General features: G+C 71.3%; 37 protein-coding genes, 1 other RNA gene and 3 pseudogenes (2 of these 41 only partly in view). 31 read left to right on the forward strand and 10 right to left on the reverse strand.

Annotated features, from left to right (window positions below; genetic code table 11):
* The 4 genes and pseudogenes from OG900_26420 to OG900_26435 form a co-directional block, all read left to right on the forward strand.
* On the forward strand, positions 1–34 hold the final stretch of the coding sequence (locus tag OG900_26420; protein WUH93300.1) for a serine/threonine protein kinase. The gene continues 1841 nt to the left of window position 1, outside the view; the window shows 34 of its 1875 coding nt (coding positions 1842–1875); its start codon lies beyond the left edge, outside the window; the stop codon is at positions 32–34.
* 255 nt (positions 35–289) lie between these two features.
* A pseudogene (locus tag OG900_26425) lies at positions 290–1558 on the forward strand (serine/threonine protein kinase).
* Between the two features lie 1043 nt (positions 1559–2601).
* Positions 2602–3720 carry a peptide chain release factor 2 gene (gene prfB / locus OG900_26430; protein ID WUH93301.1) on the forward strand — a complete coding sequence of 373 codons (1119 nt, stop codon included), beginning with the start codon at positions 2602–2604 and terminating at the stop codon, positions 3718–3720.
* Positions 3721–4162: 442 nt separating this feature from the next.
* Positions 4163–4681, forward strand: a complete 519-nt coding sequence (locus OG900_26435; protein ID WUH93302.1) for a hypothetical protein — start codon at positions 4163–4165, stop codon at positions 4679–4681.
* A 281-nt stretch (positions 4682–4962) separates the two neighbouring features.
* Here OG900_26435 and OG900_26440 read toward each other — a convergent pair whose 3' ends face one another.
* Complete coding sequence (locus OG900_26440) at positions 4963–9138, reverse strand: hypothetical protein (GenBank protein WUH93303.1); 4176 nt, start codon at positions 9136–9138, stop codon at positions 4963–4965.
* A gap of 509 nt (positions 9139–9647) precedes the next feature.
* Here OG900_26440 and OG900_26445 point away from each other — a divergent pair.
* From OG900_26445 to OG900_26455, 3 genes are all read left to right on the forward strand, one after another.
* The gene (locus OG900_26445) at positions 9648–16628 is read left to right on the forward strand and encodes a polymorphic toxin-type HINT domain-containing protein (protein ID WUH93304.1); all 6981 of its coding nucleotides are present in this window, start codon (positions 9648–9650) and stop codon (positions 16626–16628) included.
* Positions 16629–16690: 62 nt separating this feature from the next.
* Positions 16691–17446 (forward strand): hypothetical protein, encoded by a 756-nt coding sequence (locus tag OG900_26450; protein WUH93305.1) that lies wholly within the window; start codon positions 16691–16693, stop codon positions 17444–17446.
* Between the two features lie 224 nt (positions 17447–17670).
* Positions 17671–18060 (forward strand): VOC family protein, encoded by a 390-nt coding sequence (locus tag OG900_26455; GenBank protein WUH93306.1) that lies wholly within the window; start codon positions 17671–17673, stop codon positions 18058–18060.
* A 9-nt stretch (positions 18061–18069) separates the two neighbouring features.
* Here the strand turns inward: OG900_26455 and OG900_26460 are convergent, their stop codons facing one another.
* Positions 18070–18261 (reverse strand): hypothetical protein, encoded by a 192-nt coding sequence (locus tag OG900_26460; protein ID WUH93307.1) that lies wholly within the window; start codon positions 18259–18261, stop codon positions 18070–18072.
* A gap of 283 nt (positions 18262–18544) precedes the next feature.
* On the opposite strand from OG900_26460, the gene ftsE reads away from it, so the two are divergent.
* The 8 genes and pseudogenes from ftsE to OG900_26500 all read left to right on the forward strand — a co-directional run bounded on the left by ftsE (position 18545) and on the right by OG900_26500 (position 24869).
* Positions 18545–19234 carry a cell division ATP-binding protein FtsE gene (gene ftsE, locus OG900_26465; protein WUH93308.1) on the forward strand — a complete coding sequence of 230 codons (690 nt, stop codon included), beginning with the start codon at positions 18545–18547 and terminating at the stop codon, positions 19232–19234.
* Between the two features lie 78 nt (positions 19235–19312).
* Entirely contained in the window at positions 19313–20230 is a 918-nt protein-coding gene (ftsX, locus tag OG900_26470) for a permease-like cell division protein FtsX (protein ID WUH93309.1), read from the forward strand.
* Between the two features lie 88 nt (positions 20231–20318).
* Positions 20319–21575, forward strand: a complete 1257-nt coding sequence (locus OG900_26475) for a S41 family peptidase (protein WUH93310.1) — start codon at positions 20319–20321, stop codon at positions 21573–21575.
* Between the two features lie 18 nt (positions 21576–21593).
* The gene (gene smpB, locus OG900_26480; GenBank protein WUH93311.1) at positions 21594–22076 is read left to right on the forward strand and encodes an SsrA-binding protein SmpB; all 483 of its coding nucleotides are present in this window, start codon (positions 21594–21596) and stop codon (positions 22074–22076) included.
* Positions 22077–22194: 118 nt separating this feature from the next.
* Positions 22195–22585, forward strand: a transfer-messenger RNA (tmRNA) gene (ssrA, locus tag OG900_26485).
* 233 nt (positions 22586–22818) lie between these two features.
* Positions 22819–23304, forward strand: a complete 486-nt coding sequence (locus OG900_26490; protein ID WUH93312.1) for an NUDIX domain-containing protein — start codon at positions 22819–22821, stop codon at positions 23302–23304.
* 281 nt (positions 23305–23585) lie between these two features.
* On the forward strand, positions 23586–23720 hold the full coding sequence (locus tag OG900_26495) for a hypothetical protein (GenBank protein ID WUH93313.1): 135 nt from the start codon (positions 23586–23588) through the stop codon (positions 23718–23720).
* A 569-nt stretch (positions 23721–24289) separates the two neighbouring features.
* Positions 24290–24869 (forward strand): annotated as a pseudogene (locus OG900_26500) (RtcB family protein).
* Positions 24870–24897: 28 nt separating this feature from the next.
* Here the strand turns inward: OG900_26500 and OG900_26505 are convergent.
* The 7 genes from OG900_26505 to OG900_26535 form a co-directional block, all read right to left on the reverse strand.
* A complete protein-coding gene (locus OG900_26505) occupies positions 24898–26493 on the reverse strand; it encodes a DUF4407 domain-containing protein (protein WUH93314.1) in 1596 nt (531 codons plus the stop codon).
* Positions 26494–26497: 4 nt separating this feature from the next.
* Positions 26498–31042, reverse strand: coding sequence for an FtsK/SpoIIIE domain-containing protein (locus OG900_26510; protein ID WUH93315.1), 4545 nt, complete (start codon positions 31040–31042; stop codon positions 26498–26500).
* A gap of 18 nt (positions 31043–31060) precedes the next feature.
* Positions 31061–31396 (reverse strand): hypothetical protein, encoded by a 336-nt coding sequence (locus tag OG900_26515; protein WUH93316.1) that lies wholly within the window; start codon positions 31394–31396, stop codon positions 31061–31063.
* A 43-nt stretch (positions 31397–31439) separates the two neighbouring features.
* Positions 31440–32624, reverse strand: coding sequence for an EndoU domain-containing protein (locus OG900_26520; GenBank protein ID WUH93317.1), 1185 nt, complete (start codon positions 32622–32624; stop codon positions 31440–31442).
* Between the two features lie 114 nt (positions 32625–32738).
* Positions 32739–33044: a hypothetical protein gene (locus tag OG900_26525; GenBank protein WUH93318.1), complete on the reverse strand. Its 306-nt coding sequence runs from the start codon at positions 33042–33044 to the stop codon at positions 32739–32741.
* Positions 33045–33049: 5 nt separating this feature from the next.
* Entirely contained in the window at positions 33050–33337 is a 288-nt protein-coding gene (locus OG900_26530) for a WXG100 family type VII secretion target (protein ID WUH93319.1), read from the reverse strand.
* A 157-nt stretch (positions 33338–33494) separates the two neighbouring features.
* Positions 33495–34412 carry a hypothetical protein gene (locus OG900_26535; GenBank protein WUH93320.1) on the reverse strand — a complete coding sequence of 306 codons (918 nt, stop codon included), beginning with the start codon at positions 34410–34412 and terminating at the stop codon, positions 33495–33497.
* A gap of 632 nt (positions 34413–35044) precedes the next feature.
* On the opposite strand from OG900_26535, the gene OG900_26540 reads away from it, so the two are divergent.
* The 6 genes from OG900_26540 (at position 35045) to OG900_26565 (ending at position 43780) form a co-directional block, all read left to right on the forward strand.
* Positions 35045–36406: a NarK/NasA family nitrate transporter gene (locus OG900_26540; protein WUH93321.1), complete on the forward strand. Its 1362-nt coding sequence runs from the start codon at positions 35045–35047 to the stop codon at positions 36404–36406.
* A 123-nt stretch (positions 36407–36529) separates the two neighbouring features.
* Positions 36530–37699 carry a uroporphyrinogen-III synthase gene (locus tag OG900_26545; GenBank protein ID WUH93322.1) on the forward strand — a complete coding sequence of 390 codons (1170 nt, stop codon included), beginning with the start codon at positions 36530–36532 and terminating at the stop codon, positions 37697–37699.
* 469 nt (positions 37700–38168) lie between these two features.
* Positions 38169–38750, forward strand: a complete 582-nt coding sequence (locus OG900_26550) for a CGNR zinc finger domain-containing protein (protein ID WUH93323.1) — start codon at positions 38169–38171, stop codon at positions 38748–38750.
* A 122-nt stretch (positions 38751–38872) separates the two neighbouring features.
* Positions 38873–41185, forward strand: a complete 2313-nt coding sequence (locus tag OG900_26555) for a UvrD-helicase domain-containing protein (protein WUH93324.1) — start codon at positions 38873–38875, stop codon at positions 41183–41185.
* Positions 41186–41831: 646 nt separating this feature from the next.
* A complete protein-coding gene (locus OG900_26560) occupies positions 41832–43283 on the forward strand; it encodes an NAD-dependent malic enzyme (GenBank protein ID WUH93325.1) in 1452 nt (483 codons plus the stop codon).
* 215 nt (positions 43284–43498) lie between these two features.
* Entirely contained in the window at positions 43499–43780 is a 282-nt protein-coding gene (locus OG900_26565; GenBank protein WUH93326.1) for an HU family DNA-binding protein, read from the forward strand.
* 78 nt (positions 43781–43858) lie between these two features.
* On the opposite strand, the gene murA is transcribed toward OG900_26565, so the two are convergent.
* On the reverse strand, positions 43859–45229 hold the full coding sequence (gene murA, locus OG900_26570) for a UDP-N-acetylglucosamine 1-carboxyvinyltransferase (GenBank protein ID WUH93327.1): 1371 nt from the start codon (positions 45227–45229) through the stop codon (positions 43859–43861).
* Positions 45230–45462: 233 nt separating this feature from the next.
* On the opposite strand from murA, the gene OG900_26575 reads away from it, so the two are divergent.
* The 10 genes and pseudogenes from OG900_26575 to OG900_26620 form a co-directional block, all read left to right on the forward strand.
* Positions 45463–46041 (forward strand): YqgE/AlgH family protein, encoded by a 579-nt coding sequence (locus OG900_26575; protein WUH93328.1) that lies wholly within the window; start codon positions 45463–45465, stop codon positions 46039–46041.
* A gap of 11 nt (positions 46042–46052) precedes the next feature.
* Positions 46053–46358 (forward strand): DUF3039 domain-containing protein, encoded by a 306-nt coding sequence (locus tag OG900_26580; GenBank protein ID WUH93329.1) that lies wholly within the window; start codon positions 46053–46055, stop codon positions 46356–46358.
* 27 nt (positions 46359–46385) lie between these two features.
* A complete protein-coding gene (locus OG900_26585) occupies positions 46386–47651 on the forward strand; it encodes a hypothetical protein (protein WUH93330.1) in 1266 nt (421 codons plus the stop codon).
* A gap of 427 nt (positions 47652–48078) precedes the next feature.
* Complete coding sequence (locus OG900_26590) at positions 48079–49695, forward strand: beta-N-acetylhexosaminidase (protein ID WUH93331.1); 1617 nt, start codon at positions 48079–48081, stop codon at positions 49693–49695.
* 264 nt (positions 49696–49959) lie between these two features.
* Complete coding sequence (locus OG900_26595) at positions 49960–50832, forward strand: FAD binding domain-containing protein (GenBank protein WUH93332.1); 873 nt, start codon at positions 49960–49962, stop codon at positions 50830–50832.
* Between the two features lie 569 nt (positions 50833–51401).
* Positions 51402–52079 (forward strand): annotated as a pseudogene (locus OG900_26600) ((2Fe-2S)-binding protein).
* A gap of 109 nt (positions 52080–52188) precedes the next feature.
* Positions 52189–54492: a xanthine dehydrogenase family protein molybdopterin-binding subunit gene (locus OG900_26605; protein ID WUH93333.1), complete on the forward strand. Its 2304-nt coding sequence runs from the start codon at positions 52189–52191 to the stop codon at positions 54490–54492.
* A gap of 124 nt (positions 54493–54616) precedes the next feature.
* Positions 54617–56248: a hypothetical protein gene (locus OG900_26610; protein WUH93334.1), complete on the forward strand. Its 1632-nt coding sequence runs from the start codon at positions 54617–54619 to the stop codon at positions 56246–56248.
* Complete coding sequence (locus OG900_26615) at positions 56248–56811, forward strand: hypothetical protein (protein ID WUH93335.1); 564 nt, start codon at positions 56248–56250, stop codon at positions 56809–56811. The genes OG900_26610 and OG900_26615 overlap by 1 nt, the downstream gene beginning before the upstream one ends.
* 16 nt (positions 56812–56827) lie before the next feature.
* On the forward strand, positions 56828–57671 hold the 5' portion of the coding sequence (locus OG900_26620; GenBank protein ID WUH93336.1) for a hypothetical protein. The gene runs 17 nt beyond the window's last position; 844 of the gene's 861 nt are visible here — the first part of the coding sequence; the start codon lies at positions 56828–56830; its stop codon lies beyond the right edge, outside the window.

A 57671-nucleotide genomic window follows, 5' to 3' on the forward strand; every position in this document is an offset into this window, starting at 1 on the left:
CCTCAACGGCCTGCCCGGACAGAACGGCAACTGACCCCGTTTCGTCGCCCCGCCCGACACTCCGCCCGTACGCAGCCGGTCCGCGTACGGGCGGAGCGCCGTCGTACGCCCCTTCCGACGCGTGTTCCGACGCCCACCTTGGGGATTTGTCGACTTCCGAAGGGTGATTTCTCGTGCGGAACGCCCACTCACCGCCCTCGCGTACCCCGAACGGCCGCTGTTCCGCGTAGCTTTGTCGGCAACGCTTGGTCGCCCACGCGACGGACCGCCGGAGGAGTCGGAGCAAGTCTTGGCCAGGAAGATCGGCAGCCGCTACACCGCCCACCAGGTGCTCGGGCGGGGATCCGCGGGCACGGTGTGGCTCGGTGACGGCCCCGAGGGACCGGTCGCCATCAAGTTGCTGCGCGAGGACCTGGCCTCCGACCAGGACCTGGTCGGCCGGTTCGTGCAGGAGCGCACCGCGCTGCTCTCGCTCGACGACCCGCACATCGTCGGCATCCGCGACCTGGTGGTCGACGGCAGCGACCTCGCCCTGGTGATGGACCTGGTCCGCGGCACCGACCTGCGCTCCCGGCTGGAGCGCGAGCGACGGCTCGCCCCCGAGGCCGCCGTCGCCATCGCCGCCGACGTCGCCGACGGCCTCGCCGCGGCCCATGCCGCGGGCGTGGTCCACCGCGACGTCAAGCCGGAGAACGTCCTGCTCGACTCCGCCGCCCCCGCAGGCCCCGGCGGCGCACCGCCCGCGCTGCTCACCGACTTCGGCATCGCCCGCCTGGTCGACTCCCCGCGCCGCACCCGCGCCACCCGCATCATCGGCACCCCCGACTACCTGGCCCCGGAGATCATCGAGGGCCTGCCGCCGCGCGCCTCCGTCGACATCTACGCGCTGGCCACCGTCCTCTACGAGCTGCTCGGCGGCTTCACCCCCTTCGGCGGCGGCCACCCCGGCGCCGTCCTGCGCCGGCACGTGACCGAGGCCGTACAGCCGCTGCCCGGGTTGCCCGCCGACCTCGAACGCATCCTCACCGCCTGCCTCGCCAAGGCCCCCGCCTCCCGGCTCACCGCCGGCGAGCTGGCCGCCCGGCTGCGCGACCTGCTGCCGCGGCTCGCCGGCCTGCCCCCGCTGGACGTGACCGCGCCCGGCGACACCGGCGAGGAGGGCGGCTACGGCGACGCCGTGCCCGAGCCGCCCGCGCCCGCCGCCGCACCGGCCGCCCCCGCCGCGCCGCCCGGCGGCGACCGCAGGCGCGGGGCCGTGCCGCTGGTCAGGGGCGCCGCCCCCGACTCCTCCCGGGACACCCACACCAGCATCAAGCTGCCCACCGCCGAGGAGCTCGCCGGTTTCGGCGCCTCCTCCCGGGGCGCGGGCAAGGGCCGCGCCTCCGCGCCAGGCCGGCCCGCGAGCCCCCGGCACCGGGCGGTCTCCGACGCCATGCGGCAGCGGCGTATCCGCTTCGCGGCGGCCGCCGCGGCGGCGCTCGCGGTGGCCGGCATCGGCGGCTGGGGCATCGCCTCGGCCGGCTCCTCGGGCTCCCCGGGCCCGGGTAATTCCCGCGACGACACCCCGCCGACGACGGACCCCGCGACCGACCACAAGACCGACTCGGCCGCCACCGCGCCCAAGGCCATCACCCCCGCCGCCCCGACCGCGGGCGCCGACGCCCCGCAGGGACGTACCGGCCAGTCCGTCGCGCTGCCGCGCTGGTCCGCCTTCCAGGGCGTGCCCGCCGCCGGCGTCCCGCTGGTCGGCGGCCCGCGCGCGCTCGTCGTGAACGGCGCCACCTACGTCTTCGCCCGCGGCCAGGACAAGAACATCTGGTACGTCGTCCGCGACGGCTCCGACTACGGCCCGTGGCACAAGCTCAGCGGGATAAGCGTCGCCGACGACCCGGCCGCCGTCTCCGCCAAGGCCGGCCGCGTCGACCTGTTCGCGCTCGGCACCGACGGCCTGCTCTACCGCAGGACCATGACCGGCACCCACTGGAATTCCTGGTCCCAGGTCGACGAGCGCACCCACTTCGCCGCCGCCCCCGCCGCCGCCTCCTCCGAGCCCGGCAGGATCGACCTGGTCGGCCGGGTCGGCGGCGACCTCGTCACGGCCTCCCTGGTGGGCAGCCGCTGGAACGCCTGGGCCGTCGTCCCCACCGCGGGCCGTATCACCGCCGCCCCCGCCCTGGTCTCCCGGGCCCGCGGCACCCTCGACGCCTTCGTCGTCCGCAAGGCAGACGGCGCCGTCCTCCAGCTGCCCTACGCCGGCGGCGCCTGGCGCCCCTGCGCCGTCGTCCAGGGACTCGACGCCACCGCCCGCCCCGACGCCGTCGCCGCCGGCGACCGGCTCTACGCCTTCGCACCCGGCGGCCAGGCCGCGGTCGCCCCCGACGCCGACTGGTCGACCGCCCCGCTGCCCGGCACACCCACCGCCCTGGGCGCGGCAGCCGCGTCACCGCACACGCTGGAGATATTCACCAGGACCTCCTCCGGCACCCTGAGCAGGGCGACCGCGTCGGTGTGACGGCCCCGCCATGCCGCGAGGGTCTCGATGAGGGCACTCTCGCGGCACGACAGGGGCGGTAGGTTTCGGCCAGCCGGTAGGCTGGACCCGTGGCAATCGTCGATGTATCCGAAGAACTGAAATCCCTGTCCTCGACCATGGGGTCGATCGAGGCCGTCCTCGACCTCGACCGGATGCGGACCGACATCGCCGCGCTTGAGGAGCAGGCCGCCGTGCCGTCCCTGTGGGACGACCCGGAGAGCGCGCAGAAGATCACCAGCCGGCTCTCCCACCTCCAGGCCGAGCTGCGCAAGGTCGAGACGCTGCGCGGCCGTATCGACGACCTCGCCGTCCTCTTCGAGCTGGCCGAGGCCGAGGACGACGCCGACACCCGCACCGAGGCCGAGAGCGAGCTGGAAGAGGTCCGCAAGTCGCTGGACGAGATGGAGGTCAGGACCCTGCTGTCGGGCGAGTACGACGCCCGCGAGGCCCTGGTCAACATCCGCGCCGAGGCCGGCGGCGTCGACGCGGCGGACTTCGCCGAGCAGCTCCAGCGGATGTACATGCGCTGGGCCGAGCGCCACGGCTATGCCACCGAGGTCTACGAGACCTCCTACGCGGAGGAGGCCGGCATCAAGTCGACCACCTTCGTGGTCAAGGCCCCCTACGCCTACGGCACCCTCTCCGTCGAGCAGGGCACCCACCGCCTGGTGCGGATCTCCCCCTTCGACAACCAGGGCCGCCGCCAGACCTCCTTCGCCGGTGTCGAGGTCCTCCCGGTCGTGGAGCAGAGCGACCACGTCGAGATCGACGAGTCCGAACTGCGCGTCGACGTCTACCGCGCCTCGGGCCCCGGCGGCCAGGGCGTCAACACCACCGACTCCGCCGTCCGTATCACCCACATCCCCACCGGCATCGTCGTCTCCTGCCAGAACGAGCGCTCCCAGATCCAGAACAAGGCCAGCGCCATGAACGTCCTCCAGGCCAAGCTGCTCGAACGCCGCCGCCAGGAGGAGCAGGCCCTGATGGACTCCCTCGGCAAGAGCGACGGCGGCAACTCCTGGGGCAACCAGATGCGTTCGTACGTCCTGCACCCTTACCAGATGGTCAAGGACCTGCGCACCGACCACGAGGTCGGCAACCCCCAGGGCGTCCTCGACGGCGACATCGACGGCTTCATCGAGGCGGGCATCCGCTGGCGCAAGTCCCGTGAGAAGGCCGCGGCTTGAGCCGTCCGTGACGTTGGACATGTCACAGCCTTGTGCAGAAGTGCCGGGCACACAGGGGTAATTGACGCATTGTGTGCTTAATGGCCTTGACGCTCCGGAAGAAAGCCGCGAGGGTGATGCGCGGCATGCGCATGTCTGAGGCGTCAGCGCACGGGGGCGAGCGTTGAAGATTCCCTCCAGTGACAACCCTCACGTTGCCTGCGCAGCCCGAAGCAGACATCTACTGGGGGTAATCGACTCATGAGCAAGCGCAACACGCGGCTGCGTGTCGCCCGCATAGCCGCGGCGGCCGTCATAGCCGGCGGCGCCTCCCTGACGGCCGTGGGCGCGGCCCAGGCAGTGACGAACGACAGCACGACGTCGCAGTCGAAGCCGGGCATCCACACCCTGGACGACCCGACCGACCCGCTGAGCGGCGCGATCGGCAACGGTGGTGCCTCCGGTGACGCTGCTGCTGGTGGCGGGGATGCCGCTGCTGGCGGTGGAGATGCTGCCGCGGGTGGCGGGGATGCCGCTGCGGGCGGTGGTGACGCTGCTGCTGGTGGCGGGGATGCTGCCGCGGGTGGCGGGGATGCTGCTGCTGGCGGTGGAGATGCTGCCGCGGGCGGTGGTGACGCTGCTGCTGGTGGCGGGGATGCCGCTGCTGGCGGTGGAGATGCTGCCGCGGGTGGCGGGGATGCTGCTGCTGGTGGCGGGGATGCTGCCGCGGGCGGTGGTGACGCTGCCGCGGGTGGCGGGGATGCCGCTGCGGGCGGTGGTGACGCTGCTGCTGGCGGTGGTGACGCCGCTGCGGGTGGTGGCAACGCTGCGGGTGGTGGCAACGCTGCGGGTGGTGGCAACGCTGCCGGCGGTGGGAACGCTGCCGGCGGTGGCGGCAATGCCGCGGGTGGCGCGTCGACTGGTACGTCGTCGACCGGCGGCGGCACGCAGCCCAACGGCAACAACAACACCTGCACCCTGACCGGTGAGAGCGTCGACTGCGGTAACAACAACACCGGCACCGACAACACCCAGTCGGTCCCGCAGGGCGACACCACGAGCCAGCTCGCCGAGACCGGCTCCAGTGGCACGACCTTCCTGCTGCTCGGTGCCGCGACCCTGATCGCGGGCGGCATCGGCTTCCGCCTGACCCCGCGCCTGGCGGCCGGCCGCCGCGACGCGGCCTGACGGCAGCACGCATACGCACAAGGGTGGGGCCGGAACGCGGAAGCGTTCCGGCCCCACCCTTGTGCCTTGCGCCCGCTAAGGCGCGGAGGGCCGCGGGGGCACGAGCACCGTCAGATCGTCGGTGATCGTCCTCGCGACCGCTCCGTATCCGTCGACCGACAGGTTGACGTGGTCGCCCGAGTCGAAGTCGAGCGGCGCGGCCTGGCTGCTGAGCTGCTGCTCCGGGGGCGTGGCGGTGCTGGCGGGGTCGTCCACGGCGACAGCCGCGTCGGCGTCGACGTAGGTCTGCCCCGGCGGGTTGCCTGCCGAGACCCCGCTGATCCAGTCGTTCACCGTCTGCCGGTAGGCGTCGGCGGTGTCGGTGCAGGTCGTGTATCCCTCGCAGGGTGTCAGCGTCATGATGACGGTCCTGATCCCCCACGCCTGCAACTGGTCGAGCAGGGTCTGATAGGCGGTGGTCAGGTAGACGTCGTCGCTGCCCGAGACGATGTCCTGCAGGCCCTGGGCGATCACCACGGTGTTCACCTGGGGCTCGGCGAGGATGTCCCTGTCCACCCGGGACAGCAGGGAGAAGGTTCCCACGTAGCTGCCGACCACATCCGTCGCCAGGCGGTTCCGCCGGATGTCCGCCGCGACGACGCCGTACTGCGGGACGTCCTGGGTGTTCGTCCGGAGCGCGTGGGACAGGGCGCCGCCCAGCCGCCAGTTCGTCGGCTGGGCGCCGCTGCCGCCGATCGCCGTCGTCGCACCTGCCGACGCGTCGACCAGACCGTCCCCGACAGTGACAACCGTGGGACTGCCGTCCGTCGTCACGAGGTCCAGGCCGGTGACGATGTCGCTGAAGTAGCCGTGCGGCAGGTCCGTACCGGTGAACACGGAACTCGCCGTGTCGGCCGTATGGTCACCGCTGCCGACAGGGCTGATGTAGGTCAGGACACCCGAAGCCCAGGAGTGCTCGGGGATGTGGGCCACCGAGTTGGCCAAGTGAAAGCTCAGCAGTACGTTCTGGCCCGCGGTCACCGACACGGGCAACGGGTCGCTGAACACCTCGCCTCCCACCGGTATCTCCGTGCCCGCGGAGCCGCCGAACGCCATGTCGGTCGGGGTGCCGGCCGCCGCCAGCCCACTGCCCTGGAGCGCGAAGGTCACGTGGTCGATGTCGAGCGGCGTCGTCGCGTTGGTGTTCGAGAGCTTGATGCGCGCCCGGTTTCCGCCGACGCTCGGTGTGACGACGGATCGGAACGTCTGATCCCCGTAGGACTTGCCGCCGATGAAGTTGTAGGTGCCCTCGTTCGGCGAACTCCAGGCCCCCGTCCACGACGCCCCGCCCGGGGCGGTCGTCGTGTCGCGTACCGCCATCGCCAGGATGTGCAGGCCGGGCACGAAGGCCTGGGCCTTGCTGCTCAGGTCGGGGAGGGTCACCGAGGAGACGTGGGCGCCCGGGGCCAGCGGGACGGCGAAGGCGTAGACCTTGCGGTTGCCCGTGATCTGGCCGGTGGGCGTGTTGATCTGGGTGAAGGCGCTCACCGCCAGCGAGGCCGGGCCGACGCTCCAGTCCGGCACCGCCAGGTAGTACGACTGCGGTGCGGTGCCGTCCGCGTAGGTGACCGTGCCGGAGGCCTCGCCGCAGTCGCTGTACCGCTCGTTGTCGTAGCCGTATGTGCAGTCGGTCGCGCTGATGCTGGTGCCGTCCGGCACGTATGGGCTGCTGTGGTCGGCGGGCACGTGGTCCGCGGCGCTGCCGCCGTACGTGGACATGGCCAGGAAGACCAGGGCGTTGCCCTGCTCGCCGTTCATGGTGATGGTCTGGTTCGCCGCCAGGACGTTGTCGGCGGCCCCGGCGCCGAAGTTCGGGAGGGTGAAGGTGGCGCCGTCGGCGGTGAGCCTGCCGCCGGGCTGCCAGCCCTTGGACTGCATCTCCTGGAGGGAGAAGGAGCCGCCCACGCCGTCGGCGTTCGCCACCGCCGGCGTCGCGTTGTCGGACACCGCCGTGTTGTTGAACGCGGCGGCCAGGCTCGGGTAGGTCTTCCCGGCGTGGCCCACGGACGTGAAGTGGTATTCGTGCATGGGCGATTCGTTGCCGGCCGAGTCGAGCGCGTAGGCGAACAGCGTGTGCGTGCCCGGCGCCACCGGCGTCGCCGTGTACTGCGCGGTGTTGTTCGAGGCGGTCTTGGTCTGGCTCGCGGGGGCGCCCGTGGTCGGGGGCGCGACGTCGAGGCCGAAGACGAACTTCGCCGCGTTGTTCTGGGTGGTGCCCGGGTCGACCTTCGCGGTGAAGGTGCCCGGGGTGCCGGCCGTGGCGCCGGGGCCGCCGCCCTTGTCGATGTCGGGGTAGACGTCGGCGAGGACGTCCGGCTCCACAGGGGCGCGCTGGTCGACGGTGAAGTGGCAGGTCGAGGTGCCGGCCTTGGAATCCTCGCCGTCGCTCACGGAGACCTGCCAGTTGACGACGCTGCCGTCGGCGAGGTTCTTGATGTAGGTGAGCGGGAAGGAGGCGGGGGCCTGCTGGCCGCTGGAGACGTCCTTGCTCTTCAGCGTGGACTTGGCGCCCGACCCGACCCAGTAGGTGTAGGTCGCCTGGAGCGCGTCCTTGTCGGTGTCGGAGACCAGCGACGACAAGGTGGGCGGTGTGGTGGCGACCGTCTTGCCGAGGATCGGGTAGGGCGTCGCGGTGGCGCAGCCGTACGTCGAGGAGTTGAGCTTGACGGTCGGCGTCGCCGGCGGGTTGGGCGCGTGGTTGTAGGTGATGCTCACCGTGGGGTTCGCGGCGAACCGCTTGAAGTGGTAGCCGTTGGACTCGTTGGCGTTGGCCAGCACGTAGGTCAGCGACGACCAGTGCCCGGCCGCCGCGCTCGCGACGGTCGAGGTCGCCGTGAAGCCGCCGGGGACGTAACTCGTGCAGGCGGGCGCGAAGGAGTGGCTGTCGATCCTCGTGCCGGCGGCCGGCTTGTTGCTCCAGGTTGTCTTGGAGCTGATCGCCGAGGTCAGGTACATGTTGACGGTGCTGGTGGTGTCGCACTGCGCCGCGTACGTCTCGGTGGTGTTGATGACCGCGCTGACGATGTGCGCGCCCCAGATCCCGGAGGGTATGCCGAGCTGGAAGTACGACCGCTCGACGCCGACGCACCCTGAGTAGGTGTTGTCGCCCACGCCGGGGTCGCCGTATTTGGTCGAGTCGTAGTTGGAGGTCGTGGAGCAGCCGGACTGCACCTCGGCCCAGTGCTGGCGTGACCCGGACGTCGGGTGCGGATTCCAGCTCGGGTCGATGTAGACCGGGTAGACGGTGTCCTCGCCGGTGAGCAGCTTCCGGTCCGGGGTCAGGGTGAGGGCGCCGGCGGCGACCCGTACGCCCAGAGCGGCGGTGTGCGCGCCCGGTTGCGGGCTCGCGGCGGCGGGCAGCGCGGCCGACCTGGCCCGGGTGGCGGGGGCGACGGTACGTGCCGGGGCCGCGCCCGCGGCGCGCGCCGAGTCCCACATGAGCGGCGCGGGGGCGCTGAAGGCGACCTCGCCCTTCGCCGTGACGGCGGCGAGCCCGTCGGGTCCCGCGTCCTTGACGGTGACGCCGGTGGCGCGGGTGCTCAGCGCGAGGGTGCCGAGCCGCGGATCGGCCGCGGCCGCGGGCGTCTTGACGACCAGCACTTCGGAGAAGCCGCCGAGCGTGGTCGCGGTGACCTTCAGGTCGACGTCCGGCAGCACGTCGGGGTAGGTGAGGGCGTCGGCGGCGGCGGTCGGCGCGGGCAGCGCGGTGGGCCAGCCGAAGGCCAGCTGCTCGCCGCCGGAGCCCATGACCGCGAGCGGCGCGGCCGTCCCGCCGCCGGAGAGGCGGAGGCTTCCCGTCGCCGCGGCCGGGCTGTAGGTGCCGTCGGCATTGCGCACCAGCGTCGCGTCGACGGGTGTCCAGGCGCCGTTCTTGCGGACGCGGGTCGGCAGCAGGGTGGAGTCGTAGGTGGTGGTGCCCGAGGGGTTCGCCGTCGTGGTGGACGTCTCGGTGGTCAGCGCGTCGACGGTGACGGGCCTGCCCTGGGCGGTGGCCTGATCCTGCGCGGCCTGGAGGGCCCGGCGCTGCGCGGGCGTCAGGCCGTCGGCGTCGTCCCTGGGCGCCAGCGGTACGCCGGGCGGCGCCGCCGGTTCGTCGGGCCGCGGCGCGGCGGTGCCCTGCCCTCCCGATACGGGAGCGGTGCCGCCGGTGCTTCCGGTGTCGGCGCCCGCGGGTCCGGCGCCGGCGAGCGCGAGCCCCGGCGTAATTCCCACAACAAGCACACCAGCAATGAAAGCGGACCTCCATCGTCCGCGTTTCCCTGGTTTATTGCAGCACAAACTCACTCGCTGACGCATTTCCCCCACCCCTGAGTCGAGTCGAATCGAGAGACACAACCCGGAGCAAGCTAGCGGCTGCGTGTTCGAATCCACAAGTAGTCGCCGACGTATGACGCACAGTCAAGTCATCCGCACGGCCTGCTGGCTTGTGGGCTCAATGTGGTCCACGATGCCCCCGTGAATCGGATATGTCGCTCCTGTGCGTAAAGGGCCGCATCACATGATTTACGAGGCATAGTCCTGTGTGTTTGACCTCCTCATGGTTTTCGTAAGGTGAAAACTTTACTGTCTGTTCTCTTCTGGAGATCCCGTGCCGGGGTGCTGGTTGCTAGCTTCTGCCTTCTGCTGTTCCACGCCTTGGGGGGTTTGCGGTGCGCAGTCTTATCGGCATGCCATTGCGTCGTCGTTCGGCGAGAGGCGCGCGGAAAACGTGGGCCTGGGGCATGTGGGCCGCCCTGCTCGCCCTCGTCGTGCCCTTCGTGGCGGGCGGACCGGCAGCGGTCGCCGATGCGCCGCACTACGACGTCAAGCCGGGCAAGGAACGCGTCGTCCCCGTCAAACCGGTCGCGCACCACGGCGTCAAGGTCCCCTCGATGCCGGCGTGGGACCCGGAGGCGGCGCACCGCAGCTGGCCCGCCGCGGGCAGCGCCGACGTGGCCGTGGCCGCCACCGCCGCGCGGGCCGCCGCGCTCCCGGTCCGTATCGCCCAGGCGGCCGTGCCGCACGCGGGGCGGACCGCGGCCGCCGCGGCCAAGGCCTCCGCCGCCCAGGCCCCCGTCACCCGCGCCCGGGTCACCGTCGCCGACCAGCGCGCGGCCCAGCGCCTCCACCTGGGCGGCCTGATCCTCCAGGTCGCGCGGACCGACGGCGGCACGGGCACCGGCGACGTCCAGGTCAGCCTGGACTACAGCGCCTTCAAGGACGCCTACGGCGCCGACTGGGGCTCACGGCTGCGGCTGGTGTCGCTGCCCGCGTGCGCGCTGACCACACCCGACCTGCCCGCCTGCCAGACCGAGGCGCCGCTCGCCTCCACCAACGACAGCGGCACTCACGTGGTCTCCGCCGTGGTGCCGCTGTCCACCACCGCGGTGCTGGCCGCCGACGCGGGCACCGCGGGCGGCGGCGGCAGCTTCGCCGCCACCTCGCTGTCGCCCTCGGGCCAGTGGTCCGGCGGCGGCGCGACCGGTGACTTCTCCTGGTCCTACCCGATCGGCACCCCCGACGTCCCCGGCGGCCTGCAGCCGTCCGTGGCGCTCGGCTACAGCGCGCAGAGCATCGACGGCCGCACCTCGACCACCTCACCGCAGGCGTCCTGGATCGGCGACGGCTGGGAGTATTCGCCGGGCTTCGTCGAGGAGTCCTACGCGGGCTGCGCCGACGACACCGCCGGCGGCAGCCCCAAGACCGGTGACCAGTGCTGGTCGGACGCCACCGATCAGATCACCCTGTCCCTCAACGGCGCCTCCAACACCCTGGTCCACGACGACGCCACCGACACCTGGCACCCGCAGGGCGACTCCGGCGAGATCGTCAAGATCGGCACCGACGCCGCCAACCCGGACAAGGAACACCGCTCCTTCAGCGTCACCACCACCGACGGCACCACGTACTACTTCGGCCTCAACCAGCTGCCCGGCTGGTCCGACCACGGCACCGCCGCCGACGACCCGGTGACCAACTCGGTGTGGACCGCCCGCGTCTACGGCAACGACACCGGCGAGCCCTGCCACGCCTCGACCTTCGCCGCCTCCGCCTGCAACCAGGCCTACCGGTGGAATCTCGACTACGCGGTCGACGACCACGGCAACGCCATCAGCTACTGGTACACCCCGGAGACCGGCTACTACGGCGCGGCCAACACCACCACCCCGGCGGCGTACACCCGCGGCGGCTACCTGACGAAGATCCAGTACGGCCAGCGGGCGGGCAAGGTCTACGACACCGCGGGCACCCCCGCCGCCGCCCAGGTCTTCTTCGACACCGCGGAACGCTGCCTGCCCACCGACACCTTCGACTGCGCACCTGCCAAGCTCACCGCCGCGAACGCCGCCCACTGGCCCGACGTGCCGGCCGACCAGATATGCGCGTCCACCGGCACCTGCAACAACCACGGCCCCGCCTACTTCACCACCAGGTGGCTCACCGCGATACGCACCCAGGTGCTGGTCGGCACCGGCTACCAGAACGTCGACTCCTGGGCGCTGGCCCACGGCTTCCCGCCGCCGGCCGACGCCAAGGACACCACCACGCCGACCGCCTGGCTGAACGGCATCACCCGCACCGGCCTCGACGGCGGCACCCTGGCCACCGGGCCCGTCACCTTCGCCGGCCAGGCGATGGTCAACCGGGTCGACGGCCTCGACGGCTACCAGCCGCTGGCCCGCTACCGGCTGACCGACATCACCACCGAGACCGGCGAGGTCATCAAGGTCCAGTACACGACCCCGCAGTGCCACCGGCTCGGCACCACCGTGCTGCCCAGCGCCCCGGACAGCAACCACCTGCTGTGCTACCCCGTCTACTGGACGCCGCCCGGCAAGGTCGACCCGGAGCTCGACTGGTTCAACAAATACCTGGTCCACGCCGTCACCGAGCAGGACCCCACCGGCGGCGGCCAGCCCATGGAGACGGTCTACTCCTACGTCGGCGACCCCGCCTGGCACTTCGCCGACGACCCCGGGACCCTGGCCAAGTACCGCACCTGGAACCAGTGGCGCGGCTACGGCCAGGTCGAGACCCGCACCGGCTCCGACACCACCGGCGTCACCCTGACCCGGCTGAACTACTTCCGCGGCATGGACGGCGACAAGACGTCCGGCGGCACCCGCAGCGTGTCCCTCACCTCGGCGGGCGGCGACGTCACCGCCACCGACAAGGACTGGTACGCCGGGCAGGTCTTCGAGGCCCGCAACTACAACGGCGACGGCGGCGCCCTGCTCTCCGACGCGGTGACCGTCCCCTGGGAGAGCGCGGCGACCGCGACGCAGGCCCGCACCTGGGCCGGCCTCGGGCCGCTCACCGCGCACATCCTGGGCCTGGCCCGTGAGCGCGCCACCACGACCAAGGCCGACGGCACCGCGATCACCGACGAGACCGACTACACCCACGACGCCGCCACCGGCCTCGTGCTCGCCGTCGACGACAAGGGCGACCTGTCCACCACCGCCGACGACCGCTGCGAGAAGACGGACTACGCCACCGGCGCCGGCGGCAAGCCGCTGCCCGCTCCGCGCCGCATCACCTCGCTCGGCGTCGGGTGCGCCGCCACCCCGACCTACCCCGCCGACCTGCTCAGCGACGACCTGATCTTCTACGACGGCTCCACCGACAGCACCGCCCCGGTCACCGGAGCCGCCGACGTCACGATGGTGAAGAAGGCCGACTCGGCCACTTCCGCCGGCACACCGCACTACGTCACCGCCAGCACCAACGTGCTGCCCGGCACCACCACGGCCGACTACGACATCTACGGCCGGCAGCTGAGCCAGACCGACGCGCTCGGCCACCGCACCATCACCGCATACACCCCGGCGACCGGCGCCGCGCCCACCAAGATCAAGACCACCGAGCCGCAGGTGACCGGCCAGCTCCAGGCCTTCAACTCCACCACCACCTACGACCCGGCCCGCGGCCTGCCGCTCGCCACCACCGACGTGTCCGGCTACACCACCAGCAGCACCTACGACCCGCTGGGCCGGATCACCGCCGGCTGGAAGGCCGGCTTCTCGCAGTCCCTCAATGCGCAGCCCAACGTCACCTACAGCTATGCCCTGTCCAGCGAGGTGCCCTCCACGGTCACCACGAAGACGCTGGTCGACAACGGCAGCGCGACCACGTACCAGACCTCCGTCGGCATCTACGACGCCCTGCTGCGGCCGCGCGAGACGCAGACCGCCACCGTCGACGGCGGCCGGGTCATCACCGACGTCGCCTACGACGACCACGGCTGGACGGTCAAGGCCAACGGCCCCTATTACACCAAGGGTTCACCGGACGGGACGCTCGTCTACGCCCCCGACGACCAGGTCGCCGCCGAGACCGCCACCTTCTACGACGGCGCCGGCCGCGTCACCGCCTCCGCCGCCTACACCCTCGGCTCCGAGACCTGGCGCACCACCACGGCCTACCCCGGCTCCGACCGCACCGACATCACCCCGCCGGACGGCGCCTCGCCCACCTCGACCTTCACCGACGGCCGCGGCCGCACCGTCAAGCTGCTCACCTACCACGGCACGACGCCGAGCGGCCCGGCCGACACCATCACGTACACCTACGACAAGTCCGGCCACCAGACCGGCCTCAAGGACGGCGACGGCAACACCTGGTCGTCCGCCTACGACATGCTCGGCCGGAAGACCTCCCAGACCGACCCGGACACCGGCACCACCAGCAGCACCTACGACCTGACAGGCCAGCAGCTCACCGCCACCGACGCGCGCGGCAAGACGGTCACCACCGCGTACGACGAGCTCGGCCGCCCGACCGCCACCTACGACACCACCGGCGGCGCCACTCCCGGCACCGCGAACAGGCTGGCGTCCTGGACCTACGACACCCTCAAGAAGGGCCTGCCCACCTCGTCCACCAGCTACGACGACGGGCTCGCCTACACCGGCAAGGTCCTCGGCTACGACAGCCACGGCTGGACCCAGTCGACCGAGACGATCATCCCGGCCGGCGACGGCAACCCCGCGGGCACGTACATCACCGACCGCACCTACACCCCGACCGGCAACCTGCACTCCTACACCGACGGCGCCGCGGGCGCCCTCCCGCAGGAGACCGTCAGCTACGGCTACGACACCTTCGGGCGGCCCACCTCCGCCGGCGGCGACGTCGGCAGCTGGGACTACGTCGACAAGCTGGCCTGGACCGAATACAACGAGCCCGCGCAGTTCACCTTCGGCCCGTCGGGGAACTTCGCGCAGACCACGTATTCCTACGACGAGCAGACCCGGCGGCTGAAGGGCCAGCTGACGGTCACCCAGTCCGGGCGGGTACGCGCGGACTCCACCTCGTACGCCTACAAGGCCTCCGGCCAGGTCACCCGGATCAGCGACCAGCTCGACACCGGCCAGACCGACACGCAGTGCTTCGGCTACGACGGCGCGCAGCGGCTCGCCGCCGCCTGGACCGCCACCGACGCCTGCGCCGCCACCCCGGCCGCGGGATCCGCCGCCACCGTGGGCGGCCCGGCCCCCTACTGGCAGTCCTGGACCTACGACGCCACCGGCGACCGCGCCACCCAGACCGACCACGACCTGGCGGGCGACGCCGCCAAGGACGCCGTCGCCACCTCGACCGACGCCAAGGCCACCGGCGGCCCCGCCCACGCCCTGGCCCAGGTCGCCACCCACACCCCGGGCGCCCCCGTGCCCGACGCGGTCACCTCCTACACCTACGACCAGGCCGGCAACGTCGCCACCCGCACCACCCAGGCCGGCACCGACACCTTCACCTTCGACACCGCCGGCAGGCTCGCCAAGCTCCAGCAGACCGGGACCGCCGGCGACACGACCTACGTCTACGGCGCCGACGGCAACCTGCTCGTGCGGCGGGACGCCACCGGCAGCACCGCCTTCCTCGGCGACGAGGAGGTCACCCTCAAGACCGGCGCCACCGGCCGCACCGGCGTCCGCTACATCTCCATCGCCGGACTCACCGTCGCCGTCCACTCCTCCGAGGGCGCCTTCGCCTACCTGGCGTCCGACCGCCAGGGCACCGGCCAGATCCAGATCGACGCGGTCAGCCAGGCCCTCACCCGCCGCCAGTACCTGCCCTTCGGCCGGACCCGCACCGCCACCAGCGGCTGGCTCGGCAGCCGCGGCTACGTCGGCGGCCAGCAGGACGACACCACCGGCCTGACCAACCTCGGGGCCCGCGAATACGACGCCACCACCGGCCGCTTCCTGACCCCCGACCCGCTGCTCGCGCCAGGCGACCCCCAGTCCCTGAACGCCTACGCCTATTCCGACAACAGCCCCGTCACGCTGTCCGACCCGAGCGGCAACCAGCCGGAAGACTGCCTCTACTACGAGTGCCAGATGTACAACGGGCACTTCATCTACGGCAACAAGCGCTCGCACCAGCCGGGCAGCGGCACCGACAGCGGGGGTGGCGGCGGAGGTTCGGGCAAGCCCTCCACGTCCGACACCACCAAGAAGGCGCAGGACGACGCGGCGGCCGCGCAGCGCGCCGCGGACACCGCCAACCAGGTCGCGGCGGCCGCGAGGGCCCACAAGGAGGGCCTGCTCAGCAAGATCGTCCACCTGGTCGGCGACCTCATCGGCGTCAACGACGCGATCAGCTGCTTCACCGAGGGCAACGTGATGGGCTGCATCAACACGGCCCTCGGCAGCGTCCCGTGGACGAAGGTCTTCAAGGCCTTCAAGGTCGGCGTCAAGGCGTTCAAAATCTGGCGCGAGGTGGAGAAGGCAGAAGGCCTCATCAAGGACACCCAGGAGGCCGTGAACGTCGCCGAGGACGTCCTGGCCGCCAAACGGGAGGCCTCCTCGGCGTCGGCGATGAGCGACGCGAAGGCGGCGGCCGACGAGGCCGCCGAGGAGGCCCCCAGCCCGGCGCCGGGCTGCTCCGCCCCGCACAGCTTCCTGGCGGACACGCCGGTGTCCCTGGCCGGCGGGGGAACGAAGGCCATCTCCCAGGTCAAGGTCGGCGACACGGTCCAGGCGACCGACCCGCAGACCGGACTGACCCGTCCGGAGAAGGTCCTGAAGGTCATCGTCACCCACACCGACGAGGACTTCACCGACCTGACCCTGACCACAGACGACGCCCACCCCAACGCCCCGCCGTCCCACCTGACCACCACCTGGCACCACCCCTTCTGGGACGCCACCCACCACCGCTGGACCGACGCCCAGTCCCTCACCCCCGGCACCCACTTCCGCCGACCCGACGGCACGACGGCCACCGTCACAACGGTCCGCAACTACCACCGCCACGCAGTCACCTACGACCTCACGGTCGCGGACCTCCACTCGTACTATGTGCTCGCGGGGGCGGCCCCGGTCCTGGTCCACAACTGCGACGTCACGCTGACTCAAGGGGAAGCCGATACCCTGCAAGTTGGGCCCCACGCCAATGAGTCGGTTCCTGCGACGGGACCTGTGGTAACGCCTGAACAGAGTGCGGCGATGCAGGGGAAGGCATGCCACACATGCGGCGGAAGCACTCCGACGATGATCGGAGACCATCAGCCGCAGTCCGGCATCGGACCCACCAGTACACCGAGGAACCTGTTCCCGCATTGTCAGGTGTGCAGCGAAACGCAGTCTGTCGCGGTACAGAAGGCTCAGCAGATGCTCCGGAATCACGGATACCATGATCCAACGTTCCCGGGTCTGCCGGGTATACCTAGTGCCGTGGAAAAGCTGGCGGAGCTTCTTCCTGGCCATACGGTTTAGCTGGAATCTGCGCCTGGCCGACCACGCGTCGGTCAGGCGCACTCTCATTCAAGGACTGGCAGATGCTGATTGCTAGCACGGATATCTATCTGAACCACGGCACGGTTCGCCTTGGGTCCAAGGAAGCTCCATCGGCTGCCTCCCAGTTGGGCGGTGCACCTGCGACGGCATCCGACAAGCACATCCACGTTGCGGCGAGGGCGCAGGTCGGACTGGTGCGCGTCAAATTGTGGAATAGGATCGGACCGGCTAGGGGCACCGTCGTCTTTGACGGGGACATCTCGCTTGCTGACGGTTGCATCGCAGTTGGAGATATCCTCAATGTGTCCACTTTCGTCCAGGGTTTCGGGTCTCCCGGGTTGCATCGGATCCGGGTCTCGGTAGACGATCCAGGAAATGCGTCGCGTATTGATGTGATCCTCGATCCTGGGGGGGTGCCTATTTCCCTGACGAGTGTTGCTGGTTCCACGATTCCGTATGAGTGGACGGCTGACAAAGCGGCGATCGGCAGATTCGACGAGTTGGGGCTGGTGTTGTCGTCGCACGACCTGCCGGTCAGCCGCCTGTCTGCAGCCTTGAAAATTGTCTTGATTGCGCACAACGAAGGGGATGCGGACAGCGGAGAGTATCTCCTTGGTTTTGGAGTTCGCATGGTTGTTGGGTGGCTGCGGTGGCTGCGCGACGGGATTTCCGAGGAATCTGCCTCAGGGGCGGGCACTGAGATTTTGGCGAGGTTGCGCGATCTCCCGTGTTCCCAATCGGATAAGAGTGTAAGCGATTTGGCAGTCAGAGTTCTTAAATCGCTGCATTGCGTCTAGTTATTGCCAGCGGTTATAAAAGGAGACCCACGCGGTCACCTACGACCTCACGTCTGACGGCAGTGGTCGACAGCAACATGACGACGAGCTCGACGCCCTGTTCGACTTCCGCGGTGACGTGGAGCTGGTCCACCACATCCTTGTCGAACCCGCCGAGGAATCCGTTCGGCGGTCGCGCGCAACACCCGTGGCGTCCGGCCGGAAGATGAGGGAAGCTCGCGCGCATGGTCTCAGTGGTGCAGAACGTAGCGATCGACTGTGCCGACGCCTACGCGTTGGCGAGCTTCTGGAGCAAGGTGACGGGGTGTCCGCTGCATGCGGATGACTTTCCGGGGGATCCGGAGGCCCAAGTGCTGCTGTCGGAGGACGGGCCCGTGCTGCACTTCAACCAGGTGCCCGAGGCCAAGGCCGACAAGAACCGCATCCACCTGTGCCTGCGGCCCGAGACCTCGCGGGATCAGGAAGTGGAGCGGCTGCTGGGCATCGGTGCCACCTTCGTCGCCGATCGCCGGAATCCGGACGGTACGGGCTGGGCGGTCCTCGCCGACCCGGAGGGCAACGAATTCTGCGTCCTGCGCAGCACCTCGGACCGGGCGACGGCTAACGGAGAGTGACGGCGAAGGTCACGCCGTGGCGTGCTCCACGACCAGGACGACGGCCAGCAGGGCCACCAGGAGGGCGATCAGGGTGGCGGGGGATATGGAGGACCAGCCGGGCTCCTGCTCCATGCGGGCGCGGTTCGCGCGGCACACGGGGCAGCGGCCTTCGGCCACCGGGCCGGAACAGTTCGCGCACACCAGCCGGTCGACTGTCATGGGGGTCTCCTCACTCCGTCCGGTGAACGCTCCCGGTGGGTGAATCGTTCCCGGGAGGGGTACTCGCCAGTCCTGGGGTCGGCACTGCGTACGCACTATCTACTGTGACAGGTTCCGAGCCGGGGTGCGCCCCGGGGGCGTGGGGCGGGAATGCGCGGGCTTGCCCGGTTATGCCCTGTGGGACGGCCCACCAACCCGCTACGACGACTGCGCACGGCTTGCCCCGTCGCGTAGTGTCGCCCTCATCCCCTGTCCGCTCACCCCGCAAACCCCTGGTGCGAACGTGATCCGATTCGACAACGTCACCAAGACCTACCCCAAGCAGAACCGCCCCGCGCTGCGGGATGTGTCGCTGGAGATCGAGAAGGGTGAGTTCGTCTTCCTGGTGGGCTCCTCGGGCTCGGGCAAGTCGACCTTCCTGCGGCTCATCCTGCGTGAGGAGCGGACCGACACCGGCATGGTGCACGTGCTCGGCAAGGACCTGAACCGGCTGTCGAACTGGAAGGTCCCGCACATGCGGCGCCAGCTCGGCACGGTCTTCCAGGACTTCCGGCTGCTGCCGAACAAGACGGTCGCCCAGAACGTCGCCTTCGCCCTCGAAGTGATCGGCAAGGCCCGCGGCACCATCCGCAAGACCGTGCCCGAGGTGCTGGACCTGGTCGGCCTGGCCGGCAAGGAGGACCGGATGCCGGGCGAGCTGTCCGGTGGCGAGCAGCAGCGCGTGGCGATCGCCCGTGCCTTCGTGAACCGGCCCATGCTGCTGATCGCGGACGAGCCGACCGGAAACCTCGACCCGCAGACGTCGGTGGGCATCATGCGGCTGCTCGACCGGATCAACAGGACCGGCACCACCGTGGTGATGGCCACCCACGACCAGAACATCGTCGACCAGATGCGCAAGCGCGTCATCGAACTGGAGAAGGGGCGGCTGGTCCGCGACCAGTCGCGCGGTGTCTACGGCTACCAGCACTAGGGCTGCCCGCACAGGCAGCCTGCACTGGCACCGGCCGAAACGACACCCGTCCCCCTTCCGAAAGGAACCTCGACCCCCATGCGCCTCCAGTTCTTCCTGTCGGAGATCGGCGTCGGCCTCCGCCGCAACCTCACGATGACCTTCGCCGTGATCATCTCCGTGGCGCTCTCGCTCGCCCTCGCCGGCGGCGCTCTGCTGGCCAACAAGCAGGTCGACTCGATGAAGGGCTACTGGTACGACAAGGTCCAGGTCACCGTCTACATGTGCAACAAGAGCGACGCGGGCACCACGCCCAGCTGCGCCAAGGGTGCGGTGACCGACGACCAGAAGACGCAGATCCTCGCGGACCTCAAGAAGCTCCCGATCGTGGAGAAGGTCTACTACGAGAGCGCCGAGGGCGCGTACAAGAACTACGAGAAGCAGTTCAAGAACTCGCCGATGGCCACCTCCATCACCCCGGACCAGATGCCGGAGAACTACCGGGTCAAGCTCAAGGACCCGACGAAGTTCACCGTCATCGCCAGCGCCTTCCAGGGCCGCCCCGGCGTGCAGTCGGTCGAGGACCAGCGGGCGGTGCTGAAGAACCTGTTCTCGCTGCTCGGCGGCATGACCAAGGCCGCGTACGTGGTGCTGGCCTTCATGCTGACCGTAGCGATGCTGCTGATCATCAACACCGTGCGGGTGTCGGCCTTCAGCCGCCGCCGGGAGACCGGCATCATGCGGCTCGTCGGCGCGTCCAGCTTCTACATCCAGATGCCGTTCATCATGGAGGCGGCGTTCGCCGGCCTGGTCGGCGCCGCGGTGGCCTGCGTGATGCTGCTCGGCGGGCGGTACTTCATGATCGACGCCGGCCTCAAGCTCCAGGACAAGATCCCGCTGGTGTCCTTCCTCGGCTGGGACTCGGTCGTCCAGGTGCTGCCGCTGGTGCTGCTGATCGGCTTCCTGATGCCGGCGTTCGCCGCGTTCATCGCGCTGCGGCGGTACTTGAGGGTCTGAGCGGCGATCCGCCGGTGCGTCCACGGGACCCACCGGCGGCCGTCGTATCTTTCCGTACGACGCCCGATTCTGGCCTAGACTTCCCGCCATGTCCGGCCCGTTGATGCTCGGGACGCCCCGCCGTATCCGCCGCGGGGCGACCCTGACGTTGGTCTTCGGCACCATGCTCGCCACCGGAGCCGCGGCCGGCAGCCTGGCCGAGCCGCAGCAGCGCGCCAGGACGGCGCGCATCGCGGCGGCCCCCGCGGCTGATTCAGGCCGCGGCGACGCCAAGGCGCCCCGGGCGAAGGGCGCGAGCGCCGGCGGCGACGCAAAGGGCGCCGGGTACGCGGCGGATGGCGACCGCCCGCCGGTCGACACCGAGGGCATCGCCCAGGAGATCGCCCAGGGCAAGGTCGGCCCGCAGGCCGCACGCAAGCTCGTCAGCCGCAGCGGCGACCGCTGGTCGTCCTTCTACACCGCGCAGGAGTACGCCGGCCTCCAGGAGGCACTCGACGGGCGCTACGTGGGCACCGGGCTGTGGGTGCGGCGGATCGGCGGGGGCCGGATCCAGATCGCCCGGGTGCAGTCGGGCAGCCCGGCGCAGCGGGCCGGCATCGGCGTCGGCGACGTCCTGGACTCGATCGACTCCACCCGATGTACCGGCCTCGCGGTGACCGAGGTGGTCGCCGCCCTGCGCGGCGACAACGTGCCGGGCAGCACGGTCACGCTCACCGTGCAGCGCGGCGGCCGCGGCCGTACGATCACCATGCAGCGGGCCACGCTCGCCACCGAGGCGGTCACCGTCAGCCGGCCCGACGGTCCCGACGGCCCCACCGACATCGCCATCGACGCCTTCACGCTCGGCACCGGCAAGCAGGTGCAGGCCGCGGTGAAGACGGCCGGGCACGGCGTGCTGCTGGACCTGCGCGGCAATTCCGGCGGCCTGGTCCAGGAAGCCGTCTCCGTGGCCTCCGCCTTCCTCGACGGCGGCCTGGTCGCCACCTACGACGTCCACGGGCAGCAGCAGGCCCTCTACGCGGCCCCGGGCGGCGACACCACCGAGCCGCTGGTCGTCCTCGTCGACGGCGGCACCATGAGCGCCGCGGAGATGCTGGCCGGCGCGCTCCAGGACCGCGGCCGGGCGGTGGTCGTGGGCTCCCGCACCTTCGGCAAGGGCTCGGTGCAGATGCCCAGCCCGCTGCCCGACGGCTCGGTCGCCGAGCTGACCGTCGGCCACTACAGCCTGCCCGACGGCCGCGGGGTCGACGGCCGCGGCATCGAGCCGGACGTGCAGGTCAGCGGCGGCCAGGACGCGGCGGCGGAGGCACGCGAGGTAATCGCTGGCCTCGGCCCCCCCTCCTAGTGGGAGAATGGGCCCGCTATGGCAAAAGAGACCGGTCGCAAGATCATCGCGCAGAACAAGAAGGCGCGACACGATTACCTCATCCTCGACACGTACGAGGCGGGCCTGGTGCTCACCGGCACCGAGGTCAAGTCGCTGCGCATGGGCCGCGCGTCGCTCGTCGACGGCTTCGCCCAGCTCGACGGCGGCGAGGCCTGGCTGCACAACGTGCACATCCCCGAGTACACCCAGGGCACCTGGACCAACCACTCGGCCCGCAGGAAGCGCAAGATGCTGCTGCACCGGGCCGAGATCGACAAGCTGGTCCACAAGACCCAGGAGACCGGCCACACCATCGTGCCGCTGGTCCTGTACTTCAAGGACGGCCGGGTGAAGGTCGAGATCGCGGTCGCGAAGGGCAAGAAGGAGTACGACAAGCGGCAGACCCTGCGCGAGAAGCAGGACCGCCGCGAGTCCGACCGCGTGATCTCCGCCGCCCGCCGCCGCCAGCGCGCCTCCTGACCCCCTTCCGGGGGACGCACCGGGAATACGCTGGCCGCGCCGCGCGCTGATCACGTACGATGGGACACAGCACCACCGGGCCATGGTGAGTCCGGTGTGCACATTGAAAACACCACATGGGGATGATCGGTTTCGACTGGGGATGTCGAAGCAGGGGAAGCGAGCCGAGGAAGCGGCAATGATCTCGTTAACCATATGTCGCAAACAATAATCGCCAACACCAAGCGCGATGCCTCCGAGTCCTACGCTCTCGCTGCCTAATAACAGCTAGAGAAGGCCTCCTATGGAGTGTCAGCCCGGGGGTGATCCCGACCCGGATCCTGGCATAATCTAGGGATCTAAACTTCAAGGACCGGTCACGGGTCTTTGAAGGAAACCAAACAGTGACTGGGCCCGTCGGCGGCTTGTCCGCGTGACTGCCGGGGCCGAGAAAAGCACAGCGGACTGCGCTCGGAGAAGCCCTGTTTCCGCACCACAGGACGCGGGTTCGATTCCCGCCATCTCCACTCATCCCATGCGCCGGACGGCGCCTCCCAGACGGGGGGCGCCGTTCGGCGTTCCCGGCCAGCACGCGGCGCCGGGTCGGCGTCGATGCCACCAGGGCGCGCCTGCGAGCGGTACGTCACCGCTTCGTGACTGGACGTGTGCGAGACGCCCCGCCTATCGTGGAGCCGTCTGAGGGCGCCCGAGGGGCGATGCCTGCAGAGTGAGCGCCTTCGAGCCGCGTTGCTGGAACGGAGTCATGACGACTGTGCCGAGCCGCATCGACTACTTCGACGACCCGAGCGCACCGCCCGCCAACAGCCTCATCCCGTCCGCGAACGCCGTCGTGACCGACGGCGAGGGTCGGATTCTGATGATCCGCCGCAGCGACAACGGCAATTGGGCCGTGCCCGGGGGAGCGATGGACCTCGGGGAATCCATCGTGCAGACCGCGGTGCGGGAGACCCTCGAAGAGACCGGGATCCACTGCCGGGTCACCGGGCTTGTCGGCATCTACACCGACCCCCGCCATCTCATCCATTACACGAGCAACGACGAGGTACGGCAGGAGTTCTCGGTCGTCTTCACGGCGGAGTACGTCGACGGCGAGCCGACTCCGAGCGACGAGTCACACGAGGTGGTGTGGGTTCCCCGTGACGAGGCCCAGGGCCTCACGATGGACCGCTCGATGCGCCACCGGATCGAGGCCTGCCTTCAAGGCGAAGGGCTGCCCCAGCTTGGGTAGCGGCGGCCGACGTCCTCCTCCGGCCAGACACCTCGTACGCGGCCTCGCTGGGACGTTGCGCGCCCGGTGGCAACGCGCCCTCGGCGATGCGGCGGCGCAGGGCGTCCGCGGTCTTGTACGCGCCCCACGGCGTCGCGCAGGAGCCCGTTGATGGCGCGTCAGAGCAAGCCGACCGGCCATCGGGAGTGTTCGATGATCGGCTCTGTCCCACATTCGGTGGTGACCGTGCGTCACGCTCGTTCAAGCCGCAATTGCGCAGTCCACAGCCGGGCTCCGTCGCCGTGTCCGAGGACGAGAAGCCAGCCGACGGTGTCGAACACAAGCTCGGCCTGTTCGTGGACAATGCCCGGCGGCGGGCGGACAAGCTGAGTGATGCGCGGCGAGCGGAGCTGACTGAGCTGGGGATGCGCTGGTGAACAGCGTGTGCGGCGAAGGGCCTGGAGGCGGATGCGAGCGCCGCGCCGCCCGCGCCGGGCGGCGGGGCCGGGCGCCGCAGGCGCGGGCCGAGGTCCACCGGGCCCCGGGGGGCCGCCGCCCCGGGCCGGCCGCGGGTGCGGCTGCGCGAGCTCTGGGGGCGCTCAGGCACCACGGGCGGGCCCCGGGGCGGGCCATGGCCGAAAGCGTCCCTGGGTGCTGCGCTCAAGCGCTGATACTTTCCGCAGTCGTACGGTCTGTTTGCTCAGTACCTCGACTGAGGGTGTGTGATGAACAGACGTCTACTGGTCGTACTCGGCGCGGCCCTGCTGGGTCTGCTGCCCATAGCCGTCGTGCCCGCCGTCGCCTCCGCGCAGCCGGCGCGGGCCGCGGCCACGGCCGGACCGCACACGGTGACTCCGCTCGTGGAGCCGAGCGGCTGTACCGCCTCGGTGTCGTGGGTCACCCAGGGCAGCAACCACTTCTACGGCCAGGGGAACGCCCAGTGCGACTCCGGCCAGTACCACGTCGAGGCCACCTGCAAGAACGTGCTGTTCGGCCTGACGTACATGCTCCCCGGCTACACGGTCGCGGCGCCCTCGACGTCGACCGTGGTGTGCAACACCGGTGACACCGTGCAGAGTCTCGTGACGCGGACACCCTAGACCCGCGCGGCCCGGCCGGCGCTGTCCCAGGAGGTGATCCGCCGCGAGTTCCGCAAGGCGGAGATCACCTTCGAACCGGTTATCTCGTGCCACCACAACTACGTCAGCGAGGGGCGCTACGAGGGGGCCGACCTGCTCATCACCCGCAAGGGCGCGATCCGCGCGGGGAGTGGCGGCTGCGGGATCATCCCCGGTTCCATGGGGCACCGGATCGTACATCGTCCGCGGCCTCGGCAACACGGCTGCCTTCAACTCCGCGTCCCACGGCGCGGGCCGCCGCACGAGCCGCGGCGCGGCGCGGCGAAGCGCGCGGACACCACCCGCGGCCTCGCACAGCAGACCCGCGGCGTCGAGTGCCGCAAGGGCGCGAGCGTCGTCGACGAGATCTCCGGCGCGTACAAGTCCGTCGAAAGGGTCATCGACCAGCAGCGCGACCTCGTGGAGGTCGTGGCCAAGCTGAAGCAGGTCATCTGCGTCGAGGGCTGAGGACCCCGGAGCGCGGGCTCCGGGGTCCTCAGAGCAGGAAGTCCTCGGACCGGATGGCCTGACGGGCCGGCGGGATCCTGGCGACCTCGGGATCCACGCGGTGGTGCGGCTCGATGGCATCTCCGGGGATAGGGCGGTTCCTCCGGGTGAGCCGGAGATTGCCAAGCCGGGTGGGCGGGTGCGTCAGGGCCTGGGAGATGCGGGCCCTGATCTGCCTGATTCCGTAGACCGATTCCTGGCGGGCCACTTCGCGCATCTGCCGCTCCTGGACGGCGCCCTCGGTCTCCATGCGCACCCGTTCCAAGCGACGTGCCTTGGTGACCTCTGCCCGCTTGTGCATTTCCTTCTCGACAACCATCAGCTCCGCTTCTATCCGGTTCACCTCGTCACGGGCGCCCATCAGGGCCGCATAGCCGTTGCGCGGCAGCAGCGAGTGGACGAACTTGAACAGCACCGGGAGGACTTCGAGCAGCAGCAGCCAGTAGCGCAGGCGCGTGTTCATCTGCGCGGCGTCCGCCGAGTAGTGGGCCACGCACGCAGGGTTGCCGGCGAGGTCCGCGGTACTTGGCGTCGCCGGGCAGACCCCGGCCGGCTTGTGGGTGATGAGGCCGAGCGCGTGCATACGCGCCAGCAGGCCGTCGTCGGATGCGGGCCGATACGCGCCCAGTCGCTTCTGCGCCACAGCTTTGGCGCTCTCGATCTCGTGGCGGTGCTCGGCCACGTGGTACTGCTTGTCGATGGCGGCCTTCTGCCGGTTCACTCTGCTCTGGGACGGTCCGGCGTTGCGCGTCCGGGCGTCGTCGTATGCCCCGAAAATGCTGTCCACTTCGGAAGGGCATTCCGTCACCTTGCCCAGGTAGACCCGGTAGCTCTGACCGCGTGAGTTGTAACGGGTGGCGTAGCGGGCCACCGGCGAGCAGTGCAGGCCGTTCGACTTCGCTGTTTTGAGCGCGTTCTGCTCCTGCTGGTAGGCCGTGGTGAGTGCCGTCTGGCTCTTCTCGAAATCGCCCTGCACGTCTTTCTTGGCTTTGTCGGCCTGCGTGATGACCTGCTGCGCCTTGGCTGCGATGTCCTGCGCGGCGGCATCGACCTGCTGGTCGTACTGGCTCTGCTGCTGGATCTGGATCTGCTTGAGTTCCTCCTTCACTTCCGGTGCGAAGACCGCCATGACCAGGAACTGGGCGAACAGCCACGACGAGAGCAGCGCCACCGCAACGCGCGGCGCGACCTTGAGAAGCTCGACGAGGAGGTGGACGAACCAGGCGGCCACCCGCCCGACGTCGCGCTTGGCGTTGTGGGCGAAGCCGGCCTTGGCGTCGGAGACGAGCCAGCGGTCCAGACCGAGCAGCAGGAAGAAGTAGATGGTGCCGCAGACCAACAGCGGTACGGGCGGGGTGTGAAAGGCGATCGATGTCGCTTCCAGCAGCCCCGCGGTGGAGATGGTGGCCGCCAGGATGATCGACACGCCCAGGCCCACGTAGTAGGCCCGGCTGACCGGGGCCCGCCCCAGCGTCTCCCGGTCCACGCCGGCCACCACCAGCAGCGCGTTGCCCAAGCCGATCCTGACCACCCGGACGAGGATGTACAGGGCAAGTGCCGCCTGTACCGCGATGACGTATCCCATGTCGCTATACCCTCCCCGCGGGCGATTCGGCCGGCCGTCCGAGGTGGATGAGGTGCTGGCCCTCGTCGGTCTGCACGATCGCGTCGCCTTTGACGTAGACGGCACCCGGGCGATGCCGAAGTGGTGCGCCCCGGACCCGGTATCCGTCGTCGACATCACTGCCGATCGCCACCGGGCGCAGATACACGGTCGTGCCGCCGCCCTTCAGCGCGGCGCCCACCATGCCCCCGAGGAATCCGGCTGACGACGCGGCCATGAGTTGCAGTTGAGAGCGGCGGAAGAGATCGGCCAGCGTGAGACCGAGTTCGGCGCCGCCGGGCGGGCTCTCAAGAGCGAAGGCGTCGTCGATGACCAGGAGGAGGCGGCCGTCCGCGGTCTCGCAGAGCCCGAGCGTCTGGAAATACGCCGCTCGTGCGGGCTCGGGGGCAGCGAGGAAGTCCGAGGCCGATATGAGGTGCGCTCCTGCCGCATCGGCCCACTGCTCCGGCTTCTGGGCCGCGAGTACGGCGACTCGCCTGCCGGTGGCTTCGTGGAGCTTGGCGACGGCATCACGCAGCATCGTGGTGCGACCGCTCTTGCTGGGGCCCACCACCAGGAGATGCGACTCGCTCAGGTTCACGAGCAGCGGCTCCCGCTGGATCTCGTCCACGCCCAGAGACAGTACCGAACCGCCGGGAACGGTCGCCGACATCGCGGTGGAAGGAGCATGGCGCCAGCCGTCGGGCTTCAGGAAGGCGGCCATGGCGGTATTGAGCGGAAGACGGGGTGTGTCTGCGGCAAGGACCCCGTCGGCTGCCCAGTGCGGGGCGTACAGCTGCACGAGATTTCCCTGCCCGTCGAGGCCGAACCCGGGGAGCCGGTCCTCGCGGGCGGTGCCTGCCTCCTCGTCGTGGGCCTGCAGATGCACCTGTTGGCTGATCACCGTGGCGATGGCGTTGTCGAGATCGCGGACATCCCGAGAGGCCAGACCCGCATGGATTCCGTACCGTCGGCCCAGGGTCAGCAATTCCACGAGCTTGCCGGCCCAGCCCACGTACGCGGAACTGGCGAAGGAACGTGCCAGAGTGTCGAATCCGTCGATCAACACGAGCACGGGGACCCGGTCGGCCGGAGGTGCGTCGGCGTCGATGCCGAATTCGCCGCTCTCCCTGCCCATTCGACTTCGCATCACCCACCAGAGCTGGTCAATGCATCGTGTGACGTGGTCCGACCTGGCGATCGGAACGACCACCGCGTCGGAGAACCGGTAGCGCAAGGCTGTCCCGAGCCGCTCGGCGGAGTCGAAACAGATCACGCTGGGGACGGCGGCGCCGCGAACGTGGCCGACGAAGGCTTCCGCGAGCATCGCCAGCGCACCCGAACGCCCTGACTGGTTGGGGCCGAACACGGCAAGCGGACCTGCTGCGAGGTCGACCCGAAGTTCGTCCTGCCGTTGCCGGTCCGGCAGATCCCGCAGCCCCACGGCGAGAACGTCCACCAGCGCCGTCTCACGACCCTGTCCTGGGGAGCGGTCGGGTCGGCGGGGTTCGCCGTCCGGCAGTCCGGACGGCGTCGGGATCAGGCGCACCGGGGTGTCCTGAAGCGCCGGCGGCATCACGACCGCGCCTGCAGGAGGGGTCGCGCCGGACTCCCGTACCGCCCGGACGAGGCGCTGGAGCTGGGACTCTCCGCGTCCCGGCACGCTGCCGGGCCGCACGTCGGCAACGTCGGAGAAGTCGATCCCGAAGTCCGTCAGGACCAGGGCCTCGTCGGCGCTCCTGGGCACGTACGGCGCCCCGCTGTGCGCTGTCTGGAACTCCAGCAGGGTGCTGCCCTCGAGCCTGGCCAGGGCCCGCCCGGGGATCGACCTCGGGATGCGGGCAGCCTCGGGCCGGTCGATGATCGTCTCGGACTCCTCGGAGGCCAGGGTGCGCAGCGCGATCCGGGCTGTGACGTTGGCGCGTACCTTGGGTACGACGACGTCACGGCTGGGCTGCTGGGTGGCGAGGACCAGGTGGACTCCCCAGGAGCGGCCCCGCTGGGCGATGTCGATCACCGCGGAGATCGTCCGGTCTCCGAACTCCTGCACCAAAGTGGCGAACTCGTCGAAGGCGACGACGAGCCTGGGCAGCACGGCTCTCCGGCCGTTGTCGAGGCAGTACTGGAGGTAGTCCGCGTACTCCTTGGCGTTGTCCGCCTCCTGGAAGGCCACTTCGCGGCGGCGGAGCTCGGCACGCAGGAACGCCAGCGAACGGTCGACGTCCCGCGGACCCAAGTCGCTCACGTACCCCACCACGTGCGGCAGCCCCGAGAAGGGGGCGAACGTCGCTCCCCCTTTGAAGTCCACAAGGAAGAGGCTGACCTCGCCCGGCCCGTAACCGCCCGCGAGCCCGCACACCATGGTCTGGAGCAGTTCGCTCTTGCCGGATCCGGTGGTACCGCCGATCAGAACGTGCGGACCGTCTCGGACGAGGTCCAGTTCGAACATCCCCGCTTCTCCCACACCGAGCCGCACCGGCAGGCTCCGCCCCAGCGACGCGCGCGGCAGCGCGGCCGGCTCCACATGTTCCACCGGGGTCACCGCGGACAACGGCGCCGACTGCGGCACGCCCGCGCTGGCACCCGACGTGCTGGGGTCGTACAGCGATGCCAAGGCCCGTGCCGTGATGGCGGGGTCCGCTGCGAACCGGACAGCGGTGAAGGGCACGTTGACCATGACGGGATCGCCGGACAGCAGGACCCCGTGCACCTCCTCGTCCACCAGGTCGAGCCGGGCCAGCGCGGTGACCAGGTCGGGCGCGGTGTCCGGAGAGGTGCCGAGCCACAACACCCGGATAGCGCCCTCCGCCAGTCGGCAGACCTCACCGAGCAGCGCGAGGTCCACCTCCGCTGATTCGTGGACGACCAGCAGCGCATTGGTGGCCACGGTGCCGGGCTGACGTGGCTGCTGGAGCAGGGCGTCGCGCACACCCAGCAGGAACGCGTTGCACGACTTCCGCCCGGCCAGCAGGCGCTGGGCCGGAAGGATGGTCGAGCCCGAGCGGGTGTGAGGCAGCCACTTGAGCCACTCGTAGCGCCGTCGTGCGTACTGCGAAGCCGGCAGCAGTGCGGCGATGGCGACGCTGCCCGGCGGGTGTGCGCACACGACCTGCACGAGCACGTCGATGGCGACGTCGTTGACGGCGGCCTGAGGTCCGACGAGGCCGAGTTGCTGATCGCGAAGACTCACCGGGAACGGCACGTCGAACAGCTGCGGCCGCAGCCGCTCCCGATCGCGCCGCCGTCCCTCCACCTCCACCAGTTCCCGGAACTCCGGGTCCTCGTGGTCGAGCCCGTCCGCGAGCCTGACTTCGTACCTGCTGGGAAGCTCCCCCCAGCCGAGGCTGACTTTCAGGTAGTCGGTCCGCTCGGTCGATCGCGACCACAGCCCGGCCAGGCGACGGTACGCGCGCAGCGCCCACACTTCCGTGGCGGGCGATTCGCGCTGCAGGTTCTCCTCCTCCATGCCGGCCAACTGAGTCAGTTCCTCGAGGCTGGTCTCCAGTCGGCGCCGCCACTCCGCTCGGTCGGCTGCGTACCGCTTGGCGGCCTGCTTGCGCTGGCGGCCGTGGCTGATGGTGGGGGCGAGGAAGATCGCGGGCGCGGCGAACAGTGTCAGATAGCTGTGGGTCACCAGGTACAGCACGATCAGCATCGCCGCGGGCAGCACCGCCTGCTCGTACGGGTACGGCTGATGCTCGGGTTCACGGGGCTGCGCGGGGACTGTGCCGCTCTGCTCGCTCATCACGTCGTACGCCGGGTCGGCGGGGCGCGCGGTGACGTCGAAGCGCACGCGGCCGATGGGTGAGCGCTCATGCAGGCCGGCCGCCGTGGTCAGCGTGAAGCCCACGTAGTCGGTCTCGTCGGGCAGGTGCGAGCCGCGGGACTGGCTGACGGGGGTGCCACCGCGCCGGAAGGTGATCGTGCTGCCGGGCAGCAGGGCTGGTTCGGCCTGGCGGGCAGGGCTGCCCGCCAGGTACAGGCCCTTGTCCTCCTTGACCACGCACTGGGCGAAATCGCCGTTGACGTTGGTCACGATCAGCGCGGTGCCGGGCACATTGCGATCGTCCACGAGCACATGTGAACCGCCGCCGGGAGCCGATCCGATCGTCACCTCGGTTCCGGCCGGCAGACGGGTGACCCTGCCCCGATGGGTGCCGCGTTCGTCGATCAGGAAAAGGTCGTCGTCCGCCCTGTCGGTGTCCAGCGCGATCGTGGGCGCAGGCCGCTTCCCGCGATCGTGCAGGGCCAGCGCTGTCCCCTCGACCAGCGAGCACTGGGCCAGCAGCGCGTCCTGCGGCAGGTAGCCGACGGCCAGCTCGCCCGGCACGCCGCCGACGGTGGACATGGTCCTCAGCAGCCCCGGATCGGCGCCGGCCGGCAGCCCGGTACGTTCAGCCAGTGCGGTGACGAGATCGGCGACCCGCGTTCCGTTGTCGGCCTCCACGACAAGGTCGTACGACTCTGGGCCGTCGACCGCCACGTTGAGGGAAATGCGCAGCAATCCGGTGGAGTCACCTTCGGCGCCCATCCGTTCAGCCTTTCTCGATCAGCGCCCTTCCAAGAATTCCTGGAAGGAGCTCAGCAAGTTCTCGAAGTCGGCGACCGACATACTCGTGTCCGGCCACTGGTCGTAGAGCGCCTCGAACACCACGCGGTCGCCCTCCAGTCGCTGCACGGTGGCGTTCCCGGAGATCTCGGTCAGCTCCGGATCCTCTGCCGCTCTGACCTCGCGCCAGGTGTCGCGATAGTGCGTCAGCGTGCTCGGCCTGCCGCTGATCTCCGTGTGCAGGAATTGCTCGACGGCCCTCGCAAGTCCGGCGTCCACCCCGCTCGGGGGCTCTACGAGGACATAATGCGGCCCCCAGTGGAAATTCCAACTCATCCGGTCCGTCCATCCTTTCCCATGTCGTTCCGGGGAGGCCCGTTCATCTGGAGGTCCCGGACGATGGGCCATACGTTGTCGGAAAAGCTGTCACCGGTTGCCCGTCCCTCACGTACCCGGTGATCTGCATGTCGCCGTGGTGTCCGATCCACATGCCGCCGTCGTATTCGACTCGGTTGGCGAATGCCGTCTCGATTGCGCTCCGGATGTCGTCGTGGCTCCACGAATCCGGGTACATGGTATGCAGATCCGCTCTTTTGCGAACGCCGTTGACCTTCACGTCGGCCCGGTATGTCCCATCCGGATATACTTCTCGAATCGAGACGATCTCGCGTCCCGGTGGCGCGACCCCGTCGGGGGCACTGTGGAACCCCACGGCCCTCCCGCCTTTGTTGATCTCGCCGTTGACGATGTGGTTGAAGGCAGTCGACGAGAACTTGAAGTCGTCCGAAGCCAGTAGCCCGTTGGTCATCTTGGCGGTCGCCTCGACGCCCTTGGTCGCGTTCACTCCCTTGAGGACGGCTCCCTCCCCGTCGGTGAGCACGGTGCCCAGTACCGTCGGGACGAGGGCGCCGGCCCAGTGGGCCGGGTTCTTCTTCAGGTCGTCGAGATCGAGCGCCGAGGAGAGCACGGTGCGGCCGAACCCCGCCGGATCGCGCAGCAGCGCGCCGACCATCCGCGCCTCGGCGCCGACGATCTTCTGCATGTCCTGGGCATAGCCCACCGGGTCGTAGGCGATCCGCTCCGGGTTGAGCCGAGCTGCCAGCGAGGCGAGTTCGACGAGCGACTTGCCCATGGCGTACGTCCCATCCCATACACCGTGCAGGAAGTCGCCGATCCGGGACCACGTGGAGCGCGGATGCCGGGTGGCCCGCGCGGTGGCCGACCGTACAGTGTGCGCGGCGTGCGCCATGGCCGCGGTGATCTCCCTCTCGATCTGCTGCTTCTCATGTGCGAGATGCGCAGTGGATCCTGCGGCGTCGAACACGGAATGCACCGGAGCATGCCCCGCTGCCCTCAACTGGGCGACCACTTCCTGGTGACGCGCCCGGTGGGCCCCCACGAGGGAGGCAACAGCGTTGAGGGAGTCGGCGGCCTCACCGAACGCTTGGCGGGCAACGCCGAGTTCGTCGGAGAACTCCTGGAGCATCCGCTTGGCCGTGGCCGAACTGCCGTCGGACCAGACGCCGTTGTCGATACCGGATGCCACGTCCTGCACCAGGGTCATACGGGCCCCGAGGCCCGCGGAGATCTCGTGTAAGCGAGCGGCGTCAGCACGGAGACCGGTCACATCGGGCAGTTCGACCGAGAGGTCGTACAAGAACGGAAGGACCACGGAGCCTCACCCTCCCGTGCCCAGCGCCTGCTCGGCAGCCGCGTTCGCTTGCGCGTACAGGCCGGCCAAGGTCTGCATGATCGAGCCGAGGCCCCGCAGGTCGTTGCCCACACCGGTCGTGTCGAAGGACCAGGTCGCACCGAATCCATGCAGCGCGCCGCGCAGCCCACCGTCGTCGATCGATCCGCAGCGCCCCGCAGCCGAGGCGGCAACGGTCTTGATGTCCTCGCCGCAGTGGGCGAGCTGGGTACTCGCAGTCCTGACCGCTTCCGCCTGTTCGGCGAAGCGCTGCGGATCGACCTGGATGTCCACCGCAGCTAACCGCCCATCGCCGAGGCGCCGGACTGGTTGACCTGGTCGAAGTTGTTCGCGATCGTGTTGATCACGTGTCCGAGGTCGTGCAGGGCCTGGATGAGGTTGCGCTCGGCCGCACGCCACTGGTTGTACTTCTCGGTGTAGGCGGAGGCCGCCGCCCCCTCCCAGAACGCCTCGGGGGAGGCGCTGCTGGACAGCGAGGTGACGTCGTTCTCGCGAGCGGTAGCGTTCTGCTGCAGCAGAGAACCGATCCGCTGTACGTCCTCGACGCTGATCTTGATGTAGCCCAAGACTTCCTCCTTCAACGCAGGGTCAGGTGACGGGGAGGCCCCGAACAGCCAGTGGCCTCGTTGTCCAGTGAAGAGGAGCTGTGGCGCGCTTACGGCGCACTCGGCGGCCGGGCCGGAGGAGGCGCTAGACATCCTCAGCGCGCGACGTGGAGGGAAGTCACCACTCCCAGCGCCAGCCCACGACGGTCTGCTCGATGTACGGCAGGAACCGGTGCAGCGTGCCCTCGGCGCCGAGCACGACCGGCTCCTCGAGAACCGGGGTTCCTTCGATGTGGTCGGCCCACACGGACCACCAGCACCGGCAGGGGAGTCGCTGGGGGTGGAAGCGGACCACCGTGTCGACGTTCTCCGCCCGCCTCCGCGCCGGCCTGCGCAGCTCCAGCGTGGCGCCCCCGTCTCCGCGATAGGAGGTGTGGTACTCGATCGACGCGCTCTCGCCTTTTCTGAGCGTCCTGTCGATCAGTATCTCGTCGGCCTGGAGGCCGCCGCCGTACTCGTAATGGCCGCCGACCCGGCCCTGATGCGCCACCGTGATGGCGTCCACGTCCGCCTCGTGATTGAACATGTAGCCGTCCACGCCATCTTCCATGGCCAGGATGACGTGGTATGTGTGCCGCTCACTGAGCCGTCCGGCGAGATCGATGATGTAGCGCTCGAACAGTGCCAGGGTCCTGTGCCTTTGCGGCTTGGCCATGGGCCGGGGAGCCACCATCGTATGGGCAATTCCACGATCGAGTGATCGCCTGGTGTACGTGGCCCACAGGGACTCCTCGTCGTCGTCGGTCATCTCGAAGGCCCGGAGGAACCAATTCAAGGTCTCCGCCGTCAAGTGCTGGCCTGTCAGCGCGCGACGCACGCGGTCCTTGATGTCCCTGGGCAGGTCGCGGTCGGTGTCGGGACGCTCGCCTGCTTCCCAGAGGTATTCGGATAACACGCGGGACACCGCTGCGAGATTGATGTCGGAGTCTCGGTCGCGTTCCACCCTCGCGAGCCACAGCCTTCGGTACTGCGGCTTTTCCTCCAGCAGCGTCCTGAGAAGTCGTGTTGTTGCGGCGAAATTTCCCGTCTGAGTCATGTCCCCCACCCCAAGTCAAGCGATCCTCGTCGGTCGTGGCGCCCCCGCCCCACCCGACTCCACACCACGTTGCGTGCGTGTCGAAAACCGATCGAGACCGGTTCAGAGCGTAACGCGGCGTGGACGGAAATGCTCCGCATTTGCCGAAACCCCTCGCACATCTGGAGTTATTCGACGTATCAGTGGTAACGGGGGCAAGATGTCCGGCGGCTCTACCGTGGATATATGCGGCGGGCCCGGCCGAGTGAGCGAGGAAGTACCTCCGACGGGGCGCCCTGTGTTGTGGAACGTCAACTGTGTTGCGGAGACGGCGTGGTGGAGCTCTGGTGAGCCTCGGCGCAAGAGCGCCGTCGCCGGGCTTCTTCGGTGGCAGGGCTGATCCAAAGTTGCGGTTCTCATGAGAAGTTGCTGTTCACGGCGCTGTGACGATGCGCTGGAGGACCGTCACGCAGGCAACGAGGCTCCGGTTGAAGGGGCGCCGTTCGGCGTTTCCGGGGGCTCACAGTCGGGGCTCGGGGGGAATGAGAGCACGGTTGCGTTCGTGTGACCTGGTGGCACGGGGTGGTAACGCGGCGTTCCTATCGTCGGGGCGACACCCGGCAGTGCACAGCACCAGGTCACAGGGAGGCGCCATGAGTCGATGGACAGGCCGGTGGATCGAGCGGTGGGACCCCGAGGACGAGCGGTTCTGGCAGGAGGGCGGGAGGCGGGTCGCGCTGCGCAACCTCGTCTTCTCCGTGCTGTCCGAGCACATCGGCTTCTCCATCTGGAGCCTGTGGTCGGTGATGGTGCTGTTCATGGGGCCCGAATACCACGTCGACCCGGCCGGGAAGTTCTTCCTGGTGGCGATGCCGACGCTGGTCGGCGGGGTGCTGCGGGTGCCGTACACCTTCGCCGTGGCGAAGTTCGGCGGCCGCAACTGGACGATCGCCAGCGCGCTGCTGCTGCTGATCCCGACGGTGACCGCGGCCTTCGTGGTGAAACCCGGGGTCTCCTACTCGACGCTGATGCTGGTCGCGGCCCTCACCGGGGTCGGCGGCGGGAACTTCGCCTCCTCCATGACCAACATCAACTCCTTCTACCCGCTGCGTGAGAAGGGCTGGGCGCTCGGCCTGAACGCCGGCGGCGGCAACATCGGGGTCGCCGCGATCCAGCTGGTCGGGCTGCTGGTCATCGCCACCGCGGGCGCCGGCCACCCGCGGGTGGTGCTCGCCGTCTACATCCCGCTCATCGTCGTCGCCGCCACGCTCGCCGCGCTGTACATGGACAACCTCACCACGGTGAAGAACGACACCGGGGCCGCGATCGACGCGGCGAAGGACCCGCACACCTGGATCATGTCGCTGCTCTACGTCGGCACCTTCGGCTCCTTCATCGGCTACAGCTTCGCCTTCGGCCTGGTCCTGCAGAACCAGTTCGGCCGCACCCCGCTGCACGCGGCCTACCTGACCTTCATCGGGCCGCTGCTCGGCTCGCTGATCCGGCCCGTCGGCGGCCGGCTCGCCGACCGCTTCGGCGGCGCGCGGATCACCCTGTGGAACTTCCTGGCCATGGCCGCCGCCACCGGCGTCGTCGTCACCGCATCCGAGCAGAAGTCGCTCGGACTGTTCCTGCCCGGCTTCATCGCGCTGTTCGTGCTCAGCGGCCTCGGCAACGGGTCCACGTACAAGATGATCCCCGGCATCTTCCACAAGAAGGCCGAGGCCAGGGGTCTCACCGGGGAGGGCGCGGCCGCCTACGGGCGGCGGCTGTCCGGCGCGTCCATGGGCCTGATCGGCGCGGTCGGGGCGCTCGGCGGGGTCGGCATCAACCTGGCCTTCCGGGAGAGCTTCCTCACCAGCCGGTCGGGCACCCCCGCCTTCGTGTCCTTCCTCGCCTACTACGGAGTCTGTTTCGCCATCACCTGGGCCGTATACCTGCGGCGCCCCTCCCGCACCCCCGCGGGCGAGGAGCTGACCGCTCCGACCGGTGCGGCCGCCTACGCGGAGGTGTGAGCGCCCGAGGCGTACGTAACACCCGGGAAATCCCGGTGAACCGAAGCCGTCACCCCGCCTTGGGACGATGCCGGGACCCCGGCGGGGTGGCGGGGCGGAATACCAGTGGCAAGGTGGGAAGCGATGCAGGCGCAGCAGGCGAGCGGGAACGGCGGACCCCAAGCGGTGGCACCGCTGGCGGGCTTCACCGTCGGCGTGACGGCGGCCCGCCGCGCCGACGAGCTGGCCGCGCTGTTCGAGCGGCGCGGCGCGGCCGTCCTGCGCGCGCCGGTGCTGCGGATCGTGCCGCTGCCCGATGACGCGGAACTGCTCGCCACGACCAAGCAACTGCTCGACGACGCACCCGACATCGTGGTCGCCACCACCGCGATCGGCTTCCGCGGCTGGATCGAGGCGGCCGAGGGCTGGGGCCTCGGCGAGGCGCTGCTGCGGCGGCTCGGCGAGGTCGAACTCCTCGCCCGCGGCCCGAAGGTACGCGGCGCCGTCCGCGCGGCCGGGCTCACCGAGGCGTGGTCGCCCGCGTCCGAGTCCATGGCCGAGGTGCTCGAACGGCTCCTGGACGAAGGGGTCGAGGGGCGCCGCGTCGCCGTGCAGCTGCACGGGGAGCCGCTGCCCGGCTTCATCGAGTCGCTACGGGTCGCGGGCGCGCGCGTCGTGGCCGTACCCGTCTACCGCTGGATGCCGCCGGAGGACATCGGCCCGGTCGACCGGCTGCTCGACGCGGTCTTCGCCCGGTCCCTGGACGCGGTGAGCTTCACCAGCGCCCCCGCGGCCGCCTCGCTGCTCGACCGCGCCGGGCAGCGCGGGCGCCTCGACGAACTGCTCGCCGCCTTCCGGCGCGATGTCCTCGTCGCCTGCGTAGGGCCCGTGACGGCCCTGCCGCTCCAGGCCCACGACATCCCGACGCTCCAGCCGGAGCGCTTCCGGCTCGGGCCGCTCGTCCAGCTCCTCGCCCGCGAGCTGCCGGGGCGGGTACGCCCGCTCCCGGTGGCCGGCCACCAGGTCGAGATCCGCGGCCAGGCCGTCGTGGTCGACGGTGTGCTGCGGCCGGTGCCGCCTGCTGGGATGGCCCTCTTGCGGGCCCTGGCCCGGCGCCCCGGGTGGGTCGTCTCCCGGGCGGACCTCCTGCGGGTCCTTCCAGGGGCCGGGCGGGACGAGCACGCCGTCGAGACGGCGATGGCTCGCTTGCGGTCGGCTTTGGGGGCGCCCAAGCTTATTCAGACGGTGGTCAAGCGGGGGTATCGGCTCTCGCTCGATCCCCACGCCGACAAATACGCCCCCGGGCCGGCTTGATCCTCTGCGAGGGTGCGCTTACGTCCCACCTGCGGCCCGGTGGGGCCGGCCTCGCAGTTCCCCGAGCCCCTGGGGTGCTGCCCCTTGCGGTGCGTTGTTTTCCTGCGGCCGCGGTGTGGCTTGTCGCGCAGTTCCCCACGCCCCTGGGTGGGTGCCACTTGCGGTGGCGTTGCTTTTTTCCCGCCTTTTTGGCGGGGCGCGCAAGTCCCCGCGCCCCTCCCTGAAAAACGGTCATCCTCCGGCGCAGAGGCAAGCCCCCTGGCGGGAGCCAACGCCTGACGGCGGGGGACGCAGGCCGAAAGGGGCGCGGGGAACTGCGCGCTCAGCCACAGCGGTGGGAAAGGTGACCGGTCGCCGTAGGGGGCAGCGTCTCCGGGGGTGCGCGGGAAGTGGGGGGTGCTGTGCATGCAAGGCGCTAGCCCCCGACTGGGGGGTACCGGCACTCTGGGGGCGGCGAAGGGAGGGGGCGATGGGGGAGTTGAGGTTCGACGGGGGGCGGGTGTGCCTGGATCTCGTGGCGACGCGGGTGGCGCGGCCGGTCGGGGAGCGGCTCGACCGGGTCGAGCGGGTGGTCGAGTGGGTGTACGGCACCGGGCTGGTTCCGACGGGGACGCCCGTACGGGCGGACCAGGGGTGGGCGCGGGGCCTGACGGACCTGCGCGCGTTACTGGAGGACCTGGTGGGCGCCCAGCTCACCGGCACCCCGCCCCCGCCGGAGGCGGTGGCGCGGCTCAACGAGGTCGCGCGGGCCGCCGCCCCGCCCGCGCCGCGGGCCGTGCTGGGCGCGGACGGCGCCCTGACCAGGGCACTCGCGGCGCCGCCGGACGCGGCCGGCCTGCTCGCGGCGGTGGCGAGGGACGCGGTGGACCTCTTCACCGACCCCGTCGCGCGCTCCCAGCTGCGCCGCTGCGAGGGCGAGAACTGCGCCCTGGTCTATCTGGACACCTCCCGCGGAAGGCGCCGGCGCTGGTGCAGCAGCGAGGTCTGCGGCAACCGCGAGCGGGTCGCCAGGCACCGCAGGCGTACCGGTCCGGCACTGCGCAACGCCTGATCCCTCCGCCCCCCGAGCGAATTGCCCGGGTCGGTCTGATGCGCCGGGTGGGCAGAAGCGCGCAGGTCGCGTACGGTTGCAGGCTGCCCCTCGCACGGAACGGGTAACCGGCGGGGTGGCGCATGACGTACAGACGAAGGGGGTCCTGCGTGGCCGCGCAGACCGCAGTTCAGGACCGGCAGGGGGGCGGCGGAGTCAGGGAGCGGGAGATCGCCGTCGAGCAGCAGCACCTCGACCGGGTCTACCGCCGCCTTGAGGAGAAGATCCACGAGGCGGAGTTCCTGATGAGCGACGCCGCGAAGAAAGGCCATGTGGGGACGCCCGGCGCGCTCGCCGAGCGGGACGCGCAGGTCTTCCGGGCCGGCGTGCACCTGAACCGGCTGAACAACGAGTTCGAGGACTTCCTGTTCGGCCGGATCGACCTGCTGCGCGGCAAGGACGGAAAGAAGGGCGCGGACGGCGCCTTCACCTCCATCGACCCCGCCGACGACGCGATCCGCGACGACGCGACCGCCGACATCGCCGAGACCTTGCACATCGGCAGGATCGGCGTGCTCGACACCGACTACGCGCCGCTGGTCATCGACTGGCGGGCGCCGGCTGCCGCGCCCTTCTACCGGTCGACGCCGGTCGCGCCCGGCCGGGTCGTACGGCGCCGGGTGATCAGGTCCAAGGGGCGCCGGGTGCTCGGCGTCGAGGACGACCTGCTGCGCCCCGAGCTGACCACCGGCCTGCCCGTCGTCGGCGACGGCGCCCTGATGGCCGCGCTCGGCCAGGCCAGGACGCACAGCATGCGGGACATCGTCTCCAGCATCCAGGCCGAGCAGGACATGGTGATCAGGGCGCCCGCCGCGTCCGTCACCGAGGTGACCGGCGGCCCCGGCACCGGCAAGACCGCGGTGGCGCTGCACCGGGCGGCGTACCTGCTCTACCAGGACCGGCGCCGCTACTCCGGCGGCATCCTGTGCGTCAGCCCGACGCCGCTGCTGGTCGCGTACACCGAAGGCGTACTGCCCTCGCTCGGCGAGGAGGGGCAGGTCGCGATCCGCGCGGTCGGCTCGCTGGTCGACGGTGTGACCGCCGATCTGTACGACGAGCCCGCCACCGCCCGCGTCAAGGGCTCCCTGCGGATGCAGAAGGTGCTGCGCAACGCGGCACGGGGCTGCCTCGACCTGGCCCTGGAGGGCCCCGCGACACTGCGGGTGGTGGCCTTCGGGCGGCGCGTCGAGCTGTCCGCCGGCGAGCTGTCCGACCTGCGGCACACCGTGCTCGGCGGCACAGCCCCCGTCAACCTGCTGCGCCCGCGGGCCCGGCGGCTGCTGCTCGACGCGCTGTGGCGCAAGACGGGGCGCCGTTTCGACGACGCCGAACTCGCCGCCGAGGAGCGGCAGGGCTTCGACGAGGACATCTCGACCGAGCAGGACTTCATCGACTTCCTCGACGCCTGGTGGCCGGTCCTTGAGCCGCGCGGCGTGCTGGCCGCGCTCGCCGACGAGAAGCGGCTGGCCCGCTGGGCACGCCGGGTCCTGACGCCGCCCGAGGTGCGGCGGGTGGCGCGGTCGCTGCGCAGGGACGGCTCCAGCGCGCACGACGTGGCGCTGCTGGACGAGCTGGAGATGCTGCTGGGCCCGGCGCCGCGGCCCAAGCAGCGCGAGGCCGACCCGATGGACGAGCTGACCGGCCTGGACGAGGTCACCACCTACGCGGACCGGATGCCGGGCGGGCGGCGCGGCCGCGCTGAGCGCCTCGACGAGGAGCGGACGGAATACGCCCACGTCATCGTGGACGAGGCGCAGGACCTCACGCCCATGCAGTGGCGGATGGTCGGCCGCCGCGGCCGTACGGCGACCTGGACGATCGTCGGCGACCCGGCGCAGAGCTCGTGGTCCGACGTGGAGGAGGCCGCGCAGGCGCGGGACGAGGCCCTCGGCAGCCGGCCGCGGCGCCGCTTCACCCTCACGGTCAACTACCGCAACCCTGCGGAGATCGCCGAGGTCGCCTCGACGGTGCTCGCGCTCGCCATGCCGGGGATGGAGTCCCCGCGGGCGGTCCGCTCCACCGGCATCGTGCCGCGCTACGAGGTCGCGGGCGGCGATCTCGGCGCCGACGTCCGGAGTGCCGCCGCGCGGCTGCTCTCGGAGGTCGACGGGACCGTCGGGGTCGTCGTCGCCATGAACCGGCGGGCGCAGGCCCGCGGCTGGATCGAGGGCCTCGGGGAGCGCGTGGTCGCGCTGGGCAGCCTTGAGGCCAAGGGCCTCGAATACGACGCGACGGTGGTGGTGTCCCCGGCCGAGATCGCGGAGGAGTCCCCCGCGGGCCTTCGCGTCTTGTACGTCGCCCTCACCCGCGCGACCCAGCGCCTCACGGTGCTCGCGACGACCCCCGACGCGCCTGACGCCGCAGGCGTCCCCGACCTCCTCAGGCCCATGTCCTGACCCCACGGTGCGGCTGGGGCCCTGCCCCTTGCGGTGCGGTGCCTTGTCCGCGGCCCGGTGGGGGCTGTGCGCTCCGTTCTCCCCCAGAGCTCCGCCTGGGGGTACCCCCACGCGCCCCTGGGTGGTTGCCCCTTGCGGTGCGGTGCTTGTCTGCGACGCCGTTTTGGCGGGGCGCGCAGTTCCCCGTGCCCCTGGAAAACGGTCATCCTCCTGCGCAGAGGGCCCCTGGCAGGGGCCAACGCCTGGGCGTAGGAGGACGCAGGCCCGAAGGGGCGCGGGGAACTGCGCGGGCGACCACAGCGGCCGGGAAGGCAGGCACGCACCGCAAGGGGCAAGCCACGGCCCCCGCATCGGCAGACGCAGGGGCTGAGGGGCGCCGGCGGGCTCGCGGGCGCCCGCGGGGTGGTGAGGTTGGTGACACCGACCCGCCATGCTCGCCTCGCGGCAAGTGGGCGCTCGAAGCGCCTAAGGTTGGGCCCGGGGGCTTGGATCGGGCCGGTGTCGTACTCAGGCTAACAAACCGTGGGCGGAAGCTCTTCCCGGGTGGGGCAAAAGGCAGAACCGGGGTGTTGCCGTGCCTTCACATCGTGGAAGTAGTCTTCCACGGGTACGAACACCCTCAGGCAGGAACCGGAAGAAGGTCGTCATGGCAACGGCGCCAAGCGTCTCTTACTCGATCACGGTACGGCTGGAGGTCCCCGCGGGGGGGACCGCGGTCAGTGCGCTGACCACCGCCGTGGAGTCGTCCGGCGGGTCGGTCACGGGTCTGGACGTCACCGCGTCGGGGCACGAGCGGCTGCGTATCGACGTGACGGTCGCGGCCAGTTCGACCGAGCACGCGGGCGAGATCGTCGGGAAGCTGCGCGGCATCGAGGGTGTCACGATCGGCAAGGTCTCGGACCGTACGTTCCTGATGCACCTCGGCGGCAAGATCGAGATGCAGTCCAAGCACCCGATCCGGAACCGCGACGACCTGTCCATGATCTACACGCCCGGTGTCGCCCGGGTCTGCATGGCCATCGCGGAGAATCCGGAGGACGCCCGCCGGCTGACGATCAAGCGCAACAGCGTGGCCGTGGTCACCGACGGCTCCGCGGTGCTGGGGCTGGGCAATATCGGGCCGAAGGCCGCGCTGCCGGTGATGGAGGGCAAGGCGGCGCTGTTCAAGCGGTTCGCGGGGATCGACGCGTGGCCGCTGTGCCTGGACACCCAGGACTCCGACGAGATCGTGGCGATCGTCAAGGCGATCGCCCCCGGCTTCGCGGGGATCAACCTGGAGGACATCTCCGCGCCGCGCTGCTTCGAGATCGAGGCGAGGCTGCGCGAGGCGCTGGACATCCCGGTCTTCCACGACGACCAGCACGGCACCGCCATCGTGGTGCTGGCGGCGCTGACCAACGCGCTGCGGGTGGTCGGCAAGCAGATCGGCGACCTACGGGTCGTCATGTCGGGGGCGGGCGCGGCCGGTACGGCGATCCTGAAGCTGCTGATCGCGGCCGGGGTCAAGCACGCGGTGGTCGCCGACATCCACGGTGTGGTGCACGCGGGCCGCGAGGACCTGGTCGAGGCGCCCGCCGGGTCCGCGCTGCGCTGGATCGCCGACAACACCAACCCCGAGGGCGTCACGGGGACGTTGAAGCAGGCGGTGGCCGGCGCCGACGTCTTCATCGGCGTGTCGGCGCCCGACGTGCTGGACGGCGCGGACGTCGCGGGGATGGCGGACGGCGCGATCGTCTTCGCGCTGGCCAACCCCGACCCCGAGGTCGACCCCGCGGTGGCCCGGCAGACCGCCGCGGTGGTCGCCACCGGGCGCAGCGACTTCCCCAACCAGATCAACAACGTGCTGGTCTTCCCCGGCGTCTTCCGCGGCCTGCTGGACGCCCAGTCCCGTACGGTCAACACCGAGATGATGCTGGCCGCGGCCCGCGCGCTGGCGGCGGTCGTCGGGGACGGCGAGCTGAACGCGAACTACATCATCCCGAGCGTCTTCAACGACAAGGTGGCCGGCGCGGTCGCCGACGCCGTACGGGAGGCGGCCAAGGCGCAGGGCCCCGCGGTGGCCGCCGCGGCGTCCGTACCGGCGGGGCACGGGTTGTAGGACGGGAAAGAGCCGGATTCGTATTCCGAGCGTCGAGCATGTGACGACAATCCGTCATCCCCGCCGTGCCGCAACGGTTTTTCCGCGACTCGCGCGGGCAGGCGATTGGCTTTCCGCCCATATATGGGGGCAGGATGCACACCTGGGCAGTGAGGCACACAGCAACAGCTTCGTAGCTCGCGCCCCCATGGCAGAAAGAACACGGGAGTACAGATATGAACCGCAGTGAGCTGGTGGCCGCCCTGGCCGACCGCGCAGAGGTGACCCGCAAGGACGCCGACGCCGTTCTGGCCGCGTTCGCTGAGACCGTCGGTGAGATCGTGGCCAAGGGCGACGAGAAGGTCACGATCCCCGGCTTCCTGACCTTCGAGCGCACTCACCGTGCCGCCCGCACCGCCCGCAACCCGCAGACGGGTGAGCCGATCAACATCCCGGCCGGGTACAGCGTGAAGGTCTCCGCGGGCTCCAAGCTGAAGGAAGCCGCCAAGGGCAAGTAAGCCCGCGAGCGCGTCGAAGGGCGGCCTCCCCGGACCGGGGGAGGCCGCCCTTCCGTGCCGGCGCCGCAGGTCGCGGCGTCAGGCGACCGCCGCGGCCGAGGCCTTCGCGTGCTGCGCGGGCAGGCCGGGCAGTTCGATGTGCGCGCCCAGGCCCTCCAGCTTGGCCAGGAAGTTCTCGTAGCCGCGGTTGATCAGGTCGATGCCGTGCACCCGCGAGGTGCCCTGTGCCGCGAGCGCCGCGATCAGGTACGAGAAGCCGCCGCGCAGGTCGGGGATCACCAGGTCGGCGCCCTGCAGCTTGGTCGGCCCCGACACCACCGCGGAGTGCAGGAAATTGCGCTGCCCGAACCGGCAGGCGCTGCCGCCCAGGCACTCGCGGTAGAGCTGGATGTGTGCGCCCATCTGGCCCAGCGCGGAGGTGAAGCCGAGCCGGGACTCGTAGACCGTCTCGTGCACGATGGAGAGCCCCGCGGCCTGGGTGAGGGCCACCACGAGCGGCTGCTGCCAGTCGGTCTGGAAACCGGGGTGCACATCGGTCTCCAGTGCGATGGCGTTCAGCGGGCCGCCCGGGTGCCAGAACCTGATGCCCTCGTCGTCGATCGCGAAGGCGCCGCCGACCCGCCGGAAGGTGTTCAGGAACGTCATCATCGACCGCTGCTGCGCACCGCGAACGTAGATGTTCCCCTCGGTCGCAAGGGCCGCACTCGCCCACGACGCGGCCTCAAGGCGGTCGGGAATCGCCCGGTGCGTGTAGCCGCCCAGCTTGTCGACACCGGTGATGCGGATCGTACGGTCGGTGTCCATGGAAATGATCGCGCCCATTTTCTGCAGGACGCAGATCAGATCCTCGATCTCGGGTTCGACCGCGGCGTTCGACAGCTCCGTGACGCCCTCCGCGAGCACCGCCGTCAGCAGCACCTGCTCGGTCGAGCCCACCGACGGGTACGGCAGCCGGATCTTGCAGCCGCGCAGCCGCTGCGGCGCCTCCAGGTACTGCCCGTCGGCCCGCTTCTCGATCGTCGCGCCGAACCGGCGCAGCACGTCGAAGTGGAAGTCGATCGGCCGGCCGCCGATGTCGCAGCCGCCCAGCCCCGGGATGAAGGCGTGGCCGAGGCGGTGCAGCAGCGGACCGCAGAACAGGATCGGGATACGCGACGAGCCCGCGTGCGCGTCGATGTCCGCGACGTTCGCACTCTCCACCCGGGTCGGGTCGAGCACCAGCTCGCCCGGCTCCTCGCCGGTGTTGACCGTCACGCCGTGCAGCTGGAGCAGCCCGCGCACCACTCTGACGTCGCGGATGTCCGGCACATTGCGCAGCCGGCTGGGCTCACTGCCGAGGAGGGCGGCGACCATGGCCTTGGGCACGAGATTCTTCGCGCCTCTGACCCGGATCTCGCCTTCGAGGGGGGTTCCGCCATGGACAAGCAGTACATCGGCGATGTCGGTCATGGAACTCGCGATCGTCGGAACGGGTAGTGCCAGGGAGAACAGGGGAAATGGTAATGCGCCCGGCGACCCCTGCCGCTGGGCCGTGCCGACCCCTGCCGTACGGGTGCCGCGGCCCGGCGGCCGGGTGCGTACCACCGAGTACGCCCCCGCGCTGGTCGGGCAGCTGATCCGTACCGGGCCGTATACCCCGTACGACCCTCCGCAGCGGGTCGGCATGCGGGATCATGTGGACCATGACCGAGGTGTCCTCGCTCACCGGACGACTGCTCGTCGCCACCCCGAAACTGGCCGACCCCAATTTCGACCGGGCAGTGGTGCTCCTCCTCGACCACGACGCGGAGGGGTCGCTCGGCGTCGTCCTGAACCGGCCCACCCCGGTCGGCGTCGGCGACGTGCTCCAGCACTGGGCCGCGCTCGCCGTACTGCCGCAGGTCGTCTTCCAGGGCGGCCCCGTCTCGCTCGACTCCGCCCTCGGCCTGGCCGTCGTCCCCGGCGAGCCGCGCCCCGGCGACGGGACCGAGGTGCTGGGCTGGCGCCGGGTGCACGGGGCGATCGGCCTGGTCGACCTGGAGGCCCCGCCGGAGCTGCTCGCCGCCGAGCTGGGCTCCCTGCGGATCTTCGCCGGCTACTCCGGCTGGGGGCCCGGCCAGCTGGAGCGCGAGCTGGTCGACGGCGCCTGGTACGTGGTCGAGTCGGAACCCGGTGACGTGTCCGCGCCGAACCCGGAAAGGCTGTGGCGGTCGGTGCTGCGCAGGCAGCGCAATGAGCTGGCGATGGTGGCCACGTATCCCGACGATCCGTCTCTCAACTAGTCTTGTCTCCTATGAGCACTCTTGAGCCCGAGCGCGGGGCGGGCACCGGCACTCTGGTCGAGCCGACTCCGCAGCTCTCCCACGGTGACGGCGACCACGAGCGCTACGCGCACTATGTCCAGAAGGACAAGATCATGGCGAGCGCGCTGGAAGGCACGCCCGTCGTCGCCCTGTGCGGCAAGGTCTGGGTCCCCGGCCGCGATCCGAAGAAATATCCGGTCTGCCCGATGTGCAAGGAGATCTACGAGGGCATGCCGCTCGGCGGCGGCGGCGGAGACAAGGACAAGTCGGGCAAGGGCAAGGGCGGCAACGCCTGACGCCCTTCCGGCGGACAGGGGAGGCCTGTGGAAGGCGACGAGGGTGACGGGGGCGTGTTCGGTACGCCGGACGCGCCCGACGACGACTCCACCAGCAACGAGCGCGTCCACGCGCTCGTCGGACAGGGCCGCTTCGCGGAGGCGCACGCCGTGGTCGGCGACGCCTTCGTGGAACGCAACGGCAGCGCCGGCTACCTGCTGCGCGCCTGGGTCCTGGCCCAGGAGAACCGCGGGCCCGAGGCCCGCGAGGCCGTCGACTGGGCGCTGGCACTCGCCGGGCCCGCGGAGGCGGCCGACGTCTTCGTCCTGGCCGGTGTGGTCCTTCTCTCACTCGACGAGGCCCACGACGCGCTGATCGTCGCGCTGCGGGCCACCGGGGCCGAGCCGGACGGCTGGGAGCCGGCCGTGCTGCTCTCCGACGTCTACCGGCGGCTCGGCCGCGTCCCCGACGCGGTCGCCGCCGCCCGGCGGGCCGTCGACCTCGCCCCGCAGGAAGCCGAGGCGCAGGTCGCGCTGGCCCGCTCCCTCAGCGCCGGCCGCAGCATCCTGGGCCGCATACCCCGGCGGCTCCGACCCGAGCACCGCACCGCCGTCGAGCGCTCCCTGCTGCTCGGCGCGGACCCCGGGCAGCTCCAAGCCCCCCGGGCCGGCGTCCTCACCGGCGGGCTCGCCGTCGCCCTGCTCTGGGGCATCCAGCTCTACCGCATCGAAACCGGCGACAACTGGCAGTTCATCGCCGCGGGCTTCGTCCTGGTCGCCACGGCGGCACTGCTCGCGGTCGTCGTCCGCGTCCACGCCAGGCGTACGGGGACGGGGGCGCGCGCCCGGCTGCGCGGCATCCGGGCGACCGTCCGCACCGAGCTCGCCGCGGACCCCCGGCTGTGGCAGATCCGCGCCGCACATGTCGGCGCCGCCATTCCCGTGGCGCCGCTGATCACCACCGGGCTCGTCGCCGACCGCGCGTGGCGGCGCGAGCTGTGGCCCCTGTGGGCCGCGGTCCCGGTCACCGCCGCGGGCGCCGCCGCACTCGCCCTCGCCGTCGTCGGCGTCCACTGGTGGTACGGGCCCGAATTCACCCGCCGGACCTTCCTCTTCTCCTGGTTCGGCCGGCTCCAGATCGTCATCCCCGCGCTGCTGCTCGGCGCCACGCTCGCGGCCGCGGTCGCCGGGTCCGCCTCCCGCTCCACCTGGCGCGACCTCGCCCTCGCGCACTTGGGTTGGCTCGTCCTGTCCTGCCTCGCGGCGGCGACCTTCTCGACCCACGCCCGCACCTTGCGCTCCCGGTCACTCTGACCGGCCGCGCCCTTCCCCTGGGCCCCCTCCGGCCCCGCGCCCACCCGGCCCCCGGGCGCCTGCGCCGTGCGGTGCGGGCTTGTCTGCGGACCGGTGGGGGCTGTGCGCGCAGTTCTCCCCCAGCACTTCACCTGGGGGTACCCCCACGCGCCCCTGGGTGGGTGCCTCGTTCTGTCGCGTTCACAGTTGCGGTTCGCTGTGGCTGGTGGCGCAGTTCCCCGCGCCCCTTTGGGGCTCGCGTCCTCTGCCGACCAGGCCTTCGCCCCGGCCAGTGGCTCTGCGCGGAGGGCACGCGTTTTTCAGGGGCGCGGGGAACTGCGCGCCCCGCCGAAGAGGCGCGAAACAAAGCAACGCCACCGCAAGCGGCACTCACCCAGGGGCTCGGGGAACTGCGAGACGGGTCCACCACCGGGGGGAGGATGGGGGTATGGATCTCATCCCGCGGGTGCGGTTGGCAGGGGCGGCGGACGGCGGTTCGGTCGAGCTGGGCGAATCGGTTCGGCTGGACGTGGGCCCAGGCACCGAGGCCACCGCACGGTGGATACGCGGGGTCCTCGCCCCCGCGACAGGCGTGGACTTCCACGAGGCGGGACACGGGGACGGCGTCACCCTACGGCTGGCCGTGGACGCGGGCCTCGGCCCCGAGGCGTATCGGCTGAGCGTCACGACGGGCACCGTCGAGGTCACGGGCGGTGACGCCGCCGGCGTCTTCTGGGGCGCACAGACGCTGCGCCAGCTCCTGGCACCGGCGGCCTTCCGCCGAGCCCCGGCGCCAGGGGCGGCCCCCTGGACCTTGCCGGTCTGCGAAATCGAGGACCGGCCCCGCTTCCACTGGCGCGGCTTCATGCTGGACGTCGCACGCCACTTCATGCCCAAGGACGGTGTCCTGCGCCACCTGGACCTGATGGCCGCGCACAAGCTGAACGTGCTGCACCTGCACCTCACCGACGACCAGGGCTGGCGGCCCGAGATCACCCGCTACCCGCGGCTGACCGAGGTGGGCGCGTGGCGGGAGCGGACGAAGGTGGGCCTGCGGGAGTCCCCGCTGTGGGACGAGCGGCCGCACGGCGGCTTCTACACCCAGGACGACCTGAGGGAGATCGTGGCCTATGCGGCGGCCCGGCACATCACGGTGGTGCCGGAGATCGACATACCGGGCCACTCGCAGGCGGCCATCGCCGCGTATCCGGAGCTGGGCAACACCGACGTCGTCGACACCGCCGCCCTGCCGGTGCTGCCGGAGTGGGGGATCAACCCCAACGTCCTGGCGCCGACCGAGGCGACCCTGCGCTTCTACGAGGACGTCCTGGCCGAGCTGCTGGACGTCTTCCCCGGCACCTTCTTCCACATCGGCGGCGACGAGTGCCCCAAGGAGCAGTGGCGGGCCTCGCCCACCGCGCAGGCGCGGATCGCCGAGCTGGGGGTGGCGGACGAGGACGGGCTGCAGAGCGCGCTGATCCGGCACTTCGACCGCTGGCTGGCGGACCGGGGGCGGCGGCTGATCGGCTGGGACGAGATCCTGGAGGGCGGTCTCGCGGAGGGCGCCGCGGTGTCGTCCTGGCAGGGCTACGCGGGCGGTGTCGCGGCGGCCAGGGCGGGGCACGACGTGGTGATGTGCCCGCAGAGCCAGGTCTATCTGGACTGGCGGCAGGCGGAGGGCCCCGACGAGCCGGTGCCGATCGCCCATGTGCGGACCCTGGAGGACGTCTACCGCTTCGAGCCGGTGCCGGCCGAACTGACCGCGGCCGAGGCGGAGCACGTCATCGGCACCCAGGCCAACGTGTGGACCGAAGTCCTGGACTCCGCGCGGGCGGTGGACTACGCGGTCTACCCGCGGCTCGCCGCACTGGCCGAGGTCGCCTGGTCGGCCTTGCCGCCGCCCGCCGAGCGGGACTGGCCGGACTTCGAGGCCAGGATGCGCACGCACTACGCCCGGCTGGACGCCCTGGGCGTCGAATACCGCCCGCCCGGCGGCCCGCGTCCCTGGCAGCGCCGCCCGGGTGTCCTGGGGCGCCCGTTGGACGGTCCGCCCACGATCGTGTGACCATTCCGCAACTACCGCACCAGGCCGCGGCGGACCTGGCACCGTGGACACGTAACCGCCGTAACGCGTACGAAGGATGGCAATTCCGGCACTGTGCCGTTTTCTCCGGGAGACGTACCATCGCACGCGTGGCGGACGGATCGGTACTTCGTGGACCCTCGCGCCGACCCCGGGGGAAGATGTGCCAGAGTTGCCACGTCCGGGCGCTCAGCACGTACGGTACGGCTACCGCGTGACGGAGGAAGGCCGGGAAGGGGCAGCTGCGTGAGCACGTATGCACAGCAGACCGCGGAGAATGTCACGTTGCCGTCCTCGCTCGACGAGGCGGTGGCGGCGCTCGCCGCCATGCCCAGCGCCGTGCCCGTCGCGGGGGGCACCGACCTGATGGCGTCGGTGAACGCCGGGCTGCTGCGGCCGGCCGCGCTGGTCGGCCTCGGGCGTATCGCCGAGATCCGCGGCTGGCAGTATCTGGACGGCGCCGCGCTGCTCGGCGCGGGCCTGACGCACGCGCGGATGGGCCGCCCCGACTTCGCCGCGCTCATCCCGGCGCTGGCCGCCGCCGCCCGCTCGGCAGGACCCCCGCAGATCCGCAACGCGGGCACCCTGGGCGGCAACATCATCTCCGCCGCGCCCACCGGTGACGCCCTCCCGGTGCTGGCCGCGCTGGAGGCCAGCGTCATCCTCGCCGGGCCCGAGGCCGACCGGGAGGTCCCGGTCAGCCATCTGCTGACCGGAATGGACCCGCTGCGGCCCGGCGAGCTGCTGGCCTTCGTCCGCATCCCGCTGCTGCACGCCCCGCAGACCTTCCTCAAGGCCACCGGCCGCACCGGACCCGGCCGCGCGGTCGCCTCGGTCGCGCTGGTGGTCGACCCGGCCAGGCGCCAGGTGCGGTGCGCGGTCGGCGCGGTCGCCCAGGTGCCGCTGCGCCCGCTGGAGGCCGAGCAGTGGGTCGCCGGCCTGATCGACTGGGACGGCGAGCGCACCCTCGCCCCCGAGGCGTGCACCGCCTTCGGCGAATACGTCGCCGCCGCGTGCATCCCCGACCAGCCCGGGGTCGAACTGCCCCCCGCCGCCGTCCAGCTGCGCCGTACGGTGGCCGCACTGTCCCGCCGAGCGCTCGGGAGGGCCCTGGCATGACCGACCAGCCGCAGCAGCCGGGCCGGCCCGGCAATTCCGGGGCGTGGCAGCCCGTTCCGGGCGGCGGGGACTACGACCCCGACCAGACCATGCACGTCTCCTTCGCCGCGCAGCTCCCGCCGGAGCCGCTCCCCGGCGAGGACCCGCTGAGCGCGCACGGGCCCGTCGGCGACACCGACCCGGCCACCCAGTGGACGATCCCCGTCATAAGGGACGAGCCCGAGGGCGACTCGGGCGAGTATTCGGTCGGCGCCTTCACGTCGTCGTGGGACCGGGCGCCGTCGCCCGCGGCGCCCACGCAGTCCTTCCCGGCCGGGATGTTCGGCCAGGGCGCGGCGGCCGCGCAGGCCGCCGCGGCGGCCCAGGCCCTGCCCCCCGCCGAGCCCGTCGAGGCCGAGCCGGAAGGGCACTGGGCGGCCTTCTCCGGCGGCGACGCGGTGCCGTGGCAGCCGGTCGACCAGACGGCGGCGGAGGCCGCGTGGTCCGCGGTGGTGGACGAGGTGCCCGAGCCCGAGCCGGAGCACGACGCGGCGGCCGAGGCCGACCCGGAGGCCTCGGAGCCCCCGCTCGACCTGGAGCCTCCGCTCGACCTGGAGCCCCCGGCCGAGCCGGAGCCGCAGGCCGAGCCGGAGCCGCAGGCCGAGCCGGAGCCGCAGGCCGAGGCCGAGCCCGAGCCCGTACCCGTCGAGGAGACCCGCAGCGAACACCCGCTGGCCTCCTACCTGCTGCGGGTCAACGGCACCGAGCGCCCCGTGACCGACGCCTGGCTCGGCGAGTCGCTGCTGTACGTGCTGCGCGAGCGCCTCGGCCTGGCCGGCGCCAAGGACGGCTGCGAGCAGGGCGAGTGCGGCGCCTGCTCGGTCCAGGTCGACGGCCGCCTCGTGGCGTCCTGCCTGGTGCCCGCGGCGACCGCCGCGGGCAGCGAGGTCCGCACGGTCGAGGGCCTGTCGGCCGACGGCCGCCTCTCCGACGTCCAGCAGGCCCTGGTGGAGTGCGGCGCCGTCCAGTGCGGCTTCTGCATCCCCGGCATGGCGATGACCGTCCACGACCTCCTCGAGGGCAACCACCGCCCGACCGACCTGGAGACGCGCCAGGCGCTCTCCGGCAACCTGTGCCGCTGCTCCGGCTACCGCGGGGTGATCGAGGCGGTCCGCCAGGTCGTGACCACCCGGGACGCCGAGGATCCGCCGCCCGCCGTCCGCATCCCCGCCCAGCCCGGCCCCACCTCCCCGGAGGCCGCCGTATGACCCGCACCGGCATCCTCGCCCCAGCCGCCGGCGGCCCACCCCCGCAGGGGCGGCCGCGGGCGGGAAGACACAACGGAAGCGCCGCGGGCGCACGCGCGGGAGGCCGGCGATGAGCGTCATCGACGGGCCAGGGGCCGTCGCGGAGAGCCTGGCCGGGGGGCCGCCGCACGGCATCGGCACATCGGTGCCGTCGACGGACGCGCCGGCCAAGACGCAGGGCACGTATCCCTACGCGGCCGACCTGTGGGCCGAGGGGCTGCTGTGGGCCGCGGTGCTGCGCTCGCCCTATCCGCACGCGCGCATCGTCCGTATCGACACCACGGAGGCCGCCGCGATGCCCGGCGTCCGTGCCGTCGTCACGCACGAGGACGTGCCGGGCGACGCCATGCACGGGCGGCTCGTCGCCGACCGGCCGGTCTTCGCCAAGGACATCGTCAGGCACCACGGCGAGCCGATCGCCGCGGTCGCCGCCGACCACCCGGACACCGCGAGGCTGGCGGCCGCCGCGATCCTGGTCGAATACGACGTGCTCGAACCCGTCACCGACCCGGAGAAGGCCTTCGCCGCCGAGCCGCTGCACCCCGACGGCAACCTGATCCGGCACATCCCGCTGCGCTTCGGCGACCCCGACACCGTCGGCGAGGTCATCGTCGAGGGCCTCTACCGGGTCGGCCGCCAGGACCCGGCCCCGATCGGCGCCGAGGCCGGCCTCGCCGTGCCCCGCCCGGACGGCGGCGTCGAGCTGTACGTCGCCTCCACCGATCCGCACGCCGACCGCGACATCGCCGCGGCCTGCTTCGGCCTGGAGGCCGACCACGTCAAGGTCGTCGTCACCGGTGTGCCCGGCGCGATGGGCGACCGCGAGGACTCCGGCATCCAGCTGCCGCTGGGCCTGCTGGCGCTGCGGACCGGCTGCCCGGTCAAATTCGTCGCGACCCGCGAGGAGTCCTTCCTCGGGCACGCCCACCGCCACCCCACCCTGCTGCGCTACCGCCACCACGCGGACGCGGAGGGCCGCCTGGTGAAGGTCGAGGCGCAGATCCTGCTGGACGCGGGCGCCTACGCCGACGCGTCCTCCGACGCGCTGGCCGCCGCGGTGGCCTTCGCCGCCGGTCCCTACGTCGTCCCGCACGTCTTCGTCGAGGGCTGGGCCGTACGCACCAACAACCCGCCGTCCGGGCACGTACGCGGCGAGGGCGCGCTCCAGGTCTGCACGGCCTACGAGGGCCAGATGGACAAGCTCGCCGCCAAAATCGGCCTGGAGCCCGCCGAGATCCGCATGCGCAATGTGCTGGCGACCGGCGACCTGCTGCCCACCGGGCAGACCGTCACCTGCCCGGCGCCGGTCGGCGAGCTGCTGAAGGCCGTGCGCGACGCCGAGCTGCCGCCGCTGCCCGACGGCGACGACGAGTCGCAGTGGCTGCTGCCCGGCGGCACCTCGGGCGCGGGCGAGCCCGGCGCGGTGCGCCGCGGCGTCGGCTACGCGCTGGGCATGGTCCACGTCCTGGGCGCCGAGGGCACCGACGAGGTGTCCACCGCGACCGTGCGGGTCCACGACGGCCGCGCCACCGTCATCTGCGCCGCCGTCGAGACCGGGCAGGGCTTCACCACGCTGGCCCGGCAGATCGTCCAGGAGGTGCTGGGCGTCGAGGATGTCCGCGTCCTGCCCTCCGACACCGACCAGCCGCCCGCAGGGCCCGCCGCCCGCGGCCGGCACACCTGGGTCTCGGGCGGGGCGGTGGAGCGGGCCGCGAAGATGGTGCGGACGCAGCTGCTGCAGCCGCTCGCGGCGAAGTTCGGCATGTCGGTGGAGCTGCTGACCATCGCCGACGGGAAGATCACCTCCTACGACGGGGTGCTCTCCACGACCGTCGCCGAGACCCTCGACGGCAAGGAGCTGTGGGCGACCGCGCAGTGCCGCCCGCATCCCACCGACCGGCTCGACGAGACCGGCCAGGGCGACGCCTTCGTCGGGCTGACCTTCTGCGCCATCCGGGCCGTGGTCGACGTCGACATCGAACTGGGCGCGGTGCGCGTGGTGGAGCTGGCCGTCGCCCAGGACGTCGGCCGGGTCCTCAACCCGCGCCAGCTCGCCGCCCGCATCGAGGCGGGCGTCACGCAGGGCGTCGGCCTGGCCCTCATGGAGGACCTGCGCGCGCCCCGCGGCATCGTGAAGCGCCCCAGCCTCACCGGTTACGCGCTTCCCACCGCCCTCGACGCACCCGACGTGCGGATCGTCAGACTCGTCGAGGAGCGCGACGTCGTGGCGCCCTTCGGAGCCAAGGCGGTCAGCGCGGTGCCCGTCGTGACGTCCCCGGCCGCGGTGGCCGCCGCGGTCCGTGCCGCCACCGGCCGCCCCGTCACGCGCCTGCCCATCCGCCCGCAGGCCGCCATCGTGAAGCCGCAGACGTAGTTTTATTGGTCCCCCGTTGTTCGCCGGAGTGGCACCTGCCCGCTGACGGGCCGTCATACTCAGGGTGACACCAGGTGCACTGCCTGCGCCCGCCGCGGCCGTGCATTCGGACAACGGGGGACGTATGAGCACACCCACCGGGACCGTTCCGCCACCCAGAGAGGGCGCGCGGCCGCCGGCCTTCCGCACCGAGGCGACCCGGCTGCTCAGCGCCGGGGTCTACTTCGACACCGCCTTCCGCACCCGCGTCATCGAGGAGCTGGTCGAGCACGAGGAGCGGCCGGTCGCGCCCTCGCTCGGCATCGACGCGCTGCCGGTCCTGGCCCACGCGCTGCGCGCCCGCCGCCTGGAGGCCGGGACGGGGGCGTGGCTGGCGGTGGTCTGGTTGTTCTTCATCGCCTTCGCGGTGACCGGCGCCGGCTCCGACCCCCTCCTGCGCATCCCCTGGTTCGTGGCCTACGCGCTGCTCTGCGTGATGGCCTGGGCCAGGCGCAGCGCGACCGGGGTGGGCCTGGCGGTCTTCACCTTCGACCGTGCGATGGTCAAGGAGGCCACGCACGGCCGGCTGAAGCTGCTGCTGCCGGTGCTGACCCCCTTCGTGGGCCTGCTCTACGCCGGGGCCGTCGTCTTCATGCTGCTGAGCGGCCGCAACGCGTGGGCGGGCGCGGCCTTCCCCTTCCTGCTCGCGATCCCGGTGTGGGTCCACCGCGGCCGGGTCACCGCCGTGATGTGCGCGGAGCTGGGCCGCGGGCCCTACCCGCACGCGCCCCGCGCGGCACTGGGCGACTCCCCGCAGTGGCGGCGGATCGGCGCCGCCATCGACCGCGAGCAGTATTCGCCGCTGACGATCTACGACCCCTTCCGGCCCTTCATCGGCGCCGGGAAGCCGTACGAACCCTGGTCGCTGGCCATGGAGCTGAAGCCGGTCGAGCAGCGGAAGGATGGCGGGGCCGCGGACGGGCCGCGGCTCACCGGGCGCGAGGTCATCGACCTCATCAAGCCCCGGATGACGGCGCTGCGCGACTCCGCCGCGGCCAGCAGGGACCGGCTGCGCTCGCTGGAGATCGACGAATTCGTCTACCTGCCCGCCGGGTTGCGCCGCGCCGAGGTGGAGTACGCGGCGAGCACCGTCGACGAGCACCTCATGGCCGCGGCGGGCGAGGGCGGCGAGGCACGCAGGCACTTCCTGCGCATCCGGGTCGGCGCCTGGGAGGAGCAGGTCGTCGTCTCCATCCTGGTCCGGGTCCACACCCAGGGCGGCATGCTCGTCCTGGAGGTCGTCCCGCACGTCCTGACCCCCGTGCGGGCGGAATTCAGGGCCGTGGACGTGATCGAGGCGCGCGGCCAGGCCGACCCGGTGCGGCGGGCGCTGCGCAGCCTGCTGGCGAGCCCGGCCGCGGGCCTGGCGGCGGGGGGTTCGCTGGTACGCACCGGCGTCACCGTCTTCCGCACCTGGCTGGCCGACCCGGAGCACGCGTATCCCGACGGGCCGGCCACCTCGGTGCGGGAGCTGGGCAGCGCGCGGGACGTGTCGCTCTTCCAGGAGATGGACATCAGCCGCTACGTGAAGACCGTCCAGGACCGGATCGCCAGCGGCGTGCGGGAGGCGCTGCGGCAGAAGGGCTACGCAACCGGCGAGTTCGAGCAGCAGATCGTCAACGTCAGCGGCGGCGGTGTCTACATCGGCGCGATGAGCGGCGGCGCGGTCGCGACGGGGGAGCGGGCGTCGGCGAAGCACACGGAAGGCGGTGCGTGATGGCGGCGGAACAGGCGGACGGCGCGGAGGACGTGCGGCGGGACGCGGCGGAGCCGCCGCGGGAGGAGGCCCCCGCGGCGCCGGCCGCGGGCGGCATCACGATCGGCGTGATGACCGGCGGGGCGGCGGCAGCCGGGCGCGGCGCCCGCGCCGAGGACCGCGCCCGCCGGGCGGCGGCGCCTCCGCCGGCCCCGCACACCGGTCCGCAGCCGGTCGCGCCGCCCGCCGGTATCGGCGTCGGCACGATGACCGGCGGGGCGGTGGCCGCGGGGCAGGACGCCAGGGCGGTCGACGCCTCGACGCGGTATGTCGACGCGTCCGCGGAGCTGGCCGCCGCCGTCGGCGCGCTGCGCGAGCAGCTGCGGGCGCTGGCGCCCAGCGACGAGACCGCGGAGATCGACGCCGAGCTGGCCGTGGCCGAGCGGGAGATCGCCGAGGGCGGCCAGGTGCGGCGCGACCGGCTGCAAAGGCTGCGCGAGCGGCTCGACCTGGGGGCGTCGGCCGCGGCCGGGCTGGCCTCCGCGGCGGCGGTCGTCCAGGCCTGCCTGCAACTGCTCGGCTGAGAGGGGGGTGTTCCTGATGGCCAGATGGGACGCGGAGAACCAGCGCTGGGTGCAGGACCCGCCGCCAGGGGAGGCCGGCGAGCCGTGGCCGGTGATCGCGCCGCGGACGCCGGGCCTGCTGAGCCGGGCCGGCGGCAACAGCCGGGTGCTGCTGGTGGCCTTCGCCGTGGTGCTGGTCTGCGTGGTGGCCGGCGTCGCGCTGTGGGCGTCGCGGACGGACTCGGGGAGCGGTTCGGGTCCGGCCGCCGGGGCACCGGGCCTAAGCGGCACCGACACCTCGGCCGCCTACTCGACCTATCCGGCCGCGACCGACGACGCGGGCGGGGCCGGCGACTCCGACACGACCGACTACCCGACCACCGACTATCCGACCACCGAGGACCCGACCACCGACTACCCGAGCACCGAGGACCCGACGACGGAACCGCCGCCCGGCTTCGAGCGGTTGCAGGACGTCGCGGGCTTCACCCTCGACGTGCCGGAGGCCTGGCAGCGCAGCGACGGGGGCGCCAGCGTCTACTACGAGAGCCAGGACGCGTCGGGCCTGATCCAGGTATTCGCGCTCACCAGCCCGGAGACGACGCCCTACGACTCCCTGAAGGCGACCGAGGAGACCGTCTCGGGCAACGACCAGTACCAGCTGCTCGGGCTGCGGTACATCATCGACGACGACGCGTCCGACGCCGCCGACCTCGAATACACCTACGTCCGCGACGACGGCAGCACCCGCCACGTCGTCGACCGCGCCTTCACCGGCCCCGACGGCGTGCAGTACGCGCTGCTGGTCGCGGGACCCGACTCCGACTGGCCCACCTACCAGAACGTCTTCGAGGTGCTGCGCGCGTCCTTCTGCCCCGAGG

The sequence above is a fragment of the Streptomyces sp. NBC_00433 genome, assembly GCA_036015235.1.
Classification (GTDB): Bacteria; Actinomycetota; Actinomycetes; order Streptomycetales; family Streptomycetaceae; genus Actinacidiphila.

Excerpts from the sequence above, each read along its gene's own strand:
- OG900_26445 (WUH93304.1), top strand. The coding sequence starts at position 9,648 with ATGTGGGCCGCCCTGCTCGCCCTCGTCGTGCCCTTCGTGGCGGGCGGA.
- OG900_26450 (WUH93305.1), top strand. The coding sequence starts at position 16,691 with ATGCTGATTGCTAGCACGGATATCTATCTGAACCACGGCACGGTTCGC.
- OG900_26455 (WUH93306.1), top strand. The coding sequence starts at position 17,671 with ATGGTCTCAGTGGTGCAGAACGTAGCGATCGACTGTGCCGACGCCTAC.
- OG900_26460 (WUH93307.1), bottom strand. The coding sequence starts at position 18,261 with ATGACAGTCGACCGGCTGGTGTGCGCGAACTGTTCCGGCCCGGTGGCC.
- ftsX (WUH93309.1), top strand. The coding sequence starts at position 19,313 with ATGCGCCTCCAGTTCTTCCTGTCGGAGATCGGCGTCGGCCTCCGCCGC.
- OG900_26475 (WUH93310.1), top strand. The coding sequence starts at position 20,319 with ATGTCCGGCCCGTTGATGCTCGGGACGCCCCGCCGTATCCGCCGCGGG.
- smpB (WUH93311.1), top strand. The coding sequence starts at position 21,594 with ATGGCAAAAGAGACCGGTCGCAAGATCATCGCGCAGAACAAGAAGGCG.
- OG900_26490 (WUH93312.1), top strand. The coding sequence starts at position 22,819 with ATGACGACTGTGCCGAGCCGCATCGACTACTTCGACGACCCGAGCGCA.
- OG900_26505 (WUH93314.1), bottom strand. The coding sequence starts at position 26,493 with ATGGGATACGTCATCGCGGTACAGGCGGCACTTGCCCTGTACATCCTC.
- OG900_26510 (WUH93315.1), bottom strand. The coding sequence starts at position 31,042 with ATGGGCGCCGAAGGTGACTCCACCGGATTGCTGCGCATTTCCCTCAAC.
- OG900_26515 (WUH93316.1), bottom strand. The coding sequence starts at position 31,396 with ATGAGTTGGAATTTCCACTGGGGGCCGCATTATGTCCTCGTAGAGCCC.
- OG900_26520 (WUH93317.1), bottom strand. The coding sequence starts at position 32,624 with ATGACCCTGGTGCAGGACGTGGCATCCGGTATCGACAACGGCGTCTGG.
- OG900_26535 (WUH93320.1), bottom strand. The coding sequence starts at position 34,412 with ATGACTCAGACGGGAAATTTCGCCGCAACAACACGACTTCTCAGGACG.
- OG900_26540 (WUH93321.1), top strand. The coding sequence starts at position 35,045 with ATGAGTCGATGGACAGGCCGGTGGATCGAGCGGTGGGACCCCGAGGAC.
- OG900_26545 (WUH93322.1), top strand. The coding sequence starts at position 36,530 with ATGCAGGCGCAGCAGGCGAGCGGGAACGGCGGACCCCAAGCGGTGGCA.
- OG900_26550 (WUH93323.1), top strand. The coding sequence starts at position 38,169 with ATGGGGGAGTTGAGGTTCGACGGGGGGCGGGTGTGCCTGGATCTCGTG.
- OG900_26555 (WUH93324.1), top strand. The coding sequence starts at position 38,873 with ATGACGTACAGACGAAGGGGGTCCTGCGTGGCCGCGCAGACCGCAGTT.
- OG900_26560 (WUH93325.1), top strand. The coding sequence starts at position 41,832 with ATGGCAACGGCGCCAAGCGTCTCTTACTCGATCACGGTACGGCTGGAG.
- OG900_26565 (WUH93326.1), top strand. The coding sequence starts at position 43,499 with ATGAACCGCAGTGAGCTGGTGGCCGCCCTGGCCGACCGCGCAGAGGTG.
- murA (WUH93327.1), bottom strand. The coding sequence starts at position 45,229 with ATGACCGACATCGCCGATGTACTGCTTGTCCATGGCGGAACCCCCCTC.
- OG900_26575 (WUH93328.1), top strand. The coding sequence starts at position 45,463 with ATGACCGAGGTGTCCTCGCTCACCGGACGACTGCTCGTCGCCACCCCG.
- OG900_26580 (WUH93329.1), top strand. The coding sequence starts at position 46,053 with ATGAGCACTCTTGAGCCCGAGCGCGGGGCGGGCACCGGCACTCTGGTC.
- OG900_26590 (WUH93331.1), top strand. The coding sequence starts at position 48,079 with ATGGATCTCATCCCGCGGGTGCGGTTGGCAGGGGCGGCGGACGGCGGT.
- OG900_26605 (WUH93333.1), top strand. The coding sequence starts at position 52,189 with ATGAGCGTCATCGACGGGCCAGGGGCCGTCGCGGAGAGCCTGGCCGGG.
- OG900_26610 (WUH93334.1), top strand. The coding sequence starts at position 54,617 with ATGAGCACACCCACCGGGACCGTTCCGCCACCCAGAGAGGGCGCGCGG.
- OG900_26615 (WUH93335.1), top strand. The coding sequence starts at position 56,248 with ATGGCGGCGGAACAGGCGGACGGCGCGGAGGACGTGCGGCGGGACGCG.